The sequence below is a fragment of the Nostoc sp. DedQUE12b genome (assembly GCF_034530835.1).
Classification (GTDB): domain Bacteria; phylum Cyanobacteriota; class Cyanobacteriia; order Cyanobacteriales; family Nostocaceae; genus Nostoc.
Window position 1 is genome coordinate 1 of sequence record NZ_JAVRCI010000011.1, and the last position, 57,671, is coordinate 57,671.

General features: G+C 41.8%; 44 protein-coding genes (1 of these 44 running past the window's edge). 14 read left to right on the top strand and 30 right to left on the bottom strand.

All coding sequences use genetic code 11. From position 1 onward, the window contains the following. Window positions 1-1,890: 1,890 nt before the first annotated feature. The 8 genes from RMY16_RS07925 to RMY16_RS07960 form a co-directional block, all read right to left on the bottom strand. The gene (locus RMY16_RS07925) at window positions 1,891-2,649 is read right to left on the bottom strand and encodes an FHA domain-containing protein (RefSeq protein ID WP_322735920.1); all 759 of its coding nucleotides are present in this window, start codon (window positions 2,647-2,649) and stop codon (window positions 1,891-1,893) included. A gap of 693 nt (window positions 2,650-3,342) precedes the next feature. After that, window positions 3,343-4,938: a serine/threonine-protein kinase gene (locus RMY16_RS07930; protein WP_322735921.1), complete on the bottom strand. Its 1,596-nt coding sequence runs from the start codon at window positions 4,936-4,938 to the stop codon at window positions 3,343-3,345. Window positions 4,939-5,527: 589 nt separating this feature from the next. Further along, window positions 5,528-6,358, bottom strand: a complete 831-nt coding sequence (locus tag RMY16_RS07935; RefSeq protein ID WP_322735922.1) for a phytoene/squalene synthase family protein — start codon at window positions 6,356-6,358, stop codon at window positions 5,528-5,530. A 1,106-nt stretch (window positions 6,359-7,464) separates the two neighbouring features. Beyond that, the gene (locus RMY16_RS07940; RefSeq protein ID WP_322665660.1) at window positions 7,465-7,899 is read right to left on the bottom strand and encodes a thioesterase family protein; all 435 of its coding nucleotides are present in this window, start codon (window positions 7,897-7,899) and stop codon (window positions 7,465-7,467) included. Continuing rightward, on the bottom strand, window positions 7,893-8,528 hold the full coding sequence (locus RMY16_RS07945; RefSeq protein ID WP_322665662.1) for a TetR/AcrR family transcriptional regulator: 636 nt from the start codon (window positions 8,526-8,528) through the stop codon (window positions 7,893-7,895). The genes RMY16_RS07940 and RMY16_RS07945 overlap by 7 nt, the downstream gene beginning before the upstream one ends. Before the next feature lie 735 nt (window positions 8,529-9,263). Beyond that, a complete protein-coding gene (locus RMY16_RS07950) occupies window positions 9,264-9,695 on the bottom strand; it encodes a GFA family protein (protein WP_322665664.1) in 432 nt (143 codons plus the stop codon). A gap of 249 nt (window positions 9,696-9,944) precedes the next feature. Beyond that, complete coding sequence (locus tag RMY16_RS07955; protein WP_322735923.1) at window positions 9,945-10,316, bottom strand: hypothetical protein; 372 nt, start codon at window positions 10,314-10,316, stop codon at window positions 9,945-9,947. A 296-nt stretch (window positions 10,317-10,612) separates the two neighbouring features. Then, window positions 10,613-11,374 carry a DUF6748 domain-containing protein gene (locus RMY16_RS07960; RefSeq protein ID WP_322735924.1) on the bottom strand — a complete coding sequence of 254 codons (762 nt, stop codon included), beginning with the start codon at window positions 11,372-11,374 and terminating at the stop codon, window positions 10,613-10,615. 591 nt (window positions 11,375-11,965) lie between these two features. Between RMY16_RS07960 and RMY16_RS07965 the strand changes: the two genes are divergently transcribed. Further along, window positions 11,966-12,946 (top strand): helix-turn-helix domain-containing protein, encoded by a 981-nt coding sequence (locus tag RMY16_RS07965; protein ID WP_322735925.1) that lies wholly within the window; start codon window positions 11,966-11,968, stop codon window positions 12,944-12,946. A gap of 314 nt (window positions 12,947-13,260) precedes the next feature. On the opposite strand, the gene RMY16_RS07970 is transcribed toward RMY16_RS07965, so the two are convergent. Next, window positions 13,261-13,563 carry a hypothetical protein gene (locus tag RMY16_RS07970; RefSeq protein ID WP_322735926.1) on the bottom strand — a complete coding sequence of 101 codons (303 nt, stop codon included), beginning with the start codon at window positions 13,561-13,563 and terminating at the stop codon, window positions 13,261-13,263. Between the two features lie 540 nt (window positions 13,564-14,103). Then, window positions 14,104-14,943 (bottom strand): prephenate/arogenate dehydrogenase, encoded by an 840-nt coding sequence (locus tag RMY16_RS07975; RefSeq protein WP_322736011.1) that lies wholly within the window; start codon window positions 14,941-14,943, stop codon window positions 14,104-14,106. A gap of 70 nt (window positions 14,944-15,013) precedes the next feature. Between RMY16_RS07975 and RMY16_RS07980 the strand changes: the two genes are divergently transcribed. Then, on the top strand, window positions 15,014-16,585 hold the full coding sequence (locus RMY16_RS07980) for a pentapeptide repeat-containing protein (protein ID WP_322736012.1): 1,572 nt from the start codon (window positions 15,014-15,016) through the stop codon (window positions 16,583-16,585). Between the two features lie 86 nt (window positions 16,586-16,671). Here RMY16_RS07980 and RMY16_RS07985 read toward each other — a convergent pair whose 3' ends face one another. After that, window positions 16,672-16,812, bottom strand: coding sequence for a hypothetical protein (locus RMY16_RS07985; protein WP_322735927.1), 141 nt, complete (start codon window positions 16,810-16,812; stop codon window positions 16,672-16,674). A 66-nt stretch (window positions 16,813-16,878) separates the two neighbouring features. Between RMY16_RS07985 and RMY16_RS07990 the strand changes: the two genes are divergently transcribed. Together RMY16_RS07990 and RMY16_RS07995 are read left to right on the top strand one after the other, a co-directional pair. Further along, entirely contained in the window at window positions 16,879-17,472 is a 594-nt protein-coding gene (locus RMY16_RS07990; protein ID WP_322735928.1) for a DUF1517 domain-containing protein, read from the top strand. Between the two features lie 70 nt (window positions 17,473-17,542). Continuing rightward, entirely contained in the window at window positions 17,543-18,427 is an 885-nt protein-coding gene (locus RMY16_RS07995) for a hypothetical protein (protein ID WP_322735929.1), read from the top strand. A 130-nt stretch (window positions 18,428-18,557) separates the two neighbouring features. Here the strand turns inward: RMY16_RS07995 and RMY16_RS08000 are convergent, their stop codons facing one another. The 3 genes from RMY16_RS08000 to RMY16_RS08010 all read right to left on the bottom strand — a co-directional run bounded on the left by RMY16_RS08000 (window position 18,558) and on the right by RMY16_RS08010 (window position 20,491). Then, a complete protein-coding gene (locus tag RMY16_RS08000) occupies window positions 18,558-18,836 on the bottom strand; it encodes a hypothetical protein (RefSeq protein WP_322735930.1) in 279 nt (92 codons plus the stop codon). Between the two features lie 234 nt (window positions 18,837-19,070). Further along, window positions 19,071-19,844: a hypothetical protein gene (locus tag RMY16_RS08005; RefSeq protein ID WP_322665680.1), complete on the bottom strand. Its 774-nt coding sequence runs from the start codon at window positions 19,842-19,844 to the stop codon at window positions 19,071-19,073. A 239-nt stretch (window positions 19,845-20,083) separates the two neighbouring features. Continuing rightward, window positions 20,084-20,491, bottom strand: a complete 408-nt coding sequence (locus RMY16_RS08010; protein WP_322736013.1) for a hypothetical protein — start codon at window positions 20,489-20,491, stop codon at window positions 20,084-20,086. 67 nt (window positions 20,492-20,558) lie between these two features. On the opposite strand from RMY16_RS08010, the gene RMY16_RS08015 reads away from it, so the two are divergent. Next, entirely contained in the window at window positions 20,559-21,224 is a 666-nt protein-coding gene (locus RMY16_RS08015; protein ID WP_322735931.1) for a class I SAM-dependent methyltransferase, read from the top strand. Between the two features lie 58 nt (window positions 21,225-21,282). Here RMY16_RS08015 and RMY16_RS08020 read toward each other — a convergent pair whose 3' ends face one another. The 6 genes from RMY16_RS08020 to RMY16_RS08045 all read right to left on the bottom strand — a co-directional run bounded on the left by RMY16_RS08020 (window position 21,283) and on the right by RMY16_RS08045 (window position 31,216). Next, the gene (locus RMY16_RS08020; protein WP_322735932.1) at window positions 21,283-22,959 is read right to left on the bottom strand and encodes a fasciclin domain-containing protein; all 1,677 of its coding nucleotides are present in this window, start codon (window positions 22,957-22,959) and stop codon (window positions 21,283-21,285) included. 749 nt (window positions 22,960-23,708) lie between these two features. Continuing rightward, window positions 23,709-24,176 (bottom strand): GNAT family N-acetyltransferase, encoded by a 468-nt coding sequence (locus RMY16_RS08025; protein WP_322665686.1) that lies wholly within the window; start codon window positions 24,174-24,176, stop codon window positions 23,709-23,711. Window positions 24,177-24,365: 189 nt separating this feature from the next. Next, the gene (locus RMY16_RS08030) at window positions 24,366-26,051 is read right to left on the bottom strand and encodes a M14 family metallopeptidase (protein ID WP_322735933.1); all 1,686 of its coding nucleotides are present in this window, start codon (window positions 26,049-26,051) and stop codon (window positions 24,366-24,368) included. Between the two features lie 31 nt (window positions 26,052-26,082). Then, window positions 26,083-26,265 carry a hypothetical protein gene (locus RMY16_RS08035; RefSeq protein ID WP_322735934.1) on the bottom strand — a complete coding sequence of 61 codons (183 nt, stop codon included), beginning with the start codon at window positions 26,263-26,265 and terminating at the stop codon, window positions 26,083-26,085. 198 nt (window positions 26,266-26,463) lie between these two features. Beyond that, complete coding sequence (locus RMY16_RS08040) at window positions 26,464-30,318, bottom strand: CHAT domain-containing protein (protein ID WP_322735935.1); 3,855 nt, start codon at window positions 30,316-30,318, stop codon at window positions 26,464-26,466. 196 nt (window positions 30,319-30,514) lie between these two features. Further along, window positions 30,515-31,216: a hypothetical protein gene (locus tag RMY16_RS08045; RefSeq protein WP_322735936.1), complete on the bottom strand. Its 702-nt coding sequence runs from the start codon at window positions 31,214-31,216 to the stop codon at window positions 30,515-30,517. A gap of 379 nt (window positions 31,217-31,595) precedes the next feature. Between RMY16_RS08045 and RMY16_RS08050 the strand changes: the two genes are divergently transcribed. Continuing rightward, entirely contained in the window at window positions 31,596-33,692 is a 2,097-nt protein-coding gene (locus RMY16_RS08050) for a DNA polymerase III subunit gamma/tau (RefSeq protein ID WP_322735937.1), read from the top strand. Window positions 33,693-33,764: 72 nt separating this feature from the next. Here the strand turns inward: RMY16_RS08050 and RMY16_RS08055 are convergent, their stop codons facing one another. After that, entirely contained in the window at window positions 33,765-35,171 is a 1,407-nt protein-coding gene (locus tag RMY16_RS08055) for a glycosyltransferase family 2 protein (protein WP_322665696.1), read from the bottom strand. A 644-nt stretch (window positions 35,172-35,815) separates the two neighbouring features. Here RMY16_RS08055 and ebsA point away from each other — a divergent pair. Next, window positions 35,816-36,190, top strand: a complete 375-nt coding sequence (gene ebsA / locus RMY16_RS08060) for a type IV pilus biogenesis protein EbsA (protein WP_104905290.1) — start codon at window positions 35,816-35,818, stop codon at window positions 36,188-36,190. Between the two features lie 167 nt (window positions 36,191-36,357). On the opposite strand, the gene RMY16_RS08065 is transcribed toward ebsA, so the two are convergent. Further along, window positions 36,358-37,161, bottom strand: coding sequence for a PEP-CTERM sorting domain-containing protein (locus RMY16_RS08065; RefSeq protein ID WP_322735938.1), 804 nt, complete (start codon window positions 37,159-37,161; stop codon window positions 36,358-36,360). A 1,107-nt stretch (window positions 37,162-38,268) separates the two neighbouring features. Here RMY16_RS08065 and RMY16_RS08070 point away from each other — a divergent pair. Then, the gene (locus RMY16_RS08070; RefSeq protein WP_322735939.1) at window positions 38,269-39,819 is read left to right on the top strand and encodes a PAS domain-containing sensor histidine kinase; all 1,551 of its coding nucleotides are present in this window, start codon (window positions 38,269-38,271) and stop codon (window positions 39,817-39,819) included. Between the two features lie 276 nt (window positions 39,820-40,095). Here the strand turns inward: RMY16_RS08070 and RMY16_RS08075 are convergent, their stop codons facing one another. Further along, a complete protein-coding gene (locus tag RMY16_RS08075) occupies window positions 40,096-40,914 on the bottom strand; it encodes a nickel/cobalt transporter (RefSeq protein ID WP_322665704.1) in 819 nt (272 codons plus the stop codon). Next, window positions 40,911-41,348: a DUF6640 family protein gene (locus tag RMY16_RS08080; protein ID WP_322735940.1), complete on the bottom strand. Its 438-nt coding sequence runs from the start codon at window positions 41,346-41,348 to the stop codon at window positions 40,911-40,913. Before RMY16_RS08080 ends, RMY16_RS08075 begins: the two co-directional genes overlap by 4 nt. 237 nt (window positions 41,349-41,585) lie before the next feature. Here RMY16_RS08080 and RMY16_RS08085 point away from each other — a divergent pair, with 237 nt between their 5' ends. Continuing rightward, window positions 41,586-42,077 carry a GNAT family protein gene (locus RMY16_RS08085; protein ID WP_322735941.1) on the top strand — a complete coding sequence of 164 codons (492 nt, stop codon included), beginning with the start codon at window positions 41,586-41,588 and terminating at the stop codon, window positions 42,075-42,077. A gap of 46 nt (window positions 42,078-42,123) precedes the next feature. On the opposite strand, the gene RMY16_RS08090 is transcribed toward RMY16_RS08085, so the two are convergent. The 6 genes from RMY16_RS08090 to RMY16_RS08115 form a co-directional block, all read right to left on the bottom strand. Next, window positions 42,124-42,972 (bottom strand): AraC family transcriptional regulator, encoded by an 849-nt coding sequence (locus tag RMY16_RS08090; RefSeq protein WP_322735942.1) that lies wholly within the window; start codon window positions 42,970-42,972, stop codon window positions 42,124-42,126. 388 nt (window positions 42,973-43,360) lie between these two features. Further along, entirely contained in the window at window positions 43,361-44,860 is a 1,500-nt protein-coding gene (locus RMY16_RS08095) for an SIMPL domain-containing protein (RefSeq protein ID WP_322735943.1), read from the bottom strand. 555 nt (window positions 44,861-45,415) lie between these two features. Beyond that, a complete protein-coding gene (locus tag RMY16_RS08100; RefSeq protein WP_322665712.1) occupies window positions 45,416-45,661 on the bottom strand; it encodes a hypothetical protein in 246 nt (81 codons plus the stop codon). Window positions 45,662-45,700: 39 nt separating this feature from the next. After that, window positions 45,701-45,946 (bottom strand): HNH endonuclease, encoded by a 246-nt coding sequence (locus RMY16_RS08105; protein ID WP_322735944.1) that lies wholly within the window; start codon window positions 45,944-45,946, stop codon window positions 45,701-45,703. 7 nt (window positions 45,947-45,953) lie between these two features. Beyond that, window positions 45,954-47,051, bottom strand: coding sequence for a Gfo/Idh/MocA family oxidoreductase (locus tag RMY16_RS08110; RefSeq protein WP_322736014.1), 1,098 nt, complete (start codon window positions 47,049-47,051; stop codon window positions 45,954-45,956). 761 nt (window positions 47,052-47,812) lie between these two features. Further along, complete coding sequence (locus RMY16_RS08115; RefSeq protein WP_322735945.1) at window positions 47,813-47,953, bottom strand: hypothetical protein; 141 nt, start codon at window positions 47,951-47,953, stop codon at window positions 47,813-47,815. 473 nt (window positions 47,954-48,426) lie between these two features. Here RMY16_RS08115 and RMY16_RS08120 point away from each other — a divergent pair, with 473 nt between their 5' ends. From RMY16_RS08120 to RMY16_RS08140, 5 genes are all read left to right on the top strand, one after another. Continuing rightward, entirely contained in the window at window positions 48,427-50,784 is a 2,358-nt protein-coding gene (locus tag RMY16_RS08120; RefSeq protein WP_322735946.1) for an NACHT domain-containing NTPase, read from the top strand. Between the two features lie 559 nt (window positions 50,785-51,343). Beyond that, on the top strand, window positions 51,344-53,398 hold the full coding sequence (locus tag RMY16_RS08125; protein ID WP_322735947.1) for a glycosyltransferase: 2,055 nt from the start codon (window positions 51,344-51,346) through the stop codon (window positions 53,396-53,398). Between the two features lie 24 nt (window positions 53,399-53,422). Then, a complete protein-coding gene (locus tag RMY16_RS08130; RefSeq protein ID WP_322735948.1) occupies window positions 53,423-53,986 on the top strand; it encodes a hypothetical protein in 564 nt (187 codons plus the stop codon). Between the two features lie 96 nt (window positions 53,987-54,082). Continuing rightward, window positions 54,083-55,873 (top strand): ABC transporter ATP-binding protein, encoded by a 1,791-nt coding sequence (locus RMY16_RS08135; protein ID WP_322735949.1) that lies wholly within the window; start codon window positions 54,083-54,085, stop codon window positions 55,871-55,873. Next, window positions 55,870-57,671: the 5' portion of an ABC transporter ATP-binding protein gene (locus tag RMY16_RS08140; RefSeq protein WP_322735950.1), read on the top strand. 4 nt of this gene lie beyond the right edge of the window; only the first 1,802 of its 1,806 coding nucleotides appear in the window; it begins with the start codon at window positions 55,870-55,872; the stop codon falls past the right edge of the window. Before RMY16_RS08135 ends, RMY16_RS08140 begins: the two co-directional genes overlap by 4 nt.

Genomic DNA, 57,671 nt, shown 5'->3' on the forward strand with positions numbered 1-57,671 from the left:
CCTTGATCTTCAACTCCCCTAGTAGGCTAACACCCACTGGGGGTTTTTTTATTTTTGGCAAACAACAGCAACTTCTGACGCAGATATTCTCTACCAGAAAATAGTGCTTAATCCTAGAATACTTGATTAATAGATGGATGTCCCCCGATCTTTAACTCCCCTAATTGAGTTAATATCCACTTTTGTTTTTTTGACACACGATCGCAATCAATTTTCTCATAAATTTATCCGGAGCATGGTGGTTAAACCTAGAACATTTAAGTGGTAGATGCACCCTGATAACTAGCTCCCCTGGTTGGCTAACGCCCACTGGGGGTTTTTTTATGAAAATTGAGTGCTATTGATTAACCCTGAAACACCCATTTTGTAAAGCAGCGCACCGTTCGTTTAATTGCTAGGTCTATCTTGATAACTAACCCTCTAAGGTTTTTCTTCCATCGACAAACAGTAACAACTTCAACCTCTACTAATTTATCCGGTAGCGACCCATTTATTTCAGAAAAGATTATTGGTAGATGCACCCTGATAACTCACTCCCCTGGTTGGTTAACACCCGCTGGGGGTTTTTTCTAGTTGCGTCACCGATAGCGATCGCAAATGCGTTTCGTAGAGAAGTGTTAGCGAGTCTTTTCCTCTCAAAGATGCTACATGTAGCTTGCTTCTCCATAGAGGTACGACCTTTACAGCCCATCGTAGACATCGCCTCTAATTTAGTTCATTTTTCCCGGAAGATGCTAGCTGCCCCTAGAAAAGATTATTGGTAGATGCACCCTGATAACTCACTCTCCTAGTAGGTTAACACCCACTGGGGGTTTTTTTATTTAAAAAAAATAACTGACCCTGATAACTCACTCCCCTGATAGGTTAACATCCACTGGGAATTTTTTCTACTACTTGCGTTACCAATAGCGAGACGCATTTGCGTTTCGTAGAGAAATATTAGCGAGTCTTTTCCTCCTTTTCCATAGAGGTACGAGCTTTACAGCCCATTATTGTAGACATCGCCTCTGATTTAGTTCATTTCTCCCGGAGGATGCTAGCTGCCCCTAGTAAAGATTATTGGTAGATGCACCCTGATAACTCACTCTCCTAGTAGGTTAACACCCACTGGGGGTTTTTTTATTTAAAAAATAACTGACCCTGATAACTCACTCCCCTGATAGGTTAACATCCGCTGGGAGTTTTTTCTACTAGTTGCCTTACCAATAGCGAGACGCATTTGTGTCTCGTAGAGAAATGTTAGCGAGTCTTTTCCTCTTAGAGATGCTACGCGTAGCTTGCTTCTCCATAGAGGCACGAACGTTACAGCCCGTTATAGACATCGCCATCGCCTCTGATTTAGTTCATTTTTCCCGGAAGATACTAGCTGCCCCTAGAAAAGATTATTGGTAGATGCACCCTGATAACTCACTCCCCTAGTAGGCTAACACCCACTGGGGGTTTTTTTATTTAAAAAATAACTGACCTTTGTCCAAATTTATCCGGAGTATGGTCTTCAACCTGAGAACACTTAATTGGTAGATGCACCCTGATAACTAACTCCCCTAGTAGGTTAACACCCACTGGGGGTTTTTTTGCCGTAGACGCATAGCGGTGAGCTACATAACCGGAGTAAATCACTATCACTACTCTTGTTGTTACTCCTGGTAGACCTTGAGTATCCTCCTGTTTCCAGGATAGAGCATAACTTACTCACTCAATCCCTGAATCGCTTTCTTTTTATTGTGAGCTAGAGACGCCACTCCAAAATGATTGCTATGATATTTAATCCCATTCTTAATTTTTTTTATATATTTTGGCGAGTTTTCTTTTAACTTTCACTATTTGTCTGCCTCAGCAAACCAAATATCACGCTACCGCTAACAGCACTCCTGAAGCAATTGAAAACTGCTAGAAATTCCAATTTTTGAGTTGGTTGGGATTAGACGGTAATTGTGTGGTAAAGAGGCGGTCTAAAATTTCTGATTTCTGTTCTGAACTGAAGTTGTCATAAAAATTTTCAAGCTTCTCAACTATTCCGAAATTTCTGAAAGCCTCTAAATTAGCATCTGGTTTTTCAATTAGAGGTTTTTGTCTATTTTGGGAATAAGTAAGTATATCTACTGTATGATTATTCCTTCGATGCACAAGCTGCATCAATAAATCTATTGCAACAGTTGGCAGAACGCGGTAGGTAGAAGTCATAAAAAAATCAAATTTCATATTTCCTAGACGGATGCGATCGCCATCTTTGAGCTTGATCGGACTAACAGTGCGATTACCATTCACAAACGAGCCATTGGTACTTTTGAAATCAATTAAGTAAAAGCCTTCCTCGTCAATATGCTGGATAGCAGCGTGGCGACGAGAAAGATGACTGTCACCAATGTAAATACCACTGTTACGGCTACGGCCTATCGTCCATATCTGCTGTGGCTGTCGTAAACTCTGAGTCTGATTGTCGCCCAAGTTAGTCATCAAATAAACAGTAGCATTATTTACTACACCATGTACGTAACCCGTCGTCTTGACTCTCCTCAGCGATGGTTGAGATAGGTTTTCTAGCTGAAGAATTTCATCTAGAAGGCTGCTGTGGTGTTCATACAACTTGAGGAATACTTGATATAAAGTTAATCGCCGTTCTATTTCTGTTTGTGCAAAGTCAGTCATTATACGTAAACCTTATACTACCTGATTTCCGTTGTAATATACATCTCCAGCCGACAATCAGGGATAATTAATTTTTTGCTTTTTGCTGCCATCTGAAAATTTAGTGGTTTAGGATCGTGTTATTTTACAAATTTTAGGTGTGAGATTCTCTGTTATTTATAGCCAGAAAAAGCATGTAAATACCTTTAGAAAATTATTATGATGCTTTATTGTTTATTGTAAATAATCATTTGTTATTTGTAACAGATAAAAACTATAAAGATTTCATGAAGAATTCACAAATATCTACGTATTTTTGCTAGATATTTGGATATTTCTTAATATTTATAAGAGTAATAGCTATGGCTCAACCTAAATATTATACATATTTGGTCAATTCTGAATAAATCTAAGTTTTTATCGAGAAGAATCTGGGCTAATTTTCCCAGACATAAGAAAATTTCAGCCTTGTGATTCTGATAAAATAAGTATTTTAAAATTGTTAATAAAAATGGAAAACTGAAAAGCAGGGAGGTTGGGGCTATTCTGCTAATCGAAAATAATTGATTTCAATAAAAAAGGTTCATCCGTCAGGGTAATCTAGAATCTAATATAGGAAAATATTCGGATATAACTATGGCGACAAGAGAGGCTATTCCCGATGAATTAGGAAACTCCATCCATCTATAGATTGCGGTAATTCAAACTTTCAAATCACAACAAGCCTCGTTTCCCATTCGGGCGCACGGTCATCCAATTTGTTTTTGCTAATGCTAGCTGCTCATCAGAAATTTTGGCACTGGTGAGATTAGCACCACACAAATTAGCTCCTCGGAGGTTAGCATTGCTGAGATAAGCATTGCTAAGGTCTGCGCCTCGCAGGTCTGCTCCTTCTAAATCAGCATGGTTAAAGTATGCTTTGCTCAAATTAGCATCCTTAAGATTTGCTCGAGTAAGACTGGCTCTGCCAAAGTCACTATTGTGAAGATTAGCTCCCTGAAGATTGGTTTTTTGCAATTGAGCAGAATGGAAATTTGTTTGAGATAAATCAGCACCTTGCAGATTTAGCAAATTTAAATTGTGTAAGGCAAAATCTCGTCTTCCCTTTAGATAAGCTGTTAATAAACCTTGGGTGTCTAACTTCCGTTCAACTTTAGAATTTTGACCTTGTGAACCATTGCTGTTGCTACTGAAAGCCGTTGATTTGGCCATCCCAGAACCCTGGTTTGATCCCGCGGCTTCCGCTGCCTTGGCTCGTCTAGCACGAATCGCTGCCGCTACCTGTGCCACTCCAGTGTTGGTAACAGCAGGGTTGTTACATAAAACAGCAGAATTTTCTAGGTGGTTATGTGTTCGCTCTTTAGATCCACTATCAGATTTAATCAGCAAACCTTTTGCTAAACTATCTAAGTATGGTTCTATTTCCAATGCTCTGAGAACTTCTGCCGCTGACTGATAGCGATTACGTACAGACACCTCTAACATTTTTCGTAACACATTGCCTAAGTGATCGCTCACTTGCACAAGCTGCTCCCACATCATCTCGCCAGTGTTGGGATTGTAATCTAAATCTTTAGGAGTTTTGCTAGTCAGTAAATAAATGCATGTCACACCTAGTGCATAAATATCACTGGCGTAGACTGGACGCATAGCCATTTGCTCTGGAGGTGCAAAACCAGGAGTACCAATTGCATAGGCAGTTAATGCTGTCTGTCCTGATGGGCCTGTCGCACCTTGGCTGATTTGGTTTTTGACTGCACCAAAGTCGATCAGTACCATTCTGGCATCTTGAGTGCGGCGGATTAAGTTGGCTGGCTTAATATCACGGTGAATCACCTTTTGATCGTGGATGTATTGCAACAGTGGCAAAATCTCGCTCAAAAATTGCTTGACTCCGGTTTCGCTCAAGATGCCGTTAAGTTTGACCTCCTCTTGCAAGGTGTCACCACTGATATATTCTTGAACTAAGTAGAATTGCTCGTGATCTTCAAAATAGTCTAACAATCTTGGTACTTGGGGATGATTGCCAATCTTACCTAGAGTTTTGGCTTCTCGCTCAAAGAGTTCTCTGGCCATCTGTAAAACGTGTGGGGCGCTTCCTGATGGGCGTAATTGTTTGATTACGCAACTCGGTTCTCCTGGTAAGCCTTGATCGTTGGCTAGGAAGGTCGCTCCAAAGCCACCCTGACCTAATGGTTTGATCACCTGATAGCGATCGCGCAACAGTAGTTGCGAGCCACAAGACTGACACCTTTGGCTATATACCAAATTTTCTGGATTGGAACAGGTAGGATTTAAGCAGTAGCTCATGCACTCTCAACTCGCTGCACGAATAATCACGGGGAGTGTTATACTCCCTTTCAATTATTTAGACATTAATCAACTCTTGCCAGGTAATTTTTGCTGGAAATCCTTTGAAGAGTTCCTAAAGTTTAACTGATATTACCTAAAGCGATCGCTAAACAAGATTATTTATTATACTTACATTGGCAAATACTGTTTATGCTATTTTCTAGCAATTCGTAATTCCTTATAACGCTCTCTCAAGGCTTGTGGCGTTCATCGTGCTATTATCCCATTCAGAAAATCAGCTTTAATCTGGTTTTTGCATGGGAGAATTGGTATTAATTGGAGGGCAGTGCCCAACGCCAGTTACTATAATTTGGGGAAACCCCAGACGCTCGCGGACTCGCTAAGGCTGCGCTATCGCTTTTAGCGTCTCCCCTTCTCCCAAAGGGAGAGGCTAACGCCTTTCCTCCGGAACGCTACGCGAACGCGGAGCGTCTCGTAGAGAAGGGAGAAGACCGTACTGGCTACCCTACAGAAAGTCGCTGTAGGATTTTGGATGCCCACATTTGGAGGCAATTTAGAATCATCTCCATTAGTCGTTAAAAGATTATTAGCTAGCTTTCATGTTCACACTAATCAACTGTTCGATAAGTGCAAAAACATCACTGCGGCTGAGTTTCTCTTTACCATTAGCAAGGGCGTCAAGAGTGCCGTTTGCTAAGGTGAAGGGGATTTGACAAAAATCTAAGGCAGGCCCGGTAGGAAGGTCTTTGATATAAGCTTCGGCCAAACCTAGATTGCGCCGGGCATACTCTTGCATATTTTCTGCGCTCCAACCTTCTGGGAAGAATTCTACTCCACGCTTCAAATCTTCAGTGTGGTTACGCAGGATATTGACTGCTTGTAAACCCCGACCAAAACCAATTGCCTGGGTACGGTTTGTTTGTGTTCCATCATACCAAGTCCACAAATCGGAAAGTAACAGTCCCACTGCACCTGCAACCCCAAAGGTATAACGATCTAAATCAGATTCTGTATAAATTTTCCAGTTTTTTTCTGACCAATAAGCCATCCGGTCAGCCATTGCAGCAGTGGCATCCCAAATTCGAGGTGCAATGGTGTCTGGTGCTAGCAGTGACCATTCTCTAACCCTCAAAGTGACTTCTTCTAATGAATCCTCATACCCACTAAATCCTGCAAAAAAAGCATCTACCGCAAAGCCATCAACTCCTGCTTGTAAGGTCAGGCTAATAGTTCTTAACAGCTTTGCTTTAGTAGCGTTATCTAGTTCGGGATGATCTTCAATTTCATCAATGGCACGCATACACAAATATGCTGATGCTACTGCTTCTTGCAATCCTGGCGGTAAAAGACTAATTGGGATATAAAAAGTTCGGCTAGTTTCTTTGAGGATTTGCAATGCATCTCTACGTAAATTCATGTTTTCACTCCCCACTTGATTTTTGCACCACATGAAGTTTGCAGTTTTTTGATGATACTGGATATAGTTTTGACTAAACCTTAAAAACTATAGACTATAAGATACGCTAGTATTTCATCTAAAAATTGATAGTTTTTGGTATTGCAATTAACAAAACTCTCAAATTAATCAAAGTCTAGTCTAGTATAGAGGTTTTTGGGTGCAAAAGTGTTTGAAGTGTCGTTTGATATAGCTTTCATAAACTTTTAGTATAGATATAAAGAATTATGGTAATATTTGGTTAGATATGACGAAATTTCTCCATAAGCAAACATCCATTTTAAGGATTTAAAATTGCTTAAAGTCTGCGTTAATCTGACTAACAAAGTGTAATTATTGTATATATAAAGACAATTCAGGAAAAGCTGACAACGGATAACAGCATTTGTATATACCTTTTGATGGGTACAGTGGTTTACCGAAGAGTTAGGGTCAGTTAAATTGGACGACATATAAGGCTGCAATGCCTGAGTTGGACTATACCTAATCGATTGGAGTCAGAACCGCCTTGCTGTTCAAAGTGACATAAAGTGACCAAAACTTAGAACAATAAGTTCCCGTATATTTACGAGATTGACAATAAAAAAGTTGGCTGTTTACCCACTCAACAGAATAATTGTGAATATTTGACTTCTTATATCATGTCCGCTTGATTGCTTATTAAACCCAAATAACCGCGAAGAGTTTAAGCTACACTTCGTCTCCACTCGCCACCTGCCTACGGTACACACAAGTCCTAGAAATCCAAGCTTGATGAGCTTTTTCTCCTTCCAATACTCTGGATGGGAATGAGAAGACAATAGGAAATCGAGCTTTTTTCGACTTGTGTGTATGCGCTAGCCCGCTTACAGACCTGAATTAAGGGGAACCACCAAGAAATTAGTAAGTTTTTAGATTGACCCCCTCCCCATCTGTTCTTACCAAGGAGAGGTGCCGCAGGCAGTGGGCTTATTTCGCGTACTCATGAATAATCGGTATCATAGTCCAGATTATGTTTACACACAAACAAACCGAACAGTCTGTAAAAAATTAAAAAAATATCGAAGAATTCCTAATTATTAAATTCTCTAAATCTTTTGTTGATACTGTAAATATTTTTTCTGTAATTCCTCTGGAATGGGAATAAGACGATTATTTTGCAAACTGACAAAACCACCCTTCTGGCTAGCCACTGCTGCTAACTCATTGTTAGATAAAATTTCAGCTTGCACAGTCCACTTTAAGCGTCCTAAGCCACTCAACCATAAACGTCCAATCACTCGGTCAATAATCTTTATTGGACGTTTATATTCAATTTCAGTTCCAGCTAGAATTGGTGTATATCCTTGCTCAATTTGTTGATTGAGTTGCCAATGTTCATCTAAAAACTTTAGACGTAAATCCTCTAGCCATCTGATATAAACAATATTACTTACAATTCCCATAAAATCAATGTCGTATGTTTTAACAGGAATTGCTAACACTACTTCGAATGGTCTGTGTAAGTTGTTATTTACTAGCATTGTTTCTCTTGATATTTTTTAATACTGCTCGGTCTGTTCAATGAAAGAGAAGTTTCCAAGTATTGATTCAGGTGATTAATTACCCTATGGATATGAACTGAATCTCCATAAAGCTTGCTCATCATTATGCCTCCTTCCAGCATTGCGATTATGATGGTAGCGATTTCATCAGCACTCACTTCCGGGCGAATTTCACCCTTTTCAATTCCTGTTTCAATAATTCGACAAATTAGATGCAGCCAAGAGTCCATCGCTTGTTGAGCACGTTCTCGCAACGCCGGATGAGCATCATCACTTTCCACAGCAGTATTCAGCAGTGGACACCCTCCTTTAATCGGTGGATTTTCTGCGAAGCTACTAAATACTCCAATGATTGCTTGCAGACGTTCTACTGCCTGGTGTTTGCTTCGTAATGCAAATCTAGTATGCTGCTTAATGTGAGCGATCGCAAAATCAAAAGCCTGTAACGCGAGATCATCTTTGCTTTGGAAGTGATTGTAAATTCCTCCTTTCTGCAATCTCGTAACACGCATGATGTCTGACATTGATGAGCCTGCATATCCCTGTTGGTTAAACAGTTCGGCTGCTTGGTAGAGAATTCTACTTTTTGTTTCTTCGCCTTTGGACATTACAGCCATTTATTAGAGTAGGGAGTTGTGAGTTTATTGAACTAAAAATTACTGTAAATTAAAAATTACCGACCGAACAGTTTCTTTATAACTATCATGATATATGCTTGTAGGTCAAGTATTTTTCAAAGCCGAGTTCTGAACAAAGATTTATTCGATAAAGTAAAGCCATACATAGATTTGCACGATGGCATTTGCAGTGAAGACAATATATATAGTTAAGTAAGTTGGCACAACGTCCAGACAATGCAGATTTCACCTGGTCATCAACACTATTAGTTTTGATGCTACCTCGACTGTAGTAATGATAAATTTTGCATCAATAGAAATTTCAGCAGCAATATTCTCAGTGGCAAGATAAGCTAACACGCCTACATATTGCACTATTTTCCATGTAGACCGTCATTAGTCATTAGTCACTTGTATGAATTTCGACTGCGCGGTAATCGAGCGACTTGCACTGAGCGTAGTCGAAGTAAGTCGAGATTCAACTACCACGAACGCGAGCAGCGTCTCGAAGAGAAGCCGAAGTATTAGTTATTTGTGTTTACCAATTGGACTTTGGACAATTGACTTAGGACAACCTCACCAGTTGATGTGCAATCTTATTTGCATAACAGCTTATCAACGGAAGTCTTGTTACAGTTGATTAGTGAAGGTTAAGGCATTTACCAAGGCTTTTCTGACAAGAATTGCTCAGACTATCACAGATATGCTAAAAAGTAACTCCAATCTTTACTGCTGTGATTGCGGTGCAAACTGTGCAAATACCTCTGCCCCTGTCAGGTTCTTGGTTTCATTCGCAAAACAGTAATATTTGGGCTTTTCATCAATGAACATCTGATGATCGAAAACAAGACCTTCACAGCTATCGAATAGTCCAACGGGTATGAAATACTGGTTAGTTTGTTTCAATTTATAAAATAGATGGCTACCACACTTCTTACAGAAGCCACGCTCTGCCCATTCTGAAGATTGATAAAATCCGATATTTTCTTCACCAGAGAAGCTAACATCACTTTCACACTCAACTACTAACAAAGGTCCTCCACCCCAGTTGCGACACATACTACAATGACATGCTCCTACCTGATTACTCATAGGGGTTGTAGAAACGTTTACTACTCCGCACAGGCAGCTACCTTTTGCAATGTTCACATTAGACATATTTTTTCTCTGCTCCCAAAAATGCGCTTCAATTTTACATTCTTTTTTGTTTCATGCTGGAAGTGTCTGCACTATTGAGTGTAGAGGCTGATACAACTAATCTAGCCGCTTCTTGACGCTGATTCAAATCAACATTGATGTTACATCTCCAATTTAAATATATGGAGTTTTGCGTTGATCGCGTGGAGTGTAACTCGATGGATGGGCTTTGTACCTCAGCCCATCCTACCCTGCTTGAGTGCAAACGTCTTATTTCAGTTTGCAGCTTGCGGTAAGTTCTAGATTGTAGAAAGTCCCTGATTTGGGATTAATTGAACGCAACTGCTGGATAAAAGCATTAAATGTTGTATTGCTTATCCCGAAGCCAGCTTCAGCACAAGCAGATAAACCTCCTTCGATGGGAATAGGAGATCCCGCCTTGGGGCTATATACAATGAATTTATCGACAGTGCTATTGCCGACAGCAGACCCAATAACCTGGCGAATTGTTTGCAAAGCGGCATTATCTAAGGAACCACCAATACTGCCAATACTGATGTTAACCGCACGACTTTCAGCCACAGCCGGCGCACTAATCGACAATATTGCCCCGACCATCATCAAACAGCTGAACTTCTTCATTTTTCTCTCCTCCAAAAAATTGAAAAACTAATAATTAGGTTTCGACATGGATGAATTACATCACAGACGCGAGCCATGTAAGGTTTTCAGACACTAGGGTTGTGTAAACTACAAAATCTATGATTCTGAACTTTTGGGGATTACTTCAGCATTAGGTCTTTCCTTTTCTGAAAAATGTTAATTTCTTAAAAATTCTTTATAAAATCGTTTTTGCAGACCCTGGCTGTCTAATTGGTGTTGGTTACAGGGAAGCTGAAAAAACATCTAGCAACAGCCACCCCAGCGTGAGACTAATATTAGTTCGGTTCCACTCTCAGATAAAATTGCGTAGCCACAAACTTAACATCTCTCTTGGTTGGGTTTAAGTCGTCTACTACCTTAGTTGTACCCACAGTAATCAAACCTAGAGCGAAAATTTCGTTGTTTGCAGCTTCAATTTGTTCTGGTGTTGCACGCGTTTGGCTCAAATCTATTGACGAAACTTGAGAACTCTGAGGCTTATTCAAAATAAACTTCTCTGTGGAGAAGCAAGGGGTGGTGAAACAGACAATGCCATTGTTTTTAAGCGCAACAAAAGTACCTTTTGCTGGAGTATCTGTAGCAGCTATGAAAGCTTCTTTAACTCTCAATTGCCCAAACTTGCCAATTTCACCAAATTCCACTGGAACTATACTACCTCTGAGAATCAGACGGCTAACATCCTGATTTTGAATTTTTGCCAGTTTGCCAAGTGGTAATTTCAGGGAACTCCAATCAATTGAAGACACATAGCATTCATTGCGAAAGACACCATCAATACAGGCAGTAGCTTTTAGGTTGTTCTGCTTGATGAAAAATCCCCCGCATCTTGGAGAAGCACATCTGCGAAAATCCCTCCGCACCGTGTAATATCCCCACTGGGGAAAGTCTTGATTTTTGACACTGGTTGCAACAGAATCATTAGCGTCTGGAGTATAAATGTCCAGAGCATGTGTCTTCGGGTAAAATCCGAAGCTAGCTAGAATTGCACCTAATAGGAGAATGAGTCGGTATTTGTAGTAAATTGATTTTTTGCTCATGGGATCTTTAAATTTTGTTTAAGGTTTTCAGACATCGTGTTTTACCTCACTCGACTGCAACCCTATGTAGGTAAAAAACGTGGAATAACTACTTATCATCCTGTCATGGTACTTTTTTAGTGTATCAGTGATTGATACTAAAACTGTTGTTAACTATATTATTAGTGCCTGACACCAAATCATCATTTGCTCTTATTAATTGTGAGGTAGTGTTAAGGACTGGTGTATTTATACTTTGTGACTATCAATTAAGCCAAATAACAGATGGAACTCCACAGCGATTTCACGGAAGTTATGTGCTGCGACGAGTCAATCATGTTCCTGGCTCAACTCCAGAGCAGCGTAGATGGCATCTTTAGTTAGGGAATATTACTCAAGTCAATTAGTCTGCTGCAAAACGTTTCACAGAGATGCCAGTATCATTTTTATGAATTATGACTGCGTTTATTACTGCCTTGTTCCAGTGTTGATGATAAATTAAAAAGTTTAAATTATACAATTAACATCCGGATAACAAAAGTGAAGTTAGGAAAAATAGTGAAGATATGATTGTAACTTTCTTTAATTGAGTTAATATAAAGGGCTTTCACAATGGTTACTACTCCTGTATACTATTTGCAAATTCTGGACAATCCGAATATTGAAATTTCTCAAGATGAGTTGCGATCGCTTCTAGGAGAAATAGAACTACAACTGCATCGTAGCCGAGTTTATCGGCGTGCTTTAGCGATTGTGCAGAAGTTAATAGGTTCAGAAACAGATCAGGCTCAAGATTTATTAAAAGCCGTAGGTAGAGAAGCGATTGGTTTAGCATTTCGACAATTTGCTAAACAAGATCAAAAGGTTGAAACAGCTACAGATACGAAGCAAGCCACAGAAACAGTCAATACTTCATTAGAGATACAACAGGAACATTGCACGGAAACAGAGCAATCCTCTAAAAATGCAGCAGAAAATTCGTTGTGGAAAAAACCACTACAATTTCTGAATCATCAGAGAATTTCTGAAGCTGAACAAGCTGAACAAACAGCCCAACAACGCATATTGTGCTTACGTCAAATCGGGCAACAACTCCAAAAAACCCGTCAGTCCAAAGGGCTTTCTTTGGATCACATCCAGCTTTCCACTCATATCCGAACCGAGCTGATAGAGGCATTAGAAAACGGCAACTCGAAAGAATTACCAGATGATATTTTTTTACGTGGATATATACGACGTTATGGAGATGCTTTAGGACTTAATGGTGTTGCTTTGGCTGCTTCTTTGCCAAAACAAGCAGCTATACCAGTAAATCAGCCCTTTTCGTACCAATCTAAAAAAGGAATGGGATTGGAAATTCGTCCAACGCATTTATATCTAGGTTATACAGTTCTTCTTGGTGGTGCAATGGGAGGATTAGCTTTGATGTCCCAGCAACAGGCAAATACCAATATATCAACTGGGCAAGATAACTCTTCTTCTGTTTTACAATCGTTAAGAGAACAATCCCCTACTGTTAAACCAGGGATTAAATCTACTAATACTGGTGTGGTTGTCGGATCTGATATTTCCCCACCAGAAGGATTATATTAACGAACTGCACCACAATCCAATTACATCTTAATTGATAAAATCTAAAGCCAAGTACTCAACATTGCGATTTGAGCCTAAATCCTCTTGTGCCTTGCTCAACATCTTGGAAAATTGGGGAAGGAAGGGGCAGCCACTGGCTGCCCCATAGTAATAATTATTATTTACTGTTGATTTTATGTTTTGGAGGTCACTCAATATAAGAATAAACTCATGGTGATGTGGGGCATAATTACTGCGCTTTGGAGGCAGAAATCCTGTCTTCATATACTTGTAACGACGAGTTAAAGCCTCCCACATCACACGCGGCAGTAATATTACTCTTGAGACTCCTCAGAGATAGATTCTGATTCTGATTCTGTTTCAAGTTCTTCTGTTTTAACTTTGGGGGCTGGAGGTTTAACCGGTTTTGGGCCACGCGCTAGTGCAGGATTCACTGGTTGCCTGCCCTCATCCTTATATGACGATCCTTTTTTCCCTTTGTCAGACGACCGATCACGGCTTGGTTTTGAGCTTCTAGGGTTGGATTCAATAGGGGTTACAGAATCCGAATTTTCGGAATTGCTGTCAGTGCTTCCTTGAGACTGACGTTCCGATTTTTTGATTGGACGTTCTACCATTGTTGATTTTTGTAAATTTATCTGTATGGTACATCGGTTTGGTGACTATCAGACTGTCGAGTCGCATTTTTAAAGATTTTATCGAACAGAATTCAAGAGTCAGGAGTCAGAATTTAGAATAAATTTTGTATGACACAACGACCGGCGGTAGTTGAATCTCGACTTACTTCGACTACGCTCAGTACAAGTCGCTCAATTACCGCGCAGTCTAAACTCAGTGCATCGCTGGCGGATGAATAACCGGGTTTAAGACCCCATCAAATCGTAGATTTGGTGGTGCAACAATTCAGTCGCAGGTCTGAATCCCCGAATGATAGCGAAGCGTAAAGCCTTCTCTACGAGAGGCTGCGCCAACGGCATAGCTTCTCTACGAGACGATACCGCGAACGCTTAGAGCGAGTCTTCTCTCAGGGGGAGACGCCAAGGGCGAACGAGCATCTTGATTCTGACTCCTGAATTCTGATTTCTGAATTCTGTTTATCAATTAACTCACTAAATTAAAAAATGGGTGCGTTATCTATAGCTGAACACACCCGATAACTATTGAACAAAATCAGGTCGTGCCTGTTGCCTTGATTTGAACTTTTCCTCTAAAACTGCCCAATTTTCTTGTTCAATTAAGTTAGTCAACTCATCAAGGTTTTGACGATATTGTTGGAGCGATCGCAGCAATGCTTGACGATTATACCGTGCCATCATCACGCCCAACTCTGGATTCCCGCCACCCACACGACTGGTATCCCGAAAACCTGAACTAGCTAACTTTTGGGCTAATTGCAAAACATCGGGGTCAGTTTCGCTCAAACAAGCTGCAATCAACGAGGAACTGACCATCACCGGTAAATGGGAAATCCAACTCACAGCGCGGTCATGTTGCTCAGGTTGACAATAGTAGATATTAGCTTTGAGCGATCGCACAATTTCTTCTACAACTGTAATTGCATTAGCTGGTGTCGTAGCGATCGGTGTTAATACATAAGGTTTATCAACAAATAAATCTCGCTGTGCAGCTTCTATCCCACTGTCTGTTCTACCCGCCATTGGATGACCACCAATAAAATTATCCCAAAGGGGAGAAATATCTTTAACTATCTGTGCTTTTGCCGAACCGACATCAGTGACGATTGTAGCGGTAGGCAAATGAGCGATTAACTGTTCAAATTGGGGCACAATAAGGCCTAGAGGTGTACAAATAAATACAACTTCTGCGGCTGCTAACAGGCTTAGATCGACTGATGCTTTATCTACACTGCCGAGGGTAACTGCCTTTTGACAGGTAGCTTCACGGCGACTGACTCCTAAGATATGATGTCCTTGCGATCGCAAATCAAAGCCCAAAGATCCGCCAATCAGTCCCAATCCTAAAATCCCAATATTCATTTTTGATTTTGACATTCTGTTTTTTATGACTTTACCAACTATTAAAGTTGGCATCCAAGGGGTAGCATCGATGACTGTAGAGGAATTACTGGAACAATACGCAGCAGGAGTCTTAAACTTTAGTGGTGTTGACCTCCCAGAAGCCAATCTGAGTGGAGCAAAACTCAGTGGCGTAAATCTGAGCGATGCTAATTTGAGTATAGTCAACCTGAGTGGTGCAAATCTGAGTGAAGCTAACTTGAGCAATGCCAAGCTGAATATAGCCAGACTCAGTGGCGCGAATCTAGGCAGCGCCATTCTCAACAACGCTAGTCTTAATGTCGCTAATTTGATTCGAGCGGATCTAGGTCGCGCCCAACTCAGAAGAGCGTCATTAATCCGCGCCGAGTTAGTTCGCGCTGACCTCAGTCGCGCTGACTTGTTGGAGGCTGACCTGACCGGCGCTGATTTGCGAGAGGCGACACTCCGCCAAGCGAATCTCCGTCACGCTAACTTAAGTGAGACTATCTTGAAAGGTGCTTCCTTAACTGGAGCCAACTTGGAGATGGCTAACTTAAACGCTAGTGACCTTAGTCGTTCTGACTTGAGTGGTGCAAATTTGCGAGATGCCGAACTCAGACAAGGCAATTTCAGCCATGCTAACTTGAGCGGGGCAGATTTGAGTGGTGCAAATCTTCGATGGGCAGATTTGAGTGGTGCAAATCTCCGGTGGGCAGATTTGAGCGGCGCAAAATTGAGCGGGGCAGATTTGAGCGGCGCAGATTTAAGCAATGCCAACTTAACAAATACAAGTTTAGTCCACGCCAATTTAACTCAGGCAAAATTAATTAGAGCAGAATGGATCGGTGCTGACTTAACAGGAGCAACTTTAACTGGAGCCAAGCTATATGGCACTTCCAGGTTTGGTTTAAAGACTGAAAGCATGGTTTGTGAATGGGTCGATCTTAGCCCAAATGGCGATCGCTCCATTATCCAAAACTTCCATTCTGAAGAGTCACGAGATTTTTTTAACGAAACACCGCCAACAATTCGGATTATTGTTGATGCAGCCCTAGAACACGAAGCCAATTTTGCGATCGCTGGCGCTTACTACCAAATTGCTCAAGAATATCGGGGGCTAAAACAACCTCCAAGTATCGAAAGTGGTCGTCGCCGGACTATTTTCACCTTTCATGTAGATAGCGACGAAGCATTATTTCTCACTGCTTACATTGTCATTCTTCCCTTTTTAGATGCTGCATCTACCCAAAAGAATATTTCTAGCATTGTGGAAATGATTAATAGTGAAGTTATTGCAACCCAAGACTTAAAATCGCTAAAATCACCTCATATAGTGAAACAATTAAATACTCTTTTAGAACAAGCTAGAAATCAGGCTACAACAATTAAACAGATGAAAAGAAATATTGAAGTAGCCGCAAAATTAAATTTTTGTAAAGCCCCAACCCAAATGGTTTTAACGAATTCCAGCGCCCACACTTTGATTGTTTATGACCATCCCAACTTTGGGAAAAGATTTATTAATCGCTCTGCTCTCAATGCTTCAGCTTATGATATATCCAGTGATTCAACAAAAAATATATTACCTTCATTAGATATAATTATAGATTTTGTCAAAGGATTTCATTATATTAGTCATTAGTTATGAGGCATTGGGCACTTGTACTGATTTTCGACTGCGCGCTAATCGAGCGACTTGTACTGAGCGTAGTCGAAGTAAGTCGAGATTCAACTACCGCGAACGCGAACAGCGTCTCGTAGAGAAGCCGTTGGCGTGGTAACAGAGCGTAGCCGTACCCCTCCGGGGAAGCAAGCTACGCGCAGCGTCTCGTAGAGAAGTGCAGCCTCTCCAAGAGTTGTATTGGGCATTGGGCATTGAACTAATGACTAATGACAAATGACAAATGACAAAAAACAAAAATTTTGGAGGAAAAAATGAGCAATATTTTTAATAAAATGATTGGTCGAACTCGCTATGTAGTGTTTCGCCTATTTCTGCACTTAGGGGGAGGTGAAGTAGCGCCAATTTTGGGAGTATTAAATAGTGCTGGACGAGATGCGATCGATGCTGATGGCGATTTAGAAGTTTTGGGAGAAGGATTGGTAGAAATCAGCCAAACCCTGCTGCAATACGATGAATATTGGCTTTCTGCTGCCAACGAAGGTGACATATTTTTTAATGAAGGCGAGGCAGGGGATTATGTGAATGAATTATTTACTGACTCTGCCGAAAGATATCTCAGCGAACCAGATTACAGTTCTAACTCTGGATTGAATGAACCTTTATCTATACCTGTAACCCGCAACGTCATTGTGATGATTACAGTAGCTTATGAAGGAGAAGTACCAGATTTGGAAACCGATCTTTCTAACGTTCAGGCGCTCAAGGAAGGATTGAAAGCATTGATAAATTTGCATTATAAACATAGATTAAAGGCAATCCAAGTGCATTTCTCTCCAGCACAGCTGGGCGATGAACTCACTAGCGATCAACTGTTGCAATATTATCCAGAATTGATTCCTTTGTAATTTGTTGGGTAGTCCGTACTTACTACTCGTATCGATAAATTGTTAAGCTCAGAGATAGGACAATAATCCAATGATCATGACCATAGTACGTAAATTTACAGCCGTTTTTTTAGCTCTGAGTTTGTGTGTCACAACTGTCGCTTGTGGTGGAGGAAACGAAACTACTCCTCCTGCTAAGAACGTTAACCAAACCTCTACTAACACAAAGCTGAGTGATGGTGAGTATAAAATACAACAAGCTACTTATGACGATGCAACTGGTGAGTATAGCCTGTTTTTACTTAACAATAATCCCCCAACCTTTGCAACCGAAAATTTGCAAATGGCACGGTTAACTGATGATGAAATCAAGCAAGGTAAGAAAACCTATCTGAAGGTAGAAAAAGGACAACCGATTTTATATCTAACGGAAGACTTTAAAATAGATTACGTCCACAACGTTACCGAGAATAAAACCAATCCCCAAACCGGACAGCAAGAGACGGTTGTAGTCCGTCGAGAAAATAGCTTCTGGGCACCATTTGCTGGGTCTGTGGCTGGTGCTGTGGCAGGTCAGGCGATTGGTAGTCTGTTGTTTAGGCCCCAGTATTATGTACCCCCTGCCTATTACCCAGGACAAGGATTAAGTGGCTTTGGTGGATATGGCACAAGCTATGGCCAAGCAGTTCAAAATTACCAAACTCGATACAATACGCAACCAGCAGCCGTGAGAAATCGCACTGCATTCCGTAATACAGGGACAATTAGAAGGTCATATCCTGGAAATTCCAATGTACGCAATGTACCGCGTAGCACTACAGGTAATAACCGTCCTTCTGGTTCTGGTTTTGGTGGTAGTACGTTGCAGCCCTCTGGTAGAGCCACTTCACCCAGACGCAGTTCTGGTAGTGGTTTTGGTAGCGGGCGTAGTTCAGCACCCCGCCGCTCAACTGGTTTTGGCAGCAGACGCCGTTAGAAAATTCCAAATGCAATAAATAGACTGCCTAAAAAGTTAAGGTAGTTGTACACAAAGAAGCCGGAGGGTAACAAGTCAAACCTCCGGTTTCTCTTTAATATCTATGCAATTTACGAGGAGGAATTATTAATTATTCGGTTAAATAATATGAAATACTAAATACAAATATTGCTAAGAAAACAGGAATCATTTTACTAAAGTCTATTCGCTTTTGTTGAACCATTTCTAAACAAGACATCGGAATCATCACAGGCCAGAAGATAGTTGTTAGCACAAACATCACAACCGAGAAAAATTTATCTTCCGGGTTAGAAGCAGGATGACGTAGGGAAAATATTAACCAATTAGTTAAAAAATAGCATGTCATTAATAAGTAACCAATAGTTAAAGTCAGTTGTATCTGATTCACTGTAAGTACTCCTGATGTTATGTGAACTTTACTATAGCCTCTCCTATTCTAGTAAGGTATACTATGAACCTCAATAGTGGATTTTAAATTAGTAGAAATGAAGGCATACTCACTAAGTCGTTAGACGTAAATCAATTAAAGTTTGTAGTTTTGAATAAGTTTTTTAAATTTTGGACAATGAATATTTACTATCACAATCCAAAACTTAAATTTAGTCAGTTATTAAAGCAATAATTAAGCTGTCTTAAAAAATCGAATAATTTCGCGGACATGATCCAGAAATTGCCCGTCAGTAGAAAGTTGCGCGATCGCATTTCTGGCTTCTCTTCCCAAACGCTCATGTTCTGTTTGATTTGTCGCCCGTAATTCTTCTAAATTAGCTGCAATTCGGGCTAAATCTCTGCGAGTTTCTTCGGCAAAACGTTGTTGAGTTGCGGATAAGGAATAGGGTTGTTCAGGATTGAGTTGATCTTCCAAAGACTGGATTTTTTGTTCCAATATAGAGAAGCGATCGCGCAGTTCAAAAATATCTTCGCGCGGATACTTCCATTCTTGGCGAATCATCGCTAACCGCGCATATAAATACTCATAAGCGCGAATCGCTGGACGCAGAATTGTTAATAACAAAGCCGCACCAGAACTTATATATCCAACTGTACTAATACCAGTGACAGCAAGGGTATAAAGACCAACGGCTGAGAATAAGTGTAAAGCAATAGCAACCCAGAGCGATCGCTTTGCCAATACTGTGACATACTTTACTTGTTTCTCATCAACTGGAATGCCTTTCTCAGTTGATTGTGCTGCTTCTGCTAAGACTTCTTTGGCTTGAAAATGCACATTCCACGGTACGGTAACAATTACCAACAGCCACCAAAAACTAGCACCACCAATTACCCAATCAAGAAAGTTACCTGTAGGTATGTGCAACCATTGCAGTAAGCCAAAAGCCACCAGCACCGGAACCACAATTCCAATAATGGAACTGATGAAAAAGTTGATATACATCTTACCCTGTCTCCGATGAAACTATCACCTCGATTATGGCTAGTGGTTCTCAATTATACAAATATATTTGTGATGGTTTTTCTAGTTGCACATAATAAAAGAAGGGAGAAAGAATGGAATACTGCTTTGTAGAGTTTCAAGTAGATGATTGCAAAAGATTCAATGCTCTTTGTGAAGTTTTCAACGAAATTAAAAAAGATAAAGACAACGATTCTTGGCGTAATAACGTTTCCCCGTCATTATTGGATGAGATAACTGCGCCAAATTGATTGAGTGTTTTTACTACCTTTTTCTGGAATTAGCAATCGCCAAGTTTTACCTTCTTGCTGAATTTGCAGGTAAACATCAAAGGGTTTTTTGGGTTGCGTCAAGCGCCGTTTTGGTAGCTTAACAATCAAGTCATAGGTTCCCCGCACGTGGAAAGCTGGTAAATTTTCAATCGTCAGTGGTTGTTCCTGGGTAATTGATAGCCGTTTGATTTCAAATCCTTGAAAATCTAGATCCAACTGTTGGCTAAGTTTTTGTTGAGTCTGTTCTAGCCCAAGTGCGATCGCTTTTTGCACTAAATCGCTAGTTGGTAGCAGTCCAATACTGCCACAAGCTGTCACTAGCACCAGCAATATTGCTGTCAAAACTAACCGCACCATGTTATTCCTGAGATTCCACTTATCAGCGATAGTATAACTGTAGATTCTCTCAATTCTCTGATCTACCATGCCAAAACAGTCTATAGGTCTTGATAAACAACTCTACAATTATCTTTTATCCGTTTCGCTGCGAGAACCAGAAATTCTTAGGAAGTTGCGCCAAGAAACTGCCAATCATCCCCGGAGTGGAATGCAGATTTCACCAGAACAAGGGCAATTTATGAGCCTTCTGGTGCAGTTAATTGGAGCGAAGAAAACCCTAGAAGTTGGAGTATTTACGGGTTATAGCTCACTTTCTGTAGCTTTGGCGCTACCGACTGATGGGAAGATTATTGCTTGTGATGTGAGTGAAGAATTTACTGCGATCGCCCGACGATATTGGCAAGAAGCTGGGGTTGCCGATAAAATCGATCTACGATTGGCACCAGCTTTGGAAACTTTAGATTGGCTATTGGCAACTGGGCAAGCCGAAACTTTTGATTTTGCCTTTATTGATGCTGATAAAGAAAATTATCATGGATATTATGAGCGATCGCTGCAATTAGTGCGTCCAGGTGGATTGATTGCGATCGATAATGTTTTATGGTCTGGACAAGTAGCTGATGAGCAAAATCAAGATGAAAGCACTCAAGCAATCCGCGCGCTGAACGAGAAGTTACATCATGACAAACGCATCAGCCTCTCCCTTGTCCCCATTGCCGATGGACTTACTTTAGCAATCAAGCGAGCTTAATACGGCAAGAGCGCACAACTAACTGTGCGCCCTTATTGCGTGTTCTGCTTCTATTTACTTAGAAGTTATAGCCAACTCCTAATAGTAGCCCTACATCAGTATCATCCAGAAAAGAGGCATTTACGGAACCTGTCACCGTAAATCGAGAACCTACAGGAAGGTCTACACCACCAGTTAGCAGTAATCCAATATCAGTATCTAGATTAGCTTCAATTGCTACGCCAGCACCGATAAAAGGAGATATAGCAAAGCTTCGTTCACCCACGCTACCTGCTGTCCGTGGAGAAAAATCTAAAGTTAGGGGAACCAAAAATATTGTATCGTCCCCAAAGATCACCGATGGTCTAACTGATAGATAGTTTGTCAAACCAACTTTACTGATTACTGCAAAGTTACTATCGCTCAAAGCTGTATCGTTGCCGCTCAAACCAATATTACCACCACCACCGATATAGCTTCTGCCACCACGAGTAGCTCTACCTGCTGTAACATCGGGTGTTCCATCCGTGCTTCCTGGTGGCTGATTTAACTGACTGATGTTAACATCAGGCGGAATCAGGACTTGGTTAATTGCATGGATGACACCATTGCTAGCTTTAACGTCTGCTTGGAGAACTCTGGCATTATTCACCGAGACTTGACTTTTAGCGGAATCGATTTGAATATTTACAGGTCTTCCTTCATCGGTTGCCAATTCCCCTGCCGAGAGTTGACTAGAAGTTACCGCACCGGGAACCACATGATATCTCAAAATCTTAACTAACGCTTCTCTGTTTTCTGGTTGCTGTAACTGTTCTAAGGTAGCAGCAGGTAAAGCAGCAAATGCATCATTGGTGGGAGCGAAGACCGTATAAGGGCCTGGCTGTTGAAGAATATCTGATAGACCGGCTGTCTTTAATAAAGAAGTCAGAGTTGTAAAAGAACTACTAGATGCTGCCAGAGAAACAATATCGGTACTTGTAGGAGTTCCAGCTACAACGTACTGACTAGCTGGAAGATTGCTAGCAATGGGTTGTGCCCGTCCCTGTCTAACTAAAGCTTGATATAAAAGTGCTGCTGCTTCAGCACGAGTCAAAGACTGTTGGGGATTGAGTTGTTTTACATCCGGGTAGTTGACAACAAGATTACCTACTGTCGCTGCTGCCACACTGCCAACAGCATACTCAGGGATAGCTGAGGCATCGTTGTAGTAATTAGTGAGAGTACTTGTATCGCCACCAGTTAAACCTAAGCCACTACTTAAAGCAACGATCCCCTGCACTCTAGGAATTTCTTGATTTGGTCTAAACACGTTCCCAGGATAGCCTGCCAAAAATCCAGTCTCGTAGGCGTTTTGAATTGCAGCAGCTGCCCAGTAGTTAGCAGGAACATCACTAAATCCACCTGCACTTAATTGCCGAACTCGGTTTTGGTTACTGAAAGCTTTTTGAATCAAGGCAGCAAATTCAGCACGAGTCACAGGCTGATTTGGTCTATAAGTACCATCAGGAAAGCCACTAATCACGTTATTCTCAGCTAGGGCTTGAATGAAGGGACGCGCCCAATAATCTGAGGAAACATCAGACAAGTTAACTGTTGAAGTAGGTGATGGTGTCGCTGGTGATGGTGTCGCAGATGGAACAGGAGTTTGAGATGAAGCTGGGGCAGAAATTACGATGGGAGTTATTGTAGCAGCTGTCATTCCCAGAACTAGCAAAGCAACCTTTGTTGATGACCAACGAGACAAACTAGACATGGAAATATCCTCTTTTCAATTTCTTGGGTTGACTATTGGGAAATACTGGATGCAAGGTTAAGTGAATACAAATATCCAGATGATTATTTGGTTCGCCTTGATATGGAAACCAAAATGAAACCTGTTAACTCTGGAAAGTTCAAATGTGGGACATTATGAGTAGCTGCTCTGATATCTCATAACATTTATCCAAATGTTTACCACATTATGTAGTATCGGATTCCTATTTGTTTGTTTTTTAAAGAACCGCAGATCGCACTAAAGAGAAGCAGGCATACTGTGGTAATCTCTTCTGTTGCAACAATAAAGATAATTAATGCAGATAGGCGATTTTATCAGTTTTAAAATTCCAGTCAAGCAGTAAAATAATTGGCTTTTAATAGCCATCTCTTTATAATTGCCGAGGAGGGTTCATGCCGTCAAACTAAATGTATCATGATCTTTAGCAAGATTTAATAAATAAAATGTCTCTTGGCGATATGATGTAGTATTATTCTTTAATCAAAATTATACAACTAACTCAGGGCTGGATTTTGAAGAAAAACTTTCACTCTTTAGATAGTTGTCCTGAATGGTAAATTTTCAAATACTAGACTAAAAATTAGCGATCGCAATCAAAATTTTCGAGCCTGATTGCCCCAAGATTTTTGGCTAAGAATTATTTTTTTCCAAAAGACTATTTTATAAAAGCGAACCCAAAGATAAACTAGGATTTTTGGAAGCTGGCTAATCTGTATAATAAATTTTGCTCACAACTCCTCTGGAGGTAGGGCAACAAATCCTGTTTTTAGTCCACGCTTGAATCCTGCTTTTTCATAGAAGTGCAACGTCTCTTCGTGTTTTGAACCACTTAGAAGCATCACTTTATAGCACTGTTGCTGCCATGCTAAAGCTAAGGCATAATGCAGCACTTGTGTACCAAATCCTTGTTGTCGATAATCGAGATGGGTAACAACATTTTCAATAATGCCGTATGGACGTGCGCCACGCGTCAAGTTGGGAACAATAGTTAAATTACATGTTGCTACTAGCTGGTTATCAACATCAGCTACAACGTAATACAAACGGGGATCATGTAAAATCCCATCCCAGATAGATTGTAAAACATCATCAGTCGGTAGAGGTGCATCGACAGGATTTAGATGCTTATATAAAGCCAAAAGTTGCGGAAGTTCGTCGCGTGTAATTAGGCGAACGGTAATTATCGGTTTAGACAAAGCTGTAAATCGGTGTAAAAATTTATCGTTGCGATAAGGCAGGAGGTAGTGTTTCGACTACGCTCAACTGCCGCGTAGTCGAAACTCAACAACCAGGCAGGAGGCAGGAGGAAAGAAAGTTTTGGTCTAGTTTACCTCTGTTCACATAGTTTCGTTTTAAGGGAATTTTTGACATTTCAAATGTCAAAATTATGGGAATGTCAATTCAGTGCGAGCAACTCCAGCACGTTCATGGCGGGCTAGCAGTTTAACTGTACTACCTTGAGGCGCACGCACCACCCATTCAACTTTTGCCCGATCCTTGGTAGGATCGCTGTGCCGTCTAATGGGAGTTGAAGGCTTATAGGCTCGTCCTTCTAATTGACCTAACTCTTCACGGGGTTTACCCGTTACCAAAGTTCCCCCAGAAGGCAGTTCAATTTCACAGATACAGCCCCGCACCAGCTTTTTTTCTAAAGCTTTTTGGGTGACGTTGGTGGGCAACCAGCCTGTATTATGTACAACCAATTGCACCCGATAAGTATCATCACCCAAGTTGTGGACACTGGCTTCGTAAATCTCTAAACGCGGAGATATTAACAGATGCCAAACCAGCCATTCTGGGAAGAGGGCTATTTCTTTCTCCAGAAATTCAGGCGGTGGATTTGTCCAAGCGTACATGGTATCCCAGCCGCCTAGTTCAATCTGACCGAGTTGGGGATGCTGGAAGGGATACCAATCTACATAGCCCTTACCTGTAAGTTTTTCATCGCTCCAACGCAGCAACTTCAGGTCATCTTCTACAGGGTGTTCTCGCTGCCAATCGATGTATTTATAATCATTAATTCCAGCTTGACGTTGCGGACTCCAGACTTCTACTGTCCAGGCAAATAAACCTTGATATTCATAAGCCCAATCGTCGAATGTACCTGTAATTACGTCTTTGGGGTCATAGCGGAAATCATGAAAGGCGGAGATGGCTGGGTATTGAGTAAGTTCAGTACCTTTAGCGCCAATGCGTTGATAAGTGCGGAGGTCATTGACGGGGAATTCATCATCGCTGAGGTGGGTGTAGGGACGGATGAGAACACCGCTAAAGGTATGAAAAGCGATCGCTCCTGTAATATTAGGATGTGTACTGATAAACTGAACAAGCGATCGCACTTCTGTTTCAGATGTAGGATAAGAACCAGACCCCGATTGCTCAGATTCTTGCCGCCACAAAAACGGAAAATTCCGGTTTAAATCTAGTCCTTGCTTAGAACGCTGAATCTGAATCTGAACTCCGTCATAATTTTCTATATTTCCTTCTGGTAGTACGCGATAATACTGACCACCTGTTTCTGTTGGTTCGCGTTGCACCAGCAGCCGTGGTTCAGTTGGACAGACTTTCCAAGCCCCATTAGCATCGGGGATTCGCATCAGTAAAATCCGACCATCGCCATCGATATCTTCCATCACTAACCCGTCGTTCCCTTCCTCATCATGGGGATAGGGACGAGTACCGGAGCGAATAAATTTCGGTTTGTCAGCCAATGCCAACTCCGCGCCATCAGGGTTAACACGGGGGCAAATGTAGAAGGTGCGGGTATCTAAACAACGGGTAAACTCTGGGTGAGTGCCGTAAGCTGTAACTAATGTTTGCAAGAGGTATAGGCAAACACTTGACGGTGCTAGTTCAGTGGCGTGGATGTTCCCATCAACCCAAAGGGCAGGTTTTTCTTGATGTGCGCCACTGGCAAAGTTGGTAACTGTCAATAGCCAGATGTCACGTCCTTCGTAACTTTTGCCAATGCTTTCTATGTGTACTAGTTGGGGAAATTCCTTCGCATAACTGTGTAGAATGCGCGTTAAGTCTTCATAACGATAGTATTTATCAAACCGAACATCTGGCATAATAAACCCCTCAGTACGAATTATTTTAAACCTATTGCCGTTTGAATTCTTGTATTAATAGCTGACAACGTTTACTAGCTTCTCTAGCTTGTTGTCTGAACTGTTTAGCTTTTTCCCGATCCGTTAAACACACTTCAGTTGCTTTTTTACTAAATTTTACAGCTTGACTACTGAGTTCCTTGATCCGAGTTTTTAATTCTTCAATTGTTTTCATTAAGTAATATATTTCTGGTTTATGATTTCATATTTATTTTTAATCTTCACTCCTGCCATCAACTTTCCGACTACAGCGAATTAATAGAATTTTTGTATATATTTCAACTACTTTACTGATGTTATTGAACTTTTAGATAGGTGAAGCTAAAAATAAGTATCTAGCTAATTTTATGGCTGAAACAGAAGTCTCAAAGGATTAATTAGGTTTACCCGTAATCGTAAATGCTGCCCAGTAATAAGGATGATTATAAAGATTTTTATCTGATGCCATTTTACTATTTCTATATAGTTGGGTCGCTAAATAAGTTTGAATTCTTACTTCCTCTGGATGCAGATTATTCAAAATATCTTCATACCATTTTGTCAGTTCTCCGGCAGTTAGTTCTTTCAGCCATCGTGTGGCTTCCGCTAAAGCAATAACTGCTGATTTATTAGGCTGTAATCGTCGGTAAAACTCGATCATTACCAAAGCACTAGCGGAAGATTCCACACTCCAGAGAGTACTCACTACATGAGGTACGCCCTGACTTACAAAACCACTGACTAAACTCACATATTCACTAGTGATAGTGTGGTTGCTAGTACTTAAATTTTCACAAGCAGAGAGGGTAATAAGGTTGTAACTTGCAAGATTTTGTTGGCAAATTTCATCTAGAGTAAGTCTATCTTCACCTGCTAATGCTAATTCTGACTTTTTGGGTTCAACCAAATTATTAGTGGCATAACCCGTAAAATGTAAGATGTTATAATTATCAGATAAGGCATTTTCAACAATACTTTTTGTCGCTTCTGCTCCCGGAATTCGTTGGATGTTATTGAACATCTGACTAACAATTTCAGATTCCAGTTTGGCAAATTTAAGTGTGGGATAACCTGTACTTTCAGGATGTTCAACACTAAGCAAGAACTTATTTTGCCACTGCCAAATATCCTCAGTTCTGATTGATAAACCTATTTGGGCACTAGGTAGATAGGTGACGCTGAAATTTGATTCCACATTGGGTAACTCTTCTGGTGATGGCGAAGAAAGATGAAAAAGTGTATGAATGGGCAATCGATACAAGTCACGGTGAGGAATTAAGACCAGTTGGGTGATGCCTTCGAGTTCCTGTGCAATTGTGGAAATATTCAGGATTTCATACAGTTGCAACAGTTTCTCTTCCATCTCAACTCGCCAAGAATGCTGGCTTTTACTTTCTTTGTCATGGGCTGTGCTGCGATATTCTTGGTAGTGTTGATGCCAATCTTCTAGCCAAGTTTCAAATTCAATTAGGCGTTGTACTGCTTCGGGTAAAGGCAATTCATTGAGACGGATAGCGTCTTCTCCTAAAGGTATTACCCCAGTATCTTGCATGGGTGTAAACAGGAGAATCGGTGATGGCGCTTGGTCTTTGAGAATAAAAGTATGTAGGGCAACTGGACTAATATGCCAGTAAATAATTGCTGTTGTGGGATTGAATAGTTGTTGAATTGCGCCATAATAAGGCGAGTAAATATTATGATTCCAGCCAGAAAGCAGCCAGTTTAAACAAGCATTTTTGCCTTGTTCGGCAATTTCCCAAGCTTCTACTAAATCACCCGACTCTACAGCTAAATCAACTGCCAATTGATCGAAGCCGGCAAATTTTAAAGCTAGCTGTTTTTTACTTTCGTCTGAGCGAGTTTCTTCACTCAGTAATTGTCGCAATAAATCTGTCCCACGTTGCAGCAATTCTTGAACTTGTGTGGTTTGTCCCAAACCCATCAAAACTTTGCTTAGAGATTGTAAAACCTCTAAATGCAACTGGGGAAAATATTCTAATGTCAGGGTTAACAGCGCTTGATGGTACTCAGATGCAGCTTTACGCCAATAATCGCGCGTATTGGTATGTTTTTTACCTTCTTCGTAGTAAGTATTAGCGATCGCAAAATGCAATCTACCCCAACCTTCTGGATGGGTATCTGTCCGCAGATGCCTTAACCCTTCTTCGTAGCTGGCTAATTTTCCTTCGTAGCCGCCCTGTTGTAAGGCAGGATTTGCCGCGATGATACTACTCGACAAATTCAGTAATTCGTCATAATTCATTAAATGACCGATCGCAGTTCCCCTACCAATCCAAGCTTCCCAATAATCTTGTTTAATTTGCAAAGCGTTGTCATAACAGGCGATCGCATCGGCAAATTGTTCTAAATGAAACAGTGCTATTGCCTGATTATACCAAGCTAAGTGGAAGTCGGGTTTAATGGCGATCGCTTGCCGATAGGAGGTGATCGCTTCTTGTCTACGTCCTAAGTTGTCTAATGCTATACCTCTGTTGTACCAAGCTAAGTAGAAGTCGGCTTGAACTGAAAGTGCTTTGTCCCAGGAGGCGATCGCTTCTGACCACCTGCCTAAATTAAACAGCACTACACCCCGGTCTATCCAAACTTCATGGTACTCTGGGTTAATTTCTATCGCTCTGTCATAAGATATAATCGCCTCGGCAAATTGTTCGCTCACAGCTAGGGCTATGCCTCGGTGATACCAGTTTTCCTGGTCTTCAGGTTCGAGTTGTAGCGCTTGGTCATAACTAGCAATAGCTTCTGGTAGCCAACCTAATTTCAGCAGTGCCAAACCCTTGCTAGACCACGCTTCTTGATAGTCTGGCTTGATTTCTATAGCTTTGTCAAAAGAAGCGATCGCTTCTTCAAAGTATCCTAATTCTCCGAGAGTTCCACCCCGGTTGTACCAAGCTTTGTAGAAGTCTGGCTTCAGTTGTATGGCTGTTTCATAAGATGCGATCGCTTCATCAAAACGTTCTAAATGGAACAGCGTTAAGCCTCGATTAAACCAATATTCGGAAAATTCGGGTTGCATTTCAATGGCTTGGTCATAAGATGCGATCGCGCCTAGCAAATCGCCTGTTTTCGCTTGGCTTAGACCTTGGTAAAACCACCCTTGAGCGTGGGTAATCGGATTATCGTTATGCCGCTCAATAATACCAGGAGAATTACTGCTTTGAACTGCCAAATCCGAAGCAAGTTGCTGGACTAAATTGGTACTTTGATCCAACTTCACCCACAACTCATCTAAAGTATTAGCCACATTTGGCTCTAAATTCGTCAAAGTGTTATCCCAGGTTTCCACCGAGGGAGACGTTGCTAATTCAGTCTTTTGTCTCGTGGAAAGAAGATTTGCTGGTGTAGTAATTTGAACAATTTCTTCGTCGAACCGAAGTTGGGTCAACAAGCTGATTGTATCTTCTGCTGCCGGCAGGGGGATATTTTCTGGTATTGTAGTTTGGGCGTCTTCCCTTTCATATTCCGATACCAGTTCCTCGAAGTTTCCGGCCGATCTCTCCTCAGAAGAGGTATTTTGAGGTGCTGACGTTATTGGTTCAACATCTGGCTCATCATATTCCCATAATTGTTCGCCAAAGCTAAGGATTAGCTCTTGTCCAGGAGAAGTTGGGATAATTTCTTCATTGGTTGTAGTTTCGATTACATCTGGCTCATCATACTCCCATAACTGCTCGCCCAAATCGCGGATCAGTTCTTGCCCAGGAGTAGTTTCGATTACATTTGGCTCATCATGCTCCCATAACTGTTCGCCCAAATCGCGGATCAGTTCTTGCCCAGGAGTGATTTCTAGATCATCTTGTGCCTGATTGCCCTGATAATCTTCTATTTCTGTAGGTAAGTTTTGCATTAGCCGAATGCCAATGTCATAAGCAACTTCTCCAATTCTGCCAACACCAAGTTCCCCCAATTGCACCATCTGTGTTGCTAAAAGAGGATTTGGTGTAGGTGAAGCTAGCAAGCTTTCACCAAACATCACCAACCAGTCTATCCAACGTTCAGCCGGAATGCGATATTCGATTCGTTGCAGATACCTCAATGCCCACTGTCGTCCTCGTGCTTGATGCACGCCTTCTAACAATTGGATAAACAATTGTTCCAGATCCGCATTGGTTAGTTCTGGTGGTACCCCCACCAGATTGCGTCCTCTCGAAGCCTTGAGAGAACTATTCTGTTTACTTGCAATGAGGCGCTTTAAAAACCTTTTAAGCGACTGCGATATCCGCCTGAGCATCTGCCACACTCTTGGATTTTGTTTTTCTAGATTGTAGCCATCGTTGTCTTAAAAAAATCATCAATTACGTAAAAATCCATTAGATTCGGACAGCGCTTCCGTAGAGGTTAGCAAAAAATATACAAATCTTCAAGAGCATAGCATTACAACGTTACAATTCCCAGGTTTAACTCTTGAATTTGACTCTGGCAAGCAGTTAATTTTCAGTTTGCTCTGTAGTCGATTGACCGTCAGGATATAACTGACTAATTAATGCCTGGACAAGCACTTGTGGATCGTCTGTATCAACGGCAAGCTGTTGAGCAATTTGCTGACGTAAATTTTCATCCTCCTGTAACATTACAAACAACTGTTCTAGGGTGACAGTTTGGTATTCTCCCTCTGGTAAGTTCTCTGGCGCACCTGCTGACTCCGATACTGAGGCAGTTCCTTCAGAGGGCAAAGGAGTTGTGCTAAAAGCATCTGGCCCTTCATATTCCCAAACTGGTTCGCCTTCATTGCGTGTCAACAACTGCATCCCGATATTATAGGCAACATCTCCAATTTCTCCGACTTTTAACTCACCCAATTGCACTAACCGCGCCGCCATTTCATTATTGGGTGTCGGAGATGCGAGCAATCTGTCGCCAAAGCGCCCTAACCACTCAACCCACTCTTGAGTTGTGATGCGATGTTCGATATTATGCAGCCACTTCTGTGCCCATGCTTCCCCTCGTGCTTGATGTACTCCTTGCAACAGTTCGTTGAAGAGAAATTCCAGATCCGTATCGCTCAAGGGGGGTGCTGGTTCTTTTTCCACATTTCCCCTCGATTTTGAGGTAGTCTGTTTTCCTCCAAACAAGCTCTGAAAAAGCTTTTTGAGCCATTGAAATAGCCGCTTGAGCATCTGCTGCACCATCGAGTTTTACTTTATCTATAAAATTGTAGCGATCGCACTGGACTATGGCGTTAGTTCAGTAAATAAAACGTATAGTCATTTGTCATTAGTCATTAGTCATTTGTCAAGAGTTATTCTTCTCTGCTTCCCAGTCTTCTTAAATAGAACAAATGTACTAAATGATATGCTATAATTCCGATACATTGATGTTGAAATCATAGTAGAGGATAAGCTTTGGTTGCTTGCTTTCCTGAGTGCCAAAATTTAAGGCATTAGTTGAGTGCAAGGGCTATGGCAACATCGATAAATAAAGCCAGGTACGAGAGTTTAAAATTATTGAATCCTAAACTCGACTCGGTGCTACTAATTCACGTTGAAAGGCATTGAAGTCTATTTTTCCATGTCTTACGAACCCCTGCACCACAAATATCGCCCCAAGAGTTTTGCTGAACTGGTGGGTCAAGAGGCGATCGCGACCACCCTCACGAACGCGATCGGCACATCTAAAATCGCCCCTGCCTACTTATTCACCGGGCCAAGAGGTACGGGGAAAACTTCTAGTGCCCGGATTTTGGCTAAATCCCTCAATTGTCTTAAAAGTGATAAGCCCACTGCTGAACCCTGCGGCGTGTGTGAGGTTTGTCAGGGGATCGCTAAGGGGTACGCTTTAGATGTAATTGAAATCGATGCTGCCAGTAACACTGGTGTCGATAATATCCGCGAGTTGATTGAAAAAGCCCAGTTTGCTCCTGTGCAGTGTCGCTACAAGGTTTATGTTATTGATGAATGCCACATGCTCAGTACCCAGGCATTCAATGCGCTACTAAAGACACTAGAGGAACCACCGAGACACGTGGTTTTTGTATTGGCGACAACAGACCCGCAAAGGGTGTTACCAACGATTATTTCGCGCTGTCAAAGGTTTGATTTTAGACGCATTCAGTTAGAGGCGATGGTGAAGCATTTAAGTGCGATCGCCTTTAAAGAAAACATTCATATTTCAGATGATGCTGTCACCTTGGTAGCCCAACTTTCTCAGGGAGGGTTACGGGATGCCGAAAGTCTACTCGACCAATTGGGTTTGTTAGCAGGTGAAGTCACACCAGAGCGAGTTTGGGATTTGGTGGGTACGGTAAGCGAACAGGACTTGTTAGCGCTTTTAAATGCGATCGCTCAAGATAAACCCGAAGCAGTTCTAGACTGTACTCATTACATTCTAGATCGTGGTCGAGAACCCCTAACTATTCTGCAAAATCTCGCTGCTTTTTACCGCGATTTACTCATAGCGAAAACAGCACCCAACCGCCACGATTTGGTTGCTTGTACTCAGCAAACTTGGACAGCGCTGATTGAGTTTGCTCAATACTTCGATATCAGCGTGATTTTGGCGGGACAGAAACACTTACGAGAAGCTGAAGTACAAATTAAAAATACCACCCAGCCGCGTTTGTGGTTGGAAGTAACATTACTAGGATTGTTGCCTAGTGCGACGACGAATATTCAGCTACAAGCCCCAAGTGTCGCGCCGCGAGTTAATACACCTGCTGTATCTCCAAGCTATCCTCCAGTAGTTGCCCAAAATCACGCAGTCTCTTCTGTACCTTTAGCTGAACCGCAAACAAATCATAATTCTGCATCTCCCAATCATCAAGCAGCTGCTCAAAATCAGCCCGTCACTTCATCTCCCCCTGTTGAACAGCAAACAAATCACAATTCTGCTGCTAAATCAGTTTCACCACCAACCCCAGAACCTGTTGCTGTTCCTGTGCCACCTGTAAACATTGAACCAGAAACTTCAGAAGTTGTTGGAGAAGAAGTTGTTGGGGAAGCACAATATGACTTAACTCAGGTTTGGCAACAGGTGCGTGCTAATTTTCCGATGCCTTCCAGGCAAGCTTTACTTGGACAAATGTGCCAGCTAATAGAGTTTAACGGTACTGTAGCGCGTATTGCTGTTAAAGGGGCTAAATGGTATGAAACACTTAAATCTGATCTCCCGATGATGAAAGCAGCTTTCCAGCAGACTTTTCAACGTGAAGTTCAGGTAAATCTGGAACAAGTCAGTTCTGCAACTCCTACCTCAGCTAAAAAAAATCCTCCGCCAAAAGATTCTACTCGCGTTCAGCAACCACCAACTCCCAGTTACAACCAGCAAATTTCGCCTCCAGCGCCAGCACCACAGCCAACTAATCCATCACCAGCACCACAAAAAAGCGAGTTGGCAGCAAGAAATGGCAATGGTGTAAATGAAAATGGCGTAAATGGAAATGGGGCAAATAGAAACGGGGTAAATGGAAACGGGATGCAAACTTTGCCTCCACCCCCAAAGCCGACACCCGCACCTGATTGGGAACCTGACGAAGTAGCGATCGCAGCTCAACGTGTAGCAGAATTTTTCAATGGACAAATTATCCGTTTTGCAGATGATTTTCCAGAATTCTCCGATTCCATAACTACACCAGAATGGGTAGAAGAAGCAGAAGTTGATGATGAATAAAAAATGCAAAATTATTTTTGGTAATTTTGCATTTTGCATTTTGAATTTTAAATTTTGAATTTCCCAAATGGGCTATTCCCCATTCCCTGTATGCAAGGTTTTCACCCATTTCAGGCGCTTTGGTCTTACCGACATCCGGGCAGTAGTACTGCTCATGACGACTAACCAGTGCAACATATACAAACTGCCACGCAGGGTTTGCACCAGCATCGTAAGATATGTAGAAAGTGGGAACTTTTGATCTTGACGTACCCGCTTCAGACCTGTAAACATCCCTACCATCGACATAGAAATGGATAAGCCTGTGATCGGACTTAACATTGGTGGACGATGACGAGCGATCGCCATTAATAAATCTGGGACTGCTGCTGTCGGTAAGATATACATAATCAGCATAAAAATCAGCAAATCCCAGCTTTTACGCGTTCCCATCCGGTTTTTGAGAATTAAATCCCAATAATCTAAATAGCGCTGATAACCGCCTTCTGCCCAACGGTTGCGCTGATGCCAGAGTGAAACTGCATTTGTCACTCCTTCTTCTTGCACCGCCGGATGGAAAACACACTCAATATCCCATTTATCCAAATGTAAACGGATTGTCAAATCCAAATCATCGGTAATGGTTTCTTCATTCCAGCCACCGCAGCTTTCCAAGGCTGAACGCCGGACAAATTGACCATTGCCCCGCAGTTCGCCAATGCCACCAAGGGCAGTCCGTTGTTGCTGAAACCAGGTATCAAGCGCCATTTCAGCCATTTGACCCTTAGTCCAAAAGTTTGCTTTAGCGTTGGCGATCGCTTTTCGCACCTGCACCGCCCCCACGTTTTCTCTTTGAAATAAAGGTATTACCTGTTGCAGCAAGTCTGGTGTTACTTGGGCATCAGCATCAAATACTGCTATAATTTCGCCCTTTGTCAGCGGCAATACCTGATTCAACGCTCCCGATTTGCCACCAGTAGCTTCTGCTGAACGCCTTAGTACTTTCAGCTGGTCGTGTTTCTGTTCGAGTTCTGCTAATAAACGTGGCGTGCTATCACTGCTGTGATCGTCAATTATCCAAATTTCGTACTGCCCACCTGGATATTCCAGATTACAAAGATTTTTGACTAATTTAGCAATTACCGCTTCCTCATTTTTCGCAGCCACTAACACAGAAACAGAAGGTAAATCTCCCTGTATTTCTTTTGGATAGCGACGTGATTTAGTAAACACCACCACCAAAGCATGAAATCCTAGAATGGTGGTTAGTCCTAGAATAAAAATTGAAGCCCAAGAAACTAAATGTAGAGCGATCGTGCCACTCCAGACGATAGTCAAGACTAGAGCTGCTTTGCCTCTACGACCTTGAAACCGGGATGGTAGAGACATAGAATCTGTCTCTAACACTGACTCCTCATCTACTGATAGGTCAGACAGCAAGGAGTTGAGCGGATCAAGCTCTTGATAAGAATCTTCTTCGGGCCAGGAATTCGCTGGCATAGGTTAGGTTGCTTGATTCAAAAACCACTATTTGTCTACAGTTAGTAATTTTACGGACAAATATCCCTAAGCTACTTTTCCCGATATTAATCGGAATGGGCAAACTGCAATACCCGCTATCCCTAAGCCAAAAGCCGCTGGGACTACCTTTGTTGTCACCGTCACTGTGCGTAATTACCTCGCATTAACCACGTTTGCTACTCTTAGACAGAGGCTTGATTCCTTTGATAACCACTTGGGTAGGAAGCTTGTAGAGTCGGACTTTCTCCAATGAGAACTCCGCTTTGGGTAAAGTAATAGCAAGGTAGCAGCAGCTTTTTGTTGGGAAAAACTGCAATAACGGCATCCACCACTTTACAGTAGGCATTTTTAGTGTTGTCGTTCCCAGATTCGATAACAGTTAATGCAGCATCATTGTAACCGAAATTTTAATATTTCTTAGTAGTAACTTCATTTATGGGGCATGGGGCATTGGTATTGGGATTAGGGAGAGGTGACAGTTGACAGGTGATAGGGAATAATCTGTAACCTGTACCCTATTCCCTTCTTCACTGACCACTATGTGCTTTAGACACATCTTTGGGGAATACTACTAACATCCACTAATATCCCCAGTTGCTAACTAACTTGAGGAATATTTAACTATGTCTATTGAGCAACTCCAGCCTGCAACTCAACAACAAGCCAGTGTTTACTTACCTTATGTTCAGGGTGCTAGGCGTAATTTCTTACCCTATGCCATCAGTCTTTATCAAAAAGGGGTCTTGGAGGGACATCGCAAGATCGAAGCCAGCGAACATGTCCCTTTTGTCGCCTCCTGGAATGTTGCTACTTTACCCTCAGACTTAACCCGTTGCCGAATTCAGTTTGATGGCAATGCTGACCTGAGTTATGAACTGATGATGGCTAGTTTCGAGTTTATTAATTTTTTAATTGAACTTATGGACAACTATAAACGTTATCGCGTAACCGATTTTTCACAACCGTTTTACCGCAAGCTACTGCGTATAGATGATTAATTAAACTCAGCCGGATTTGCAAAAGTCCGGCTTATTTTAAATTGATAGATAAATAAGTTTGTAGTAAGGACTTTAGTCCTTATTGTCTGAGATTATTTGCTCACAAGGCACTGATTTTTACAATTCAGCTTCAGCCTTGTGAGCTTTTTTACAACAGGCTTTAAGCTTTAAAACGTCTTCCTAAGCCCGCTGTCTTTTCTTCTTTTCAGAACGATACCAAAACTAGCTACCATCAGAGTTCCGAGAAGGCTAGCGGGTTCTGGAATAGAAGTTTCATTTATAGGTACTATGATTCTTAGATTTGCCAAACTAGCGTTAGTTATGGTCAAGGATGTTACGCCTGGGAAACCTGGGATATCAGACTTGAAATCAAAGACCGTGGGAGTCAAATCCCCATTGGGATTACTATATCGCTCTCCATATCCACTCACTTCAAAAGTACCTTGGTACTTCTTTCCGGTGTCTGGGTCGGTGACAGTACCAGTGTAGAAAGCTTTTGTGAGATTAAATTCATCCTGAACTACTCCTTGAAATGTGGTTCCTGGCAATTGTCCCTGGTAGAGGAAGGCAGTCAACTGACCGCCAGAAAGCACCGGCGATGTCAGAACACCATTAAACGAGACAATCGGAATACCTTTAAAGTCAACAAAGTAATGCAGACTTCCATCCGAGCGTGTTTCTACCTTTAAATAGTCTGAATGGTATACAGGAACATAATTGGGATTATTATTAGTACCTAAGTTCCGGTAATAAGTTCCAGTGTCATCCGTATCAATACGAGTAATACTGTTATTGAAATTGGGATTATTTCTGGGAAGTTCGATGGTTCCTGATAATGTACCAGTGCTTTGAATTGTGATGAATTGAGCAGCAATTGCACTTGCTCCACTCATCGCGATTGCTACTGCCGCAAAACAACTGCTGCTAACAGCTGCAAAACCTAGCCTAATCCCTGATGAACTCACTTTCATTAACAAATTGTTCCTTTATTTGTCGATAGTAAACACACTTAATATGCTGAGATTAATTGCAAGTTTATCTCATGCATGATTTATTATTCCCAAGCTAGTAATGGAAGTTTCATCGATAAGAAAAGTCTTATCGGTTGCTATTTTTAGCAAAACAGAATAAAGGCGTCAGAAGTCAGAAAACAGACATAAATTTTGTGCGACTGGTGGATGAATTAAGGGGTTTAATACCTCTACTCAATCTGCATATTTAGTGGTAAACAAAACAGTGGCGGGTCTGAATTCCCCACAGATTCATTCTGACTTCGGAATTCAGAATAGCTGAATTATTCTTCATATCGCAAAAAATCAGTGATATTAGAGTGTTTTGACGAGCAAAATTTTGCCACTCAATTTGCAGGTAGCTTTCAAAGTAGCAGTGATTAACTAATTAAGTTAGTTAATCTAAACTAGAGAGGACGGACAACTGTTGATTTTCTTGTTTCAACCGTTCAACATGAGTATTATTGAAATGCTCACTTTTTTTGAGATATTGTTGGAAATATAACCGATATAATTCACACGCAGGAGTACTGCGATCGCCTTCTAAATTAATTAGCCATATACTTTGTAATTTACAGCATATTTGAGGTTTATGAGGTACAGTAACAGCAATTAGTAAACCAATTTTTTAGATGCTTTGGCTCAACTAGTTTCAGTGCAATTTTAATTAAACCATCAACGAGAAATGCACTCTTGGGAGAAAATTGTTTCATAATGTCCAAGACTCTATGAAGCTGGATTAGCTTCTGCACGTACATAGATTTTTTTTACAAATTGTTCGGGTTTTTTAGGTAATTGTATGTGACTTGAACTACTTTTTTTAGACATATCTTAGAATGTAGATGCACAACAATGTAGCGATTTTTTCTAAAAGATTGCTATTGCGATCGCAACAGAGGTTACATTCTTCTAAATTCCATCTCAATTTATGATATGGGCTGATATATCCCTAACTTAAGTTACAGCCTAATAAACCAACTAGGCGATTTGTCCATAACTGAATCGTCAGGGTGCTAAAACAGCGTAGAGAGAGAGCTACAGAATATCTTCCTCATCGTACCAGCAGCTATGCATATCCAAGAACCCGCTACCCATGAATCGGAAGCTTCATTTTCAGTACAAGATTCTCAGAATTTCCCAGAACCAAAAGACTTATCTCAAGAAAATTTAGATCCTTGCCAATGCTCACAAGCCGCCTTACAAATGGCATTAATCGCTAGTGGTTTGGGGTTGTGGGATTGGAATCTCGTAACTGACAAAACCTATTACGATCCCCAGTGGAAAAGTATCCTGGGATATAAAGTAGACGAAATCGACAACGATTATAAATCCTTTGAACACCTTGTACATCCACAGGATTTACCAAAAATTCGCCAGGTATTGCACGATTATCTTCAAGGATGCATACCTGTGTTTGAAGTCGAATTGCGAATGTTGACTAAATCCGGGGAGTGGAAGTGGATTTTGACTTGTGGCAAAGTATTTCAGTGGGATAAATTCGGTAAACCAGTGCGGATGGTGGGAACGCACAAGGATATTAATCAGGATAAGGCGATGTCTACGACGGGCTGCGCTTACGCTACTCAACAATACCAACTATTTGAACAACTCCAAACCGAAATTGCTCAACGCCAGTCTACCGAAGACCAAGTTAAGGAAAAATCAGAGCAGGTAGAAACTACTCTTGATGAACTCAAATATACTCAAAAGCAGTTATTGCAGAACCAGAAAATGGCTAATCTCGGTCAACTGGTGGCAGATATGGCTAACGAAATTAACAACCCCGTTAGCTTTATCTCCAGCAATCTCCATACTGCTAGTAAATACGCTGAAGATTTAATCAGAATTATTGAACTTTACCAATATTACTATCCCACGCCTACCCCAGTTATTGCCTTACATTTGCAACACCTTGACTTTGGTTTCGTGAAGACAGAATTTTTCAAATTACTGTGGTCAATGCGAGCCTGTTCTGAGCGCGTGAAAGATATTGTTTTCGCCTTGCGGAATTTTTCTACCTCTGACGAAGGTCAAATGCAAAAGGTTGACATACATCAAGGATTTGATAGTGTTCTCAGGATTTTACAACATCGTCTCAAAGAAAAACCTGATAGAGCAGAGATTAAAGTAATTAAAACCTTTGGGGAATTACCTTTAATTGAGTGTTATCCTAGTGAACTAAATCAGGTATTCATGAATATCTTAACTAATGCCATTGATGCCTTAGAAGAGAGAATGAAGCATGATGATTCTTTTACTCCAAAAATTTTGATTCATACAGAAGTTGTTGGCAGTCATTTATCATTGGTCAATAATAATGAACCTTGGCTAAATAACAAACTATTAGGGAAAAAACACAAAGTTATCATTCGCATTTTTGATAATGGCAAAGGTATACTTCCCCATATCCAAAAACATATATTTGAACCGTTTTTTACAACCAAACCAGTAAGCAAAAGTCAAGGACTAGGGCTATCAATTAGTCGGCAAATTATCGTTGAAAAGCATCAAGGTAAACTTAAGTGTAATTCTCAATTAGGTCAAGGAACAGAGTTGGTGATTGAGATAAATACAACAGCAAGACACTATGCCGCGATTAGAAAACACGCCAACTTTTAGGTAATGAACTTTGGGGAGGAGGTGTTAATTTTTGCAAGTCGATGCATTAACAAGGCGGCCGCCGCATTCACAATGCAAGTCGATGTATTAACAAGGCGGCCGCCGCATCCGCAATGCAAGTCGATGTATTAACAAGGCGGCCGCCGCATTCACAATGCAAGTCGATGCATTAACAAGGCGGCCGCCGCATTAACAATGCAAGTCGATGCATTAACAAGGCGGCCGCCGCATTCACGATATCTGAGTTTGATACATTTGGTATTGTCTTTTGAACACCTAAATTACAGCACAAGCCATCAGTACACTTCCTACGATAATCACCGCGATCGCACTAATTATCGGTGTATACTGCTGCAATGGTTGAACCCATGAAAAACGCTTTAGCCATTGGTGAGCATAAATAATGACTAAACCAATGGTTACTAATACAACTGCTAATCCCACGCTGAATGCACACACCAAGATTAAACCGTATGCAGTTTGGTGAAGTGCGATCGCACTCAACAATAATACCAGCGCTGATGGACAAGGAACTAAACCACCAGCTATCCCCAAAGTTAAAAGAGACTGTAATGTAACTTGATTTGCAGAATGATGGCGATCGTTGTGAGTGTGGTGATGATGCTCAGAATCATTGTGAGTGTGATGATGTTCTGGTGCGGGGTTGAGATAGCGATCGAGTAACCAAAAACCAACACTACAGACCATCAATCCGCTCAATAAACTGAGAAATGGATACAATTGCTCTGGTAAAATATATTGAGATAATAATAAGGCTAAAATACCCAGCGCAAAAACGCTGATTGTGTGAGTAAGCGTTGTCACCAGCCCCAGTACAACTGCTTGCCCAGGAGTGCCCCGCGAACCAACGAGGTATGCTGCTACCATCGTTTTTCCGTGTCCAGGTGAAAGAGCGTGTCCGGCTCCAGCCACCAAAGCGATGCCAATACCACTGAACATTAAGGATGGAGAGAGGGTCATCTGAGCCAGATTTTGCATCAGAAAGCTACCATGTCCGATATGAGCCACGGCTGATTGACTCGGCAGGAAACTAACTAGCAATGCTAAACCTAAAATCAGCATCGGCCTGTTCATAAACTACTCGCTTCCGATTTAGAAGCGCGGTACAAACCATAGCCAATCAACGCCAAAATAATGCTGACTGTTGCAACGGCGACGTTAGGATAAATCGGAATGCCTCCTATGATTGGTGGAGGTTCTTTTAGATCGGCTTGCAAGCTGGTTCCAGGAACCACTAGCGTCACAAAGAAAAAGGGCGACCAGAAGATTACAGGTACTAACATGGCAAAGGTATAAGCGATGTCAGGTTCAGTTGTTCGTCGCCATAGTAACCACAGCGCCACAATACTCATGCCACTGAGCAACCACAGCATCACTGCATCATGAAATTTAGCATGGGGATGCCATTCAGAGTTAAAGAGGTGAGTCGCGTTCCAATCGACTGCTACGGAAACTACAGCAGTGCTGACCAGAACAATAGAAAGCAAAATGCGACTAATTCTTCTCATAAATTTAGTTAATCGGTTTCGTTGATTTGTGGGTTCATCAGCCGTAGATCCCACAAATGAAGGTACAGTGTGCTGCTGGATAAACGATAGACTTTTCTTGCTACATATAATCATGATTTAGGTCATTCTTGCGATGCCTAGGTTGGGCTACGCCTACGGGATTCGTATTGCAGAGTTCTACTAAGCGTAAAGTTAGGGCTAGGGGAGTATAAGAGTAGTACAAACAGCACAGTAGTAATGTTTACGTTTCACCTAATCGACGAGAGTAACGCACGCGCTATCCTAAGTTGGCGATATAAGCCACCCTATGATTTATACAACTACTTAGAGGATGAAGTTAATTTATTACAATATATTCTTCACCCCCAGAATACCTTCTACAGCATTATGGATGAAAATAGCGAGTTAGTAGCTTACTGTTCATTTGGACAAGATGGACAGGTCACTGGTGGTAATTACCATAATCAGGCGTTGGATATTGGCATGGGAATTCGCCCTGACTTGACCGGACAAAGAAAGGGTGCTGAGTATGCTAATGCCGTATTGGAATTTGCAGACAGTTTATTTAAACCAAAAGCTTTTCGGGTAACGATCGCAGCGTTCAACAAGCGTGCGATACGGGTATGGCAAAAATTGGGATTCCAGTATCAGCAATCATTTGAGCGAGGAAGTGATGGAATGCAATTTATTGTCTTATTGCGAACAGACTACTGTAACAGAAATCAGTAAAGGAGTACTGACTAATTTAGAACTTCCCAAACCAGATGTACCGATTCTAATTTTTCTTTAAAAACATCCTGGGTGTAACTCCGACGTATTTTTTAAAATGTCTTGTAAAGCGGCTTTGATCTGCACAACCAACAAGCAGAGCAATTTCTGCGATCGCATATTTTCTTTGTTGCAATAGTTCTTTAGCTTTTTCCATTCGTTGCCCCAGCACATATTGATAGGGCGCTACACCCATTGACTGTTTAAATAATCGGCAAAAATAATATTGACTCATGCCCATAATTTCTGCCAGTTCAGCCAGATGTAACGGTCGATCTAAATAGCTGTGGATGTAGTCCAACACTGGCTGGAGTCGATTGTTGGGCATCTCTCCTACATCATCAGACTGCATTCTTGGTGAAAATGCACAATATTGTCGCAGCAAGTGAACAATCAACACCTGTATCAGCGATTCGGCATAAAGATGGCCACCGATTCCACCCGTGTCAAACTCTGCTTGAAACAAACGAGCGATCGCTTCAATCTGTGGATCGTAGGCATTTACCGTACTGAGCAATTCAACTTTGTTTTCATTCAGCCCCCCGACTTCTTCTGCCGTTTGAGACAAAAACAATGGATCAATCACAAACATCAATGATTCATCGGTACTCTCCCACGCCCAAACCCCCGACATTTTCGCAGGACAAATCCAGAAATCTCCTTTAGCTTGAGACTTTTCCGATTTTTGTTCGCCGATATGAGTGATTTTTTGTTGATTATGGTCGCTCAACAAAAGACAAAGCAGATGATGGTTGCATCCAGGGAATTCAAGCTCGTTCGGTGCTGAGATATGGTGATCGATAGTTAATCCAGGCAATTGAATCACCCGGCGCTCAGAAATCCATGTTTCCTTCATAAGCAGTCCAATTAGCGATCACTGTAAATCCAATTTTGCCTGGAAAAAAATGTCCAAAAATAACAAGATATGGCAATATAGCTAAGTGCTGAGTGCTGAGTGCTGAGTAAAAATCCAGTTTTTTCAGGACTTTGAGCAATCAACACTGTCCTAATCTGTGTGACTACGGCTATACTCTTCGGTTAAGGCAAGAGACGGCGATTTATCACGTCTTTGCGATCTAGAATTTTCATCAAAAAACCTTAACCGAACGGTATTGACTCACATTTAATTTGGTGTTGTTCCAAGGAATCCAAAAGGAAAAAGTTAGCACCTACACCACCGATGAGAATGGTACGTGGCGCGACTACACCGCGTCACGTGCTTGTGAAACTTGCATAAGTCCTGATTAAGCATATTGCTGCAATCCATTAAGAGGTAGATCGAGAATCACTCCTGAATTGGGAGAATAACCAATATCTAAAGAAACACTAGCTTTTATCGTCTGAGGACCACCAATTATAGGAGTTGTAGTACCTAGTGCAAAAGTTCTATCTACTGTTAGATTAGACACCAAGGGAGATGGTCTAAGATTGTCATTTGAGTTAATATCAATGTCAATAATCTGTCCGGGGGTTAACTGCAAGGTACTAAAAACAGCCTGCGCCTGAGCTTGGGCATCTTTAACAGCTTCGCTCAGAACTTGCAGACGTGCCTGCTGCAATACTTCGTCTGAGGCAGTGAAGCTGATATTCTGTATGACATTTGCACCTGCTTGGATAGCTTTGTCAATTGCTGCCCCAGCTTGATTTGTTGGTAACTCAAACTGAAGTGTGTTGAGGCCTTCAAAGCCGGTTAGGGTTTGAGTACTATTTTCAAAGCTATAGACAGGATTTAGTTGAATAGATGTAGTTTGAAGTTCTTGCGCCCCAAGCTTTTGCAGTGCATCAACTACCGCTGTTGAACGTTGAGCAACTTGTTCTTGAACTTCGGTTGCAGTTTTTGCCTGTACTCTAATCCCCAATTGCACCTCAGTTAAAGTAGTGACAACACTGACTTCTCCTTGACCAGTAACTTCCAATATCTGAGCAGTGTTTGAAGCAGTGCTACCAATAAGGGGATCGGCGATCGCACGACCCGAATTTCTCACACCGATGAGATTATCAGTAGCCGAGGCAAGAGTCCCTGCTGAATTGGGAGAATAACCAATATCTAAAGAAACACTAGCTTCTATCGTCTGAGGACCACCAATTATAGGAGTTGTACTAGCTGATGCCGAAACCCTATCTGCTGTTAGATTAGACACCAAGGGAGATGGTCTAGGATTGTCATCTGAGTTAATATCAATGTCAATAATCTGTCCAGGGGTTAACTGCAAGGTACTAAAAACAGCCTGCGCCTGAGCTTGGGCATCTTTAACAGCTTCGCTCAGAACTTGCAGACGTGCCTGCTGCAATACTTCGTCTGAGGCAGTGAAGCTGATATTCTGTATGACATTTGCACCTGCTTGGATAGCTTTGTCAATTGCTGCCCCAGCTTGATTTGTTGGTAACTCAAACTGAAGTGTGTTGAGGCCTTCAAAGCCGGTTAGGGTTTGAGTACTATTTTCAAAGCTATAGACAGGATTTAGTTGAATAGATGTAGTTTGAAGTTCTTGCGCCCCAAGCTTTTGCAGTGCATCAACTACCGCTGTTGAACGTTGAGCAACTTGTTCTTGAACTTCGGTTGCAGTTTTTGCCTGTACTCTAATCCCCAATTGCACCTCAGTTAAAGTAGTGACAACACTGACTTCTCCTTGACCAGTAACTTCCAATATCTGAGCAGTGTTTGAAGCAGTGCTACCAATGAGGGGATCAGCGATCGCAACACCCGAATTTCTCACACCTGTGAGATTATTTGTGTCAGCCATCTTATTCTCCTTGCTTAAATGATGTTTGATACCTGTTGATGTTTTAATCTTAATCGTATCTGGACACTCACTATTGGTGACAACTTAAAGCGATGTCTACGACGGTCTACGCCTACGCCAAAATGTTAAGTGGGGTCTGGAGATAAGTCCAAAGTGTCTCGCTGTTGAGATTTGGGTTGATATTTAACAACGCCCAAATCTCGATTTTTGGGAGAAGTAAAATAAGCAATAAGGTCGTTTGAAAGTTATTAGACCTGCCTTGAAAATAGAGGCTGAAACAACGCAAAATCGTTCCCAGATCATTTTCATTGTTCCTTGTGAGCGCAGCTCATGGAGTCTCTTGCAAAAAGTCCTTTTTACAAGAGGCGGGAAAGGGTAAAGGTTAAAGGGGAAGGGAACAATACAGAACCTCTTCCCCTTTTCTCGACTTATGCAAGAAGTCTAGTGAATTTCAAAGTAGTCAAGTACACAACAATTTGTCGTAAATCCAGGTAATGCATCCTGTTTTACTCCTGAATTCTGACTCTTGAATTCTGAATTCTGGTGTAACTTCCTTTACTTAAGGTGAGAGCGATCGCAATGGTAGGGATAAAGCCACTCACACTTGAAAATTCCACGGGTATGTTTTTCAAAAAATGTTCCTGCATGGCGTCCAGGTGATATGTCGATCCCAGCTTTCGTTTTAATCTCATATAGCCAGGGAAAGGCTACTACTAAAATAGCTATGACAGTCAAGAAGTAAAAAAGGGTAGTTCTAATATTCAGAAATATTAGGGAATTGCTATTTTGATTTTGAGGCATAGAAATGAGAGAGAAACTAATAGCTCATACCATCGTAACCTAAAGCTGAAAATATCGCCGAAAACGTGGATCGATATTATCTGTTTTCTGATGATTACAGGTAAAACAGAGAGTTTGAAGATTGCTGATATCATTTTGACCCCCACGAGCGAGGGGAATGATATGATCGATGCTGAGGTTAGTTTCTACATTAGTTTTACCGCAGTTTCGGCATTGATATTGGTCGCGTTGAAAAACATATTTTTTGACTTCCGGCGGGATACGAATGCGGTGAGTTTTGCTCATTTGTTTTCTAGTTACTCAGAAATTCTTCCAAACTGGGTATGTCTAACCAACTTGATTTTTGATGCGATTCATGAGATAAATCCATCAACAACTGAGAATAAATTCCTTCGCGTAGTGATGGTGTAATTTCCTGATTGCGGTCAATTCCTTGCACCCATTGGTCTACTACGCGGATAAATGCTGAAATACGCCCATCAGCATAATTTTTGGGAAAAATTAATCGATTTGGTATTTCTATTTCCGCCAAAGGTTTACCTGGTTGGGAAGCCCAAACACGAAAACCATGTATATAATCTTTTTGATTTTCACTACCCACAATTAATGTACCGCGATCGCCATAGACTTCTACCCAATGGGTTCTTGCTGCATGAACAACCGCACTGATAGAAAGTTGGCAAGGTGTACCATTGGCTAATTCCAGGGTTAAGATACAGTTGTCATCTGTATTCACTGCTTTAGATTCCCCGCTAATCGGGTCAACTCGTGTAGGAATAGCAGTACTCAAATAAGCGTTTAATCTACGCACTGGCCCGAATAACCAGTGAATATAATCGAAGGCGTGAGAACCCAAAGATCCCAATGCACCACCTCCTTTCTCTTTATCAGAATACCAATTCCAAGGGCGCGAAACATCAGCACGAGAAGAACCTAACCAATCAATTTTAATTAGGCGTAACTCACCCACATAGTTTTCTGACAATAATTCTGCAAACAATTGCCATGCTGGTACAAAGCGAAATTCAAAGTCCACAGTTGCAATGACGCTTTTTGCTTTAGCTAATTGATAAAGTTCTTTCGCCTCAACTGCATTTAAAGTTGTTGGTTTTTCTAGTAATAAATGTTTTCCAGCCTGCAATACGGTTTTTGCCATTTCATAGTGCAAAAAGGGCGGTGTCGAAATGCTGACGGCTTGCACTTCTGGTAATGCCACAATATCTGCAAGTGAATCGTAAGCGTGACGAATATTATAGGATTCTGCTATGGCTTTGGCTTTATTTATATCTCGGTGATAGACAGCAACTACCTCAGTTCGAGGATGTGCTTGGAATCCCGGTATGTGGACTTTTTGACCAAATCCAGTACCTGCGATCGCAACTCCAATCATATAATTTTTATCCCCATGTTTATGCAAATTATTATTTTCTTCATATTCTTTGAGCAAGCATATCTAATATAATATGTAGTTATCTCAAACTTTTTAGGCAATATCTTTCCTCCGATTTAGCGGTTGCTATTGAGTTAATAACATCTAGCGATCGCTCTTTTGAATCTAGTATACTATCAGATAGCCTGATCGCACTAATTGTAAAAGGGTAACGATAATGCTCACTATTGTAAGCTTTAACAGCAGCAAAAGTCATCTACAAAAGATTCTAGTATAACTTTGAATAAAATTAGTGACATAAGTATAATCAATAAGCTATTTAAAGTATTTTTTATTCGATTGATAGAACTATTATTAGTCACTGCTAAAGTAAAGTTAGTTAATACTAAAATCAAGGATATGTGTAAATCTTCAGTGAATAGTCGGAGTTTAAAACCACCAGGAATAGCTGCACCCATAATGAGATTACGTAACTCAAAGGGACAAACCAATATTTTTCGGTTAAAGGGGGAAGGGTTTGAATTTACCTTTACCCCAAGTCCAATAACTTTTCTCCAAACTAAAAGAGAAATTGTTGAGTAGACCTCTTGCATAAGTCGAATAGACCCCCCTTAATCCCCCCTTATAAAGGGGGGAAACTTGAAATCTTGCGCCCTCCCCAATACATACGGGGAGGGTTGGGGAGGGGTGATTCAAGGATTTTTGCAAGAGGTCTAGTTTATCGGAAAAGTATTGAGGGGCACATAGTTGTTGTGTTTGGTTTAGATTGTGGTAAGATATGCGATTCGTAAATTTGGATTGCGTAGATGTAGCCTGCTAGCGTAGCTTTTTAAAGTAAAACCTTTGAAGACTTCATCAACTTGGGCGATCGCAATCTGACAGTTGACATTGAGTACTGACAAAACCTTTTGGGATACCCAATAGCAAGGTTATTGTAGATAAGCTATGACTCCAATAAGTCTGTTTGCGATCGCATTCAGGAGAATGTATGAATTGACGTATAAGTTATATGAGATGAGTTTGCTTTAATTTGTATATCTATCCTACCTTTCCTACCTTTCCTACTTTTAATTAAATTACGTATTTAAAATAACGAAATACTAAAAAACATTGTTTTTAAGAAAAAGGTAAAATATAAGCCATAAGGGGGAAGAAAGACCCTAAATAAATTAGTTAATTTTAAAAGCCAGTAATCAAACTAATCATATTAACGAATATAAATGGCAATACATTAATTACGCTAATTACAACATTTGATTTAGATATTATCAAAAAACTTAATGAAACTCAAACTTTAAAGTGACATAATTATAAATCAATAATTAATGATTAAAAGTTTCTTTTAATTAATAACTGGAGATTCAAAAACTGGTCTATGGCACGACGTTCGTTGAAAGCATCTACTGTAGGTATTGAAAAAGCAAAAAGGGCTTTTAAAATCCGAGAATGGACACAAGAGTATTTAGCTACTGAGGTAGGGCTTGAGACTCGACAGCCAATCTGGAAGTTTTTTACAGGTAAACCGATTGAGCGTCAGAACTTTATGGAGATATGCTTTCGACTCGGTTTAGATTGGCAAGACATTGCTGAACTACCCAATCAGAAGCTACTGATAAAAAACAACCAGGAATGGGAAGACTGCCAGGATGTCGAAAGTTTAGTGCAAATGCTGCGATCGCGTCTAAGTGATAAGATTAAATCTCAATGTGCCACTACGCGGTTGTTAGATATCGATCAACCAATTCAACTAGAAAAAATATATGTCAGTACTAATATTTTGAATAATATTACAAGTCGAAGATGGTTAGATATCCTCGATCTACAAGGCTTAATTACAGAAGAATTCGACTGTTTTAATTTTAATCAACTTTATCAAGAACGAGCCTCTGCAATACAAGCAGTTATCACCTATCCCAAATTAATGGTACTAGGTAAACCAGGATCTGGTAAAACCACATTTTTACAGTATATTGCCATGCAATGCAATCAAGGCAAATTACTATCAGACCAGATACCAATCTTTATTCGCTTGAAAAATTTTGCTGAGGATGCTAGAGAAACCGGAAATTACAGTTTATTGAACTATCTTAGTCAAGAGCTTGCTAACTGCGGTGCTTCAGATCAAGAAATTCAAACATTATTAGTTAACGGTAAAATATTAATTCTCCTGGATGGCTTAGATGAGATTCCAGAAGAAGATAACGCCAAAATTATTAGTAAAATTCGCAGCCTAGCTGAAAATTATTATAAAAATAAGTTGATTATTACATGTCGCATTGGTTATCAACAGTATCACTTTGAGGAATTTTGCGATGTTGAAATTGCTGATTTTGATTGCTCCCAGATTGAGGCTTTTGTCCAAAATTGGTTTGTCAACGTTAGCAAGAATTCCATAGAAAAAGGAAAAGCCTTAGCTTGTCAGTTTGTGCAAAAATTACAGTTGTTGGAGAATCAACAAATTCGAGAACTAGCTGTCAGACCACTTTTGCTGAATTTGGCTTGTTGTGTGTTTCAAGCCCGTTCAGACTTTCCAGTTAGAAGGGTCGAATTTTACAAGCAAGGATTGGATATTTTGCTCAATCGTTGGGATAAAGTGAGGAACATTAAACGAGATGAAATTTATCTTCATTTATCTTTAGCTCAGAAGCTTGAACTGCTGAGTCAAATTGCTGCTATTACCTTTAAACAAGGTCATTACTTTTTTACACAGAGTATTGTAGAGCAATATATTACAGACTACCTCTGCAACTTAAACATAGCTCAAACTGAGCCTGAGATGGTTCAACTAAATAGTGAAGCTGTGCTAAGATTGCTTGAGACACATGGATTACTGATAGAGCAGGCACGGGGAATTTACTCGTTCTCACATATAGCTTTTCAGGAGTATTTAACAGCTAAAAATATTGTTACTAGCCCCAACCCACAAATATTAGAAAAAAAATTAATCGATCTGGTTAGCCATTTGACAGAACCACGTTGGCGCAAAATATTTTTACTAACCGCTGGTATGTTGGATAATCCCACTTGTCTGTTGCAATTAATGAAGCAACAGATCGATCGACTTGTTGCCTTTGATCAACAATTAGAAAATTTCTTCAACTGGCTTAACCATAAATCTCTTTCAGTTCAGTCTACTCATAAAAGAGTCGCTACTCGTGCCTTTTATCTAACACTAGAACTTCTCGACGATCTGAGCTTGACTAATGACCTGGCTTTTTCCCTTGGCATTGATCTCAGGCTTACTAATAATCTTACCCCTGATTTAGCTTTAGATATAGCTCTTCAGTGTGCCCTTTACTTAAGCGTTGCCCTATCTAACGAGCCAACTTTAGATCGAGTTTTAGCTTTAAGCTTTGCTCTTCCCGATTGCCAAACTCTTGTCTGTAACCCTGACTTACAAAGTTCTTTGCAAAAACTCAAAGAACAATTACCAACTCTAGTCCAAGGTAGAGAAAAATTAAAACAATGGTGGAATGCTAACGGTCAAACTTGGACTAATGATTTGAGGTTGATGATAATTCGGTGGCGCAACATTGGTCATCAATGGCATTTTAGCGACCAGCAGAAAGAAATACTTAAGCAGTACTATACTGCTAGCCAGTTATTGGTTGATTGCCTCAATAGTGGTTGTAAAGTAACTTCCACCATACCAGAGAGTCTTTTAGCAACGTTATTGTTACCCACCCCTAAGATATTGATGAGAAACAGCATACAGCAGATTTATGAAGCATAGTATAGCAAAGTGCTGAGTGCTGAGTGCTGAGTGCAAAGTTCAAAGTGCTGAGTGCTGAGTGCTGAGTGCTGAACAAAAACCCGGTCGTTTCAAGCCTTTGAGCAATCAACACTGTCCTAACTTATGTGACTACGGCTATAGTAACAAGTTTTAAAAGTACTGTTTTTAGGGTGAGTATATGTAGTATAAAATTTTTTGCAATATTTCGTCCATTGGCTGAAATTTAACCCTGAATGTATGTATTAAATTGCAAATTTTTGAACTGACTCAGCAACTGGTGTTGCTCAGTTTGATTGACCAACTGGATACAAAACGGGACTGAAAATATACGTTAATTCATACATTTTCGTAAACGCGATCGCAAACGTACTACTGACACAGTATTAAGTATTACTAAATTATTAATTGATAGCGATTGTGGTGGTACTAACGCCAAATATGCTGCGAATGCATTAATGAGCTAAGTATATGTGTGTTTCTGTTTTTGAGCAAACTGACGTAGCGTTTCAGCAGTAATGAAATAAATTTGCAGTGAATTGTCGGGGGTAATTTGCAAAACTTGACTTCAACACCTTCTGGCTTCTGTGCTGAACCACTTGCAAAAAGCGAGGTAGTCACAGTAAAAGGTAAGTTTTTCTTTATTAGAGATAAAAAGTTTTTTCTTAAAGGAGTGAGTTACGGCCCTTTTTCCATCGGTAGCCACGGTGAGTCTTTTCCAGAAAAATCAGTTGTGGAAAAAGATTTCGCCATGATAGCAGAAATGGGGGCTAACTGTCTGCGTACCTATACTGTTCCACCTGATTGGCTGTTGGATCTAGCTGCAATCTATGGTCTGAGGCTGTTAATTGGTATACCTTGGTCTCAGCATATTGCCTTCCTTAACTCTTCTGCTGTACAAGCAGAAATCCGTAACTGCATTGTTCAAGGAGTTCAAGTTTGCCGGAATCATCCCGCCACCTTTGCTTATTTGGTGGGCAATGAAATTCCTCCAGATATAGTCAGATGGCATGGAGCAAAACCAGTTCGAGCTTTTATTAAAGAGTTAATGGCGGTAGCAAAAGACAGCGATCCCGAAGGTTTGGTGAGTTATGCCAATTACCCCTCTACAGAGTATTTAAATATTGACTTTACTGATTTCTCATGCTTCAACGTTTACTTGCATCGGGAAACAGATTTTCGTCGCTACCTCTCACGACTCCATAACCTAGCCGAGGATAAACCTCTAGTGCTGAGTGAGTTTGGCGTTGACTCAATGCGTGAAGGAACCCAAGCCCAAGCCGAAATTCTCTCTCAAAAGCTGTCATCTAGTTTTGAGATGGGAGCAGCTGGGACAATAATATTTTCTTGGACTGATGAATGGTTTACCGGCGGATATGCCATACAGGATTGGGCTTTTGGTCTAGTTGACGCCGAACGGCTCAAAAAGCCCGCCTTCGAGACAGTTCAGCAGTATTACACAGCGCCTCTGCCGCCAGCGCTACCTGAGTATCCCAAAGTCTCAGTGATTGTATGCGCGTACAATGCTGAACGCACGATGGATAGTTGTCTAGCTTCTCTCAAAGAACTCAACTATCCCAACTATGAAGTGATTGTAGTTAATGATGGATCGAGCGATCGCACTCTCGAAATTACTCAGAGTTACGACTATGTACGCCTAATTAACCAAGAAAACAAGGGATTAAGCGTCGCCCGCAACGTCGGTATGGCCGCCGCAACTGGCGAAATTGTGGCCTATACAGATTCTGATTGTATGGCAGATCCAGACTGGCTTACCTATCTGGTTGCCAAGTTTCTCTCCTCTGGACTAGCTGCCGTAGGCGGGCCAAACTTATCTCCCCCAGAAGACTCTCTTGTTCCCGCCTGCGTTGCCGTCTCTCCTGGCGTACCTACCCACATACTTTTGAGTGATGAGGTAGCAGAACATATTGCTGGCTGTAACATGGCTTTTCGTCGGGACGTTCTACAAGAAATTAACGGCTTCAACCCGATATTTCGTACTGCTGGGGATGATGTCGATATCTGCTGGCGACTACAAGATCGAGGTTACACCATTGGTTTTAGTCCAACAGCAATCGTATGGCACTTTCGCCGTAACACAGTAGCTGCCTATCTCAAACAACAGCAAGGTTATGGCAAGGCAGAAGCACTCGTTTATTTTCAGCATCCCTACCGCTTTAACCTTCTGGGACAGCCCTCTTGGTTGGGGAGAATCTACGGAGATTTATCTACATTTCTTCGTATCGGTCAACCAGTTATCTATTCTGGGGTGTTTGGTCGTGGTCTGTTTCAAACCTTGTACGAGCCTTCCTCCTCTCTGATCTCTTACCTCCCCCTGACACTGGAGTGGAATGTCGCAGCTTTGATCCTATTTGTCTCTGCGCTTTTGTCTGGCGATCGCCCCTGGTTGGGTGCAGTAATGTTCCTTATCTCTTTTAGCTGGTGTGTAGCTGGTGCTATACAAGCGCGGATTGACTCTCGTTTTCTCAAAAGAAGGGCACGGTTGCTGGTGGCGTTACTAATTTACCTGGGGCCAATTGTACGTAGTATAGAGCGCTACAAATGGCGAATCAAAGAACTTAAGAAAGCCCAGCCGATAAAGTTTGACGATCTGTAAATCAAAATAGAAGCATTAAAAAAAATGACTCAAACACTAACTCAAGCAGATTTATTTCAGTTTGATTTGCCAGCCAGCAGAGTAAATATTTCCTGGCGCGATCGCGCCTATGAGTTGTCCTATTGGACAGAAACAGGAATAGAGAAGGAGAACCTGCTGCAAAAGGTAATGGATTTACTCGTGCCTTGCAAGTATTTCATTGCAATGGCTCAAGGCTGGAGCGACTGGGATCTAGAGATTTACCAAGGGATTTGGTCAAAAGTTCAGCTGAAAGTATGTACCGAAAATCATGGAGGTAACAAAAGAGTTTTGCGGGTGCGGTGTGCCCTGAGAATGTCACAGCTAGCCATTATGGCTATGGTTGGCTATTGTCTATTTACAATTGTGGCGATCGTTCTGGGAATGCCAAAAGTAGCAACAGTCACAATTGCAGTAGGTATGCTCAACAGTGCTTTCATCTTATATCAGAACTTCCAGTTGGGGCGTATTCTCTATCAAGTACTGGAGATTCTTGCCAAAAGAGTGTACTTACTGCCAATACAAACCAACAGCAACAAGTCTGTCTTAGAAAGTGTATTACAGCCATGACTAACGTCTTGGTACTCCAGTAAGCAAATGGCCAGACGGGAGGTAAATCTGTAAGTGAGGCAAGAGATCAAAGCAATAATGCATCGATACGGGCAGATGCTCCGATATCCGCTGCGCCACTGGCGCACCTTAATCGCAATCCTCGGTCTCACGGCTGGCGCTTCAGCTACCGCCACACTTCAACCTTGGCCAATGAAAATTCTGGTGGATTATGCTTTCGGACAGGCAGTCATCCCCCCGCTGGTTCGCTCATTCCTGGGGACTTTTAACCTGGCGCTTACACCATCACTGCTGGTCATTGTCGCTGCTGTTTGTAGCCTTGGACTTTATGCTCTAAACGCTATCCTAGAAACTAGCCTCAATTGGGCCTGGAGTGCTGCTGGGCAAAGTATGGTCTACGAACTGGCCCAAAAACTCTTCTATCGTTTGCAACGCCTTTCACTGCTGTTCCATAGCCAACGGACTGTCGGTGATTCCCTCAGCGGTCTAGCCGGAGATACCTATTGCGTTTACACCTTGAGCAGTGCTTTGCTGATTTCACCTGTGCAGTACCTGCTGACGCTAGCAACTATTAGCATCGTCGCCTGGAATCTGAGTCCTTTACTAACGCTGCTTTCGCTTTTCGTAGCCCCAATAATGGGCGGTTCAGCCCTTGTTTTTGGTTCCCGACTCAAGCGCCGGACAAAACTTAACCGCGAAGCTCAGTCCCGCCTCACCAGCTTTGTCCACCAAACAGTCACAGCAATTCCCATGATTCAGGCATTTGGTAGAGAGAGTTACAATACCCGGCAGTTTGAGCATTTAGCCGCAGACGCAGTTGTTCTCTCACAACGCGAAACTCTGCTCAAGAGTGTTTACGGTGTAGCAAATGGTACTGTGACAACAATTGGTACTGCGATCGTTCTGTATGTGGGTGGCCAGCAAGTGTTATTGGGGGTTATGAGTATCGGTAGCCTGCTTGTATTCTTAGCATATCTACAATCTATACAAGCAGCATTTAAGGGTCTATTTGGCATTTACGGGAGCCTGAAGTCTGTAGATGCCAATATAGATAGAGTCTTAGAAGTTTTAGATGCTCAAGATGGGGTACAAGATGCCCCTAATGTTAGACCATTGCCAGTTCGTCCGCCGGGAGGACGCGGACACGTATGTTTAGAGAAAGTCACCTTCGGTTACGAACCTAACTATCCCGTCCTCAAAGAAATTACCCTGGAAGCGCGACCCGGAGAAACGATCGCCCTAGTAGGTGCGACAGGTGCTGGTAAGAGTACACTGGTTTCCCTGATTCCCCGCTTTTTTGACCCCTGGCAGGGACGAGTCCTCTTTGATGGGGTGGATGTCCGAGATGTACAACTGGCAAGCTTGCGCGAGCAAATTGCCCTGGTGTTGCAAGAACCGTTTTTGCTGCCCCTCTCGGTGGCGCAGAACATTGCCTACGGGTGTCCAGAAGCAAGTTTAGAGAAGATTGTCGCAGCAGCCAAAGCATCCAAGGCGGACGACTTCATCCAACAGTTGCCCCAAGGGTATGACACCCTGATTGGCGAAAGAGGAGCACTCCTCTCTGGAGGACAGAAACAGCGAATAGCGATCGCCCGCGCCCTGCTCAAGGATGCGCCAGTACTGATTCTCGATGAACCTACTTCTGCCCTGGATGCCCAAACTGAGAATTTACTGCTGGAAGCTTTAGATCGCCTGATCGAAGGACGGACTACGTTTATCATTGCCCATCGACTTTCGACGATTCAACGAGCAGATCGGATTGTGGTTCTGGAACAAGGAAAGGTTGTAGAGATGGGAACGCACCAAGAGTTGATGGCTATTGGTGGTTTCTACCAGCGTTTGCACTCCTTGCAGTTTTCCAAACCGGCGCAGGAGGTCGTTCTATGAAACTGTGGTGGCTGCGACTTGCACGTTACGCCCTGGTTCGTTGGCGCGGACTTACCTTTGTCATGCTGCTAATGCTAATTAATGTCGGGCTGAATGTACTCAAACCCTGGCCTTTGAAGTTGATCGTTGATTGCGTCCTGAACAACCAAGCGCTGCCAAATAGCGTTGTTTGGCTCAAAACCTTGCCTGGTAGTGAATCCAATATGCAGTTGCTCGGTTGGTTAACAGGTGCCACAATCGTTCTATTTTTATCTGGTGAGGGAGTTCGGCTGATACAGGAATATGTTGGGGCTGGTGTTGGCAGCCAGATGGTTTATGACTTGGGAGCAGCACTGTTCGATCGCTTACAGCATCTTTCTTTGAGATTCCACAACCAACAGCGTGCTGGCGATCTGGTTAGGCGAGTCATGACTGACAGCATCTGTATTCAGAATCTGGCGATGGGGGTTTTTCTGCCCGTGCTTACTTCTCTGGTGAATTTGGTCGCAATGTTCGGCGTGATGTGGCAGATTAATCACCTGCTTTCACTGCTCTCGTTGATGATTGCTCCTTTAATAATCTTACTAATTTGGGTCTTTAACCAGCCCATGACTGAACGAACCTATCATTATCAACAATTTGAAGGTGAGATCGTCGCACTCAGCGAGCAGACCTTGACAGCAATACCAATTATTCAAGCATTCGGACGTGAAGCACACGAAGATGAGCGCTTTCGCTACCTGTCTCAAAAAGCCCTCCAAGCTTATGTGCGCTCTATCTTTGCCCAAATGCAATTCAAAGTTGGGGTGGGCGGGGTAACAGCAGTTGGAACAGCAGCAATCATGGCTTACGGTGGCTTCCAGGTTTTGGATGGGTCACTCTCAATTGGTTCTTTACTAGTTTTCCTCTCTTATCTCGCCTCCTTGTACGTGCCGATGGCGACTCTAGCTTATATGTCGTCCAGTTTAGCGGCAGCAGCAGCTAGTGCTCGAAGAGTGTTAGAGGTTTTGGATGCTCAAGATGGGGTGCAGGATGGTGCTACTGCCAGACCATTGCCAGTTCGTCCGTTGGGAAGACGAGGACACGTATGTTTAGAGAAAGTCACCTTCGGTTACGAACCGAACTATCCCGTCCTCCAAGAAATTACCTTAGAAGCGCGACCGGGAGAAACGATCGCACTAGTAGGCGCAACGGGTGCTGGCAAAACTACCCTAGTCTCCCTGATTCTCCGTTTTTTTGATCCCTGGCAGGGACGAGTTCTCTTTGATGGGGTGGATGTCCGAGATGTGCAACTGAAAAGCCTGCGCGAGCAAATTGCCCTAGTGCTGCAAGAACCATTTTTGCTGCCGATAACTATTGCTGAGAACATTGCCTATGGCTGCTTTAATGCTAGCCGTGAAGCGATCGCCAAAGCCGCCCAAGCTGCCAATGCTGACACCTTTATTCAACGATTACCTCAAGGTTATGACACGGTAATTGGTGAGCGCGGAGCCACACTTTCAGGAGGAGAAAAGCAACGATTAGCGATCGCCCGCGCCCTGCTCAAGGATGCTCCAGTGCTAATTCTGGATGAACCAACCTCCGCCCTGGATGCTCAAACCGAGTTTCTGCTGCTGGAAGCATTAGAGCGACTGATGGCAGGACGGACTACGTTTATTATTGCCCATCGCCTCTCGACAATTCAACGAGCTAACCGAATCGTAGTTTTGGATCGGGGGAAAGTAGTAGAGATGGGAACTCACGAGGAGTTGCTAGCGGTAAGTGGCTATTACAAGAAGCTGTATAAATTACACTTCGGCTCAACCCAACCAGCATCAGC

Bases quoted from the DNA above. Each gene is read 5' to 3' on its own strand.
- RMY16_RS08135 (WP_322735949.1), top strand. From the start codon at position 54,083: ATGCTCCGATATCCGCTGCGCCACTGGCGCACCTTAATCGCAATCCTC.
- RMY16_RS07990 (WP_322735928.1), top strand. From the start codon at position 16,879: ATGAGCAATATTTTTAATAAAATGATTGGTCGAACTCGCTATGTAGTG.
- RMY16_RS07950 (WP_322665664.1), bottom strand. From the start codon at position 9,695: ATGTCTAATGTGAACATTGCAAAAGGTAGCTGCCTGTGCGGAGTAGTA.
- RMY16_RS08040 (WP_322735935.1), bottom strand. From the start codon at position 30,318: ATGCTCAGGCGGATATCGCAGTCGCTTAAAAGGTTTTTAAAGCGCCTC.
- RMY16_RS08090 (WP_322735942.1), bottom strand. From the start codon at position 42,972: ATGAAGGAAACATGGATTTCTGAGCGCCGGGTGATTCAATTGCCTGGA.
- RMY16_RS08120 (WP_322735946.1), top strand. From the start codon at position 48,427: ATGGCACGACGTTCGTTGAAAGCATCTACTGTAGGTATTGAAAAAGCA.
- RMY16_RS07940 (WP_322665660.1), bottom strand. From the start codon at position 7,899: ATGCTAGTAAATAACAACTTACACAGACCATTCGAAGTAGTGTTAGCA.
- RMY16_RS07935 (WP_322735922.1), bottom strand. From the start codon at position 6,358: ATGAATTTACGTAGAGATGCATTGCAAATCCTCAAAGAAACTAGCCGA.
- RMY16_RS08055 (WP_322665696.1), bottom strand. From the start codon at position 35,171: ATGCCAGCGAATTCCTGGCCCGAAGAAGATTCTTATCAAGAGCTTGAT.
- RMY16_RS08100 (WP_322665712.1), bottom strand. From the start codon at position 45,661: ATGCCTCAAAATCAAAATAGCAATTCCCTAATATTTCTGAATATTAGA.
- RMY16_RS07925 (WP_322735920.1), bottom strand. From the start codon at position 2,649: ATGACTGACTTTGCACAAACAGAAATAGAACGGCGATTAACTTTATAT.
- RMY16_RS07965 (WP_322735925.1), top strand. From the start codon at position 11,966: ATGGTTACTACTCCTGTATACTATTTGCAAATTCTGGACAATCCGAAT.
- RMY16_RS08015 (WP_322735931.1), top strand. From the start codon at position 20,559: ATGCCAAAACAGTCTATAGGTCTTGATAAACAACTCTACAATTATCTT.
- RMY16_RS08030 (WP_322735933.1), bottom strand. From the start codon at position 26,051: ATGCCAGATGTTCGGTTTGATAAATACTATCGTTATGAAGACTTAACG.
- RMY16_RS08110 (WP_322736014.1), bottom strand. From the start codon at position 47,051: ATGATTGGAGTTGCGATCGCAGGTACTGGATTTGGTCAAAAAGTCCAC.
- RMY16_RS07980 (WP_322736012.1), top strand. From the start codon at position 15,014: ATGACTGTAGAGGAATTACTGGAACAATACGCAGCAGGAGTCTTAAAC.
- RMY16_RS08070 (WP_322735939.1), top strand. From the start codon at position 38,269: ATGCATATCCAAGAACCCGCTACCCATGAATCGGAAGCTTCATTTTCA.
- RMY16_RS08050 (WP_322735937.1), top strand. From the start codon at position 31,596: ATGTCTTACGAACCCCTGCACCACAAATATCGCCCCAAGAGTTTTGCT.
- RMY16_RS08085 (WP_322735941.1), top strand. From the start codon at position 41,586: ATGTTTACGTTTCACCTAATCGACGAGAGTAACGCACGCGCTATCCTA.
- RMY16_RS08010 (WP_322736013.1), bottom strand. From the start codon at position 20,491: ATGGTGCGGTTAGTTTTGACAGCAATATTGCTGGTGCTAGTGACAGCT.
- RMY16_RS07970 (WP_322735926.1), bottom strand. From the start codon at position 13,563: ATGGTAGAACGTCCAATCAAAAAATCGGAACGTCAGTCTCAAGGAAGC.
- RMY16_RS07975 (WP_322736011.1), bottom strand. From the start codon at position 14,943: ATGAATATTGGGATTTTAGGATTGGGACTGATTGGCGGATCTTTGGGC.
- RMY16_RS08005 (WP_322665680.1), bottom strand. From the start codon at position 19,844: ATGTATATCAACTTTTTCATCAGTTCCATTATTGGAATTGTGGTTCCG.
- RMY16_RS07930 (WP_322735921.1), bottom strand. From the start codon at position 4,938: ATGAGCTACTGCTTAAATCCTACCTGTTCCAATCCAGAAAATTTGGTA.
- RMY16_RS08105 (WP_322735944.1), bottom strand. From the start codon at position 45,946: ATGAGCAAAACTCACCGCATTCGTATCCCGCCGGAAGTCAAAAAATAT.
- RMY16_RS08130 (WP_322735948.1), top strand. From the start codon at position 53,423: ATGACTCAAACACTAACTCAAGCAGATTTATTTCAGTTTGATTTGCCA.
- RMY16_RS07945 (WP_322665662.1), bottom strand. From the start codon at position 8,528: ATGTCCAAAGGCGAAGAAACAAAAAGTAGAATTCTCTACCAAGCAGCC.
- ebsA (WP_104905290.1), top strand. From the start codon at position 35,816: ATGTCTATTGAGCAACTCCAGCCTGCAACTCAACAACAAGCCAGTGTT.
- RMY16_RS07955 (WP_322735923.1), bottom strand. From the start codon at position 10,316: ATGAAGAAGTTCAGCTGTTTGATGATGGTCGGGGCAATATTGTCGATT.
- RMY16_RS08095 (WP_322735943.1), bottom strand. From the start codon at position 44,860: ATGGCTGACACAAATAATCTCACAGGTGTGAGAAATTCGGGTGTTGCG.
- RMY16_RS08035 (WP_322735934.1), bottom strand. From the start codon at position 26,265: ATGAAAACAATTGAAGAATTAAAAACTCGGATCAAGGAACTCAGTAGT.
- RMY16_RS07995 (WP_322735929.1), top strand. From the start codon at position 17,543: ATGATCATGACCATAGTACGTAAATTTACAGCCGTTTTTTTAGCTCTG.
- RMY16_RS07985 (WP_322735927.1), bottom strand. From the start codon at position 16,812: ATGCCCAATACAACTCTTGGAGAGGCTGCACTTCTCTACGAGACGCTG.
- RMY16_RS08045 (WP_322735936.1), bottom strand. From the start codon at position 31,216: ATGGTGCAGCAGATGCTCAAGCGGCTATTTCAATGGCTCAAAAAGCTT.
- RMY16_RS08020 (WP_322735932.1), bottom strand. From the start codon at position 22,959: ATGTCTAGTTTGTCTCGTTGGTCATCAACAAAGGTTGCTTTGCTAGTT.
- RMY16_RS07960 (WP_322735924.1), bottom strand. From the start codon at position 11,374: ATGAGCAAAAAATCAATTTACTACAAATACCGACTCATTCTCCTATTA.
- RMY16_RS08080 (WP_322735940.1), bottom strand. From the start codon at position 41,348: ATGAGAAGAATTAGTCGCATTTTGCTTTCTATTGTTCTGGTCAGCACT.
- RMY16_RS08065 (WP_322735938.1), bottom strand. From the start codon at position 37,161: ATGAAAGTGAGTTCATCAGGGATTAGGCTAGGTTTTGCAGCTGTTAGC.
- RMY16_RS08075 (WP_322665704.1), bottom strand. From the start codon at position 40,914: ATGAACAGGCCGATGCTGATTTTAGGTTTAGCATTGCTAGTTAGTTTC.